Origin of the sequence: Vibrio sp. Vb0304 (assembly GCF_033338995.1) — a bacterium.
In the GTDB taxonomy this organism is placed as follows: domain Bacteria; phylum Pseudomonadota; class Gammaproteobacteria; order Enterobacterales; family Vibrionaceae; genus Vibrio; species Vibrio alginolyticus.
Map to the genome: position 1 here is coordinate 1 of NZ_JAWOTT010000020.1, position 57,671 is coordinate 57,671.

Annotated in this window: 46 protein-coding genes and 2 pseudogenes (1 of these 48 running past the window's edge); 22 read left to right on the top strand and 26 right to left on the bottom strand. The window is 45.5% G+C overall.

The features are described from left to right. Positions 1 to 42 precede the first annotated feature (42 nt). The 8 genes from R7P35_RS18835 (at position 43) to R7P35_RS18870 (ending at position 7,722) form a co-directional block, all read left to right on the top strand. A complete protein-coding gene (locus tag R7P35_RS18835) occupies positions 43 to 1,302 on the top strand; it encodes a dicarboxylate/amino acid:cation symporter (protein WP_005376774.1) in 1,260 nt (419 codons plus the stop codon). Between the two features lie 156 nt (positions 1,303 to 1,458). Beyond that, a complete protein-coding gene (locus R7P35_RS18840) occupies positions 1,459 to 2,643 on the top strand; it encodes an acyl-homoserine-lactone synthase (RefSeq protein WP_047103307.1) in 1,185 nt (394 codons plus the stop codon). After that, positions 2,636 to 5,176 carry a hybrid sensor histidine kinase/response regulator gene (locus R7P35_RS18845; protein ID WP_047103309.1) on the top strand — a complete coding sequence of 847 codons (2,541 nt, stop codon included), beginning with the start codon at positions 2,636 to 2,638 and terminating at the stop codon, positions 5,174 to 5,176. Before R7P35_RS18840 ends, R7P35_RS18845 begins: the two co-directional genes overlap by 8 nt. Positions 5,177 to 5,287: 111 nt before the next feature. Then, on the top strand, positions 5,288 to 5,530 hold the full coding sequence (locus R7P35_RS18850) for a hypothetical protein (protein WP_005376770.1): 243 nt from the start codon (positions 5,288 to 5,290) through the stop codon (positions 5,528 to 5,530). A gap of 199 nt (positions 5,531 to 5,729) precedes the next feature. Next, positions 5,730 to 6,293 (top strand): septation protein A, encoded by a 564-nt coding sequence (locus tag R7P35_RS18855; RefSeq protein ID WP_005376769.1) that lies wholly within the window; start codon positions 5,730 to 5,732, stop codon positions 6,291 to 6,293. Positions 6,294 to 6,518: 225 nt separating this feature from the next. Beyond that, positions 6,519 to 6,914 carry an acyl-CoA thioester hydrolase YciA gene (yciA, locus tag R7P35_RS18860; RefSeq protein ID WP_005376768.1) on the top strand — a complete coding sequence of 132 codons (396 nt, stop codon included), beginning with the start codon at positions 6,519 to 6,521 and terminating at the stop codon, positions 6,912 to 6,914. Between the two features lie 115 nt (positions 6,915 to 7,029). Further along, positions 7,030 to 7,326, top strand: a complete 297-nt coding sequence (locus R7P35_RS18865; RefSeq protein ID WP_005376766.1) for a YciI family protein — start codon at positions 7,030 to 7,032, stop codon at positions 7,324 to 7,326. A gap of 3 nt (positions 7,327 to 7,329) precedes the next feature. After that, positions 7,330 to 7,722, top strand: coding sequence for a GspS/AspS pilotin family protein (locus tag R7P35_RS18870; RefSeq protein ID WP_005376765.1), 393 nt, complete (start codon positions 7,330 to 7,332; stop codon positions 7,720 to 7,722). A gap of 133 nt (positions 7,723 to 7,855) precedes the next feature. Here the strand turns inward: R7P35_RS18870 and metE are convergent, their stop codons facing one another. Then, entirely contained in the window at positions 7,856 to 10,138 is a 2,283-nt protein-coding gene (gene metE, locus R7P35_RS18875; RefSeq protein WP_047103313.1) for a 5-methyltetrahydropteroyltriglutamate--homocysteine S-methyltransferase, read from the bottom strand. Between the two features lie 281 nt (positions 10,139 to 10,419). On the opposite strand from metE, the gene metR reads away from it, so the two are divergent. Beyond that, on the top strand, positions 10,420 to 11,331 hold the full coding sequence (gene metR, locus R7P35_RS18880) for an HTH-type transcriptional regulator MetR (RefSeq protein ID WP_005376763.1): 912 nt from the start codon (positions 10,420 to 10,422) through the stop codon (positions 11,329 to 11,331). Between the two features lie 21 nt (positions 11,332 to 11,352). On the opposite strand, the gene R7P35_RS18885 is transcribed toward metR, so the two are convergent. From R7P35_RS18885 to R7P35_RS18895, 3 genes and pseudogenes are all read right to left on the bottom strand, one after another. Next, positions 11,353 to 11,553 carry a DUF4250 domain-containing protein gene (locus tag R7P35_RS18885; protein WP_005376762.1) on the bottom strand — a complete coding sequence of 67 codons (201 nt, stop codon included), beginning with the start codon at positions 11,551 to 11,553 and terminating at the stop codon, positions 11,353 to 11,355. 152 nt (positions 11,554 to 11,705) lie between these two features. Then, complete coding sequence (locus R7P35_RS18890) at positions 11,706 to 12,416, bottom strand: hypothetical protein (RefSeq protein WP_005376761.1); 711 nt, start codon at positions 12,414 to 12,416, stop codon at positions 11,706 to 11,708. Between the two features lie 86 nt (positions 12,417 to 12,502). Next, a pseudogene (locus R7P35_RS18895) lies at positions 12,503 to 14,959 on the bottom strand (EAL domain-containing protein). Between the two features lie 425 nt (positions 14,960 to 15,384). Between R7P35_RS18895 and R7P35_RS18900 the strand changes: the two are divergent. The 3 genes and pseudogenes from R7P35_RS18900 to R7P35_RS18910 all read left to right on the top strand — a co-directional run bounded on the left by R7P35_RS18900 (position 15,385) and on the right by R7P35_RS18910 (position 22,426). After that, complete coding sequence (locus R7P35_RS18900) at positions 15,385 to 17,718, top strand: YgiQ family radical SAM protein (protein WP_205461175.1); 2,334 nt, start codon at positions 15,385 to 15,387, stop codon at positions 17,716 to 17,718. A 262-nt stretch (positions 17,719 to 17,980) separates the two neighbouring features. After that, positions 17,981 to 21,478 (top strand): annotated as a pseudogene (locus tag R7P35_RS18905) (T6SS effector BTH_I2691 family protein). Between the two features lie 3 nt (positions 21,479 to 21,481). Continuing rightward, positions 21,482 to 22,426 (top strand): hypothetical protein, encoded by a 945-nt coding sequence (locus tag R7P35_RS18910; protein WP_025767254.1) that lies wholly within the window; start codon positions 21,482 to 21,484, stop codon positions 22,424 to 22,426. A gap of 135 nt (positions 22,427 to 22,561) precedes the next feature. Here R7P35_RS18910 and R7P35_RS18915 read toward each other — a convergent pair whose 3' ends face one another. From R7P35_RS18915 to R7P35_RS18925, 3 genes are read right to left on the bottom strand one after another with little or no spacing between them, the layout of a single operon-like run. Next, positions 22,562 to 22,978, bottom strand: a complete 417-nt coding sequence (locus R7P35_RS18915; protein WP_031781328.1) for a GtrA family protein — start codon at positions 22,976 to 22,978, stop codon at positions 22,562 to 22,564. Between the two features lie 4 nt (positions 22,979 to 22,982). Then, entirely contained in the window at positions 22,983 to 24,389 is a 1,407-nt protein-coding gene (locus tag R7P35_RS18920; RefSeq protein WP_169628525.1) for an ArnT family glycosyltransferase, read from the bottom strand. 2 nt (positions 24,390 to 24,391) lie between these two features. Beyond that, entirely contained in the window at positions 24,392 to 25,432 is a 1,041-nt protein-coding gene (locus tag R7P35_RS18925; RefSeq protein ID WP_213904855.1) for a glycosyltransferase family 2 protein, read from the bottom strand. A gap of 152 nt (positions 25,433 to 25,584) precedes the next feature. Between R7P35_RS18925 and R7P35_RS18930 the strand changes: the two genes are divergently transcribed. Together R7P35_RS18930 and R7P35_RS18935 are read left to right on the top strand one after the other, a co-directional pair. Continuing rightward, a complete protein-coding gene (locus R7P35_RS18930) occupies positions 25,585 to 26,262 on the top strand; it encodes a response regulator transcription factor (RefSeq protein WP_005389368.1) in 678 nt (225 codons plus the stop codon). Then, on the top strand, positions 26,259 to 27,548 hold the full coding sequence (locus R7P35_RS18935) for a sensor histidine kinase (RefSeq protein ID WP_205390937.1): 1,290 nt from the start codon (positions 26,259 to 26,261) through the stop codon (positions 27,546 to 27,548). The genes R7P35_RS18930 and R7P35_RS18935 overlap by 4 nt, the downstream gene beginning before the upstream one ends. Positions 27,549 to 27,652: 104 nt before the next feature. Here R7P35_RS18935 and R7P35_RS18940 read toward each other — a convergent pair whose 3' ends face one another. Further along, positions 27,653 to 28,891: a leucine-rich repeat-containing protein kinase family protein gene (locus R7P35_RS18940; RefSeq protein WP_064354152.1), complete on the bottom strand. Its 1,239-nt coding sequence runs from the start codon at positions 28,889 to 28,891 to the stop codon at positions 27,653 to 27,655. A gap of 223 nt (positions 28,892 to 29,114) precedes the next feature. Here R7P35_RS18940 and R7P35_RS18945 point away from each other — a divergent pair, with 223 nt between their 5' ends. Next, a complete protein-coding gene (locus R7P35_RS18945; RefSeq protein WP_064354217.1) occupies positions 29,115 to 30,011 on the top strand; it encodes a 1-aminocyclopropane-1-carboxylate deaminase/D-cysteine desulfhydrase in 897 nt (298 codons plus the stop codon). A 39-nt stretch (positions 30,012 to 30,050) separates the two neighbouring features. Here R7P35_RS18945 and R7P35_RS18950 read toward each other — a convergent pair whose 3' ends face one another. Further along, the gene (locus R7P35_RS18950; RefSeq protein ID WP_005457944.1) at positions 30,051 to 30,593 is read right to left on the bottom strand and encodes a hydrolase; all 543 of its coding nucleotides are present in this window, start codon (positions 30,591 to 30,593) and stop codon (positions 30,051 to 30,053) included. A gap of 150 nt (positions 30,594 to 30,743) precedes the next feature. Continuing rightward, positions 30,744 to 31,604, bottom strand: coding sequence for a LysR family transcriptional regulator (locus R7P35_RS18955; RefSeq protein ID WP_005376746.1), 861 nt, complete (start codon positions 31,602 to 31,604; stop codon positions 30,744 to 30,746). A 99-nt stretch (positions 31,605 to 31,703) separates the two neighbouring features. Between R7P35_RS18955 and R7P35_RS18960 the strand changes: the two genes are divergently transcribed. Both R7P35_RS18960 and R7P35_RS18965 read left to right on the top strand, forming a co-directional pair. Further along, entirely contained in the window at positions 31,704 to 32,768 is a 1,065-nt protein-coding gene (locus R7P35_RS18960; protein WP_005376744.1) for an HlyD family secretion protein, read from the top strand. Positions 32,769 to 32,777: 9 nt separating this feature from the next. After that, positions 32,778 to 33,797: a DUF2955 domain-containing protein gene (locus R7P35_RS18965; protein ID WP_025767250.1), complete on the top strand. Its 1,020-nt coding sequence runs from the start codon at positions 32,778 to 32,780 to the stop codon at positions 33,795 to 33,797. Between the two features lie 1,008 nt (positions 33,798 to 34,805). Here R7P35_RS18965 and R7P35_RS18970 read toward each other — a convergent pair. Together R7P35_RS18970 and R7P35_RS18975 are read right to left on the bottom strand one after the other, a co-directional pair. Next, positions 34,806 to 35,834, bottom strand: a complete 1,029-nt coding sequence (locus R7P35_RS18970) for a methionine synthase (RefSeq protein ID WP_005376742.1) — start codon at positions 35,832 to 35,834, stop codon at positions 34,806 to 34,808. Between the two features lie 30 nt (positions 35,835 to 35,864). Beyond that, positions 35,865 to 36,839 (bottom strand): DUF1852 domain-containing protein, encoded by a 975-nt coding sequence (locus tag R7P35_RS18975; protein WP_213904856.1) that lies wholly within the window; start codon positions 36,837 to 36,839, stop codon positions 35,865 to 35,867. 1,098 nt (positions 36,840 to 37,937) lie between these two features. Between R7P35_RS18975 and R7P35_RS18980 the strand changes: the two genes are divergently transcribed. Next, positions 37,938 to 38,855 (top strand): leukocidin family pore-forming toxin, encoded by a 918-nt coding sequence (locus R7P35_RS18980; RefSeq protein WP_005376731.1) that lies wholly within the window; start codon positions 37,938 to 37,940, stop codon positions 38,853 to 38,855. A 75-nt stretch (positions 38,856 to 38,930) separates the two neighbouring features. Next, on the top strand, positions 38,931 to 39,614 hold the full coding sequence (locus R7P35_RS18985) for a topoisomerase I (protein WP_042523048.1): 684 nt from the start codon (positions 38,931 to 38,933) through the stop codon (positions 39,612 to 39,614). A gap of 66 nt (positions 39,615 to 39,680) precedes the next feature. Here the strand turns inward: R7P35_RS18985 and R7P35_RS18990 are convergent, their stop codons facing one another. From R7P35_RS18990 to R7P35_RS19055, 14 genes are all read right to left on the bottom strand, one after another. Beyond that, a complete protein-coding gene (locus tag R7P35_RS18990; RefSeq protein WP_155396171.1) occupies positions 39,681 to 40,385 on the bottom strand; it encodes an ABC transporter ATP-binding protein in 705 nt (234 codons plus the stop codon). A gap of 22 nt (positions 40,386 to 40,407) precedes the next feature. Further along, a complete protein-coding gene (locus R7P35_RS18995) occupies positions 40,408 to 41,691 on the bottom strand; it encodes an ABC transporter permease (protein WP_213904893.1) in 1,284 nt (427 codons plus the stop codon). 2 nt (positions 41,692 to 41,693) lie between these two features. After that, positions 41,694 to 42,908 carry an ABC transporter permease gene (locus R7P35_RS19000; protein WP_213904857.1) on the bottom strand — a complete coding sequence of 405 codons (1,215 nt, stop codon included), beginning with the start codon at positions 42,906 to 42,908 and terminating at the stop codon, positions 41,694 to 41,696. Continuing rightward, the gene (locus tag R7P35_RS19005) at positions 42,905 to 44,176 is read right to left on the bottom strand and encodes a TolC family protein (protein WP_318092498.1); all 1,272 of its coding nucleotides are present in this window, start codon (positions 44,174 to 44,176) and stop codon (positions 42,905 to 42,907) included. The genes R7P35_RS19000 and R7P35_RS19005 overlap by 4 nt, the downstream gene beginning before the upstream one ends. Then, positions 44,169 to 45,302: an efflux RND transporter periplasmic adaptor subunit gene (locus R7P35_RS19010; RefSeq protein ID WP_186584819.1), complete on the bottom strand. Its 1,134-nt coding sequence runs from the start codon at positions 45,300 to 45,302 to the stop codon at positions 44,169 to 44,171. The genes R7P35_RS19005 and R7P35_RS19010 overlap by 8 nt, the downstream gene beginning before the upstream one ends. 228 nt (positions 45,303 to 45,530) lie before the next feature. Continuing rightward, positions 45,531 to 46,091, bottom strand: a complete 561-nt coding sequence (locus R7P35_RS19015; protein ID WP_080773719.1) for a GNAT family N-acetyltransferase — start codon at positions 46,089 to 46,091, stop codon at positions 45,531 to 45,533. A 3-nt stretch (positions 46,092 to 46,094) separates the two neighbouring features. Beyond that, on the bottom strand, positions 46,095 to 46,520 hold the full coding sequence (locus R7P35_RS19020) for a GNAT family N-acetyltransferase (RefSeq protein WP_042523060.1): 426 nt from the start codon (positions 46,518 to 46,520) through the stop codon (positions 46,095 to 46,097). 19 nt (positions 46,521 to 46,539) lie between these two features. Continuing rightward, positions 46,540 to 47,295, bottom strand: coding sequence for a class I SAM-dependent methyltransferase (locus R7P35_RS19025; protein WP_042523062.1), 756 nt, complete (start codon positions 47,293 to 47,295; stop codon positions 46,540 to 46,542). A gap of 25 nt (positions 47,296 to 47,320) precedes the next feature. Next, complete coding sequence (locus tag R7P35_RS19030; RefSeq protein ID WP_213904859.1) at positions 47,321 to 47,953, bottom strand: class I SAM-dependent DNA methyltransferase; 633 nt, start codon at positions 47,951 to 47,953, stop codon at positions 47,321 to 47,323. 162 nt (positions 47,954 to 48,115) lie between these two features. Then, entirely contained in the window at positions 48,116 to 48,631 is a 516-nt protein-coding gene (locus R7P35_RS19035; protein ID WP_213904860.1) for a protein disulfide oxidoreductase, read from the bottom strand. Next, entirely contained in the window at positions 48,628 to 50,739 is a 2,112-nt protein-coding gene (locus tag R7P35_RS19040; protein WP_213904861.1) for a protein-disulfide reductase DsbD family protein, read from the bottom strand. Before R7P35_RS19040 ends, R7P35_RS19035 begins: the two co-directional genes overlap by 4 nt. 65 nt (positions 50,740 to 50,804) lie before the next feature. Then, positions 50,805 to 51,203 (bottom strand): hypothetical protein, encoded by a 399-nt coding sequence (locus R7P35_RS19045; protein ID WP_005376702.1) that lies wholly within the window; start codon positions 51,201 to 51,203, stop codon positions 50,805 to 50,807. Positions 51,204 to 51,305: 102 nt separating this feature from the next. Continuing rightward, positions 51,306 to 51,908, bottom strand: a complete 603-nt coding sequence (locus R7P35_RS19050) for a response regulator transcription factor (RefSeq protein ID WP_213891780.1) — start codon at positions 51,906 to 51,908, stop codon at positions 51,306 to 51,308. Positions 51,909 to 51,933: 25 nt separating this feature from the next. Continuing rightward, positions 51,934 to 53,766, bottom strand: a complete 1,833-nt coding sequence (locus tag R7P35_RS19055; RefSeq protein ID WP_318092501.1) for a PhnD/SsuA/transferrin family substrate-binding protein — start codon at positions 53,764 to 53,766, stop codon at positions 51,934 to 51,936. 178 nt (positions 53,767 to 53,944) lie between these two features. Here R7P35_RS19055 and dsrO point away from each other — a divergent pair, with 178 nt between their 5' ends. The 3 genes in view from dsrO to R7P35_RS19070 are tightly spaced (at most 17 nt apart) and all read left to right on the top strand, a layout consistent with a single transcriptional unit that may run on beyond the window. Next, entirely contained in the window at positions 53,945 to 54,712 is a 768-nt protein-coding gene (gene dsrO / locus R7P35_RS19060) for a sulfate reduction electron transfer complex DsrMKJOP subunit DsrO (protein ID WP_005376699.1), read from the top strand. After that, the gene (nrfD, locus tag R7P35_RS19065) at positions 54,709 to 55,839 is read left to right on the top strand and encodes an NrfD/PsrC family molybdoenzyme membrane anchor subunit (RefSeq protein WP_213904863.1); all 1,131 of its coding nucleotides are present in this window, start codon (positions 54,709 to 54,711) and stop codon (positions 55,837 to 55,839) included. Before dsrO ends, nrfD begins: the two co-directional genes overlap by 4 nt. A gap of 17 nt (positions 55,840 to 55,856) precedes the next feature. Beyond that, positions 55,857 to 57,671 carry the 5' portion of a tetrathionate reductase subunit A gene (locus tag R7P35_RS19070; RefSeq protein ID WP_318092503.1) on the top strand. Its footprint extends 1,278 nt past the window's final position, so 1,815 of the gene's 3,093 nt are visible here — the first part of the coding sequence; its start codon is at positions 55,857 to 55,859; the stop codon falls past the right edge of the window.

The window sequence follows — 57,671 nt, forward strand, 5'->3', positions numbered from 1 at the left end:
GTGGGTAATTTTAGGATTTTACATTTTATTAGCACAGAGGTTATGGAAGTGTTAAAAGAAAAGAGTTTGCTAAACAACATTGGCGTACAAGTCGTAATCGCCATGATCGTGGGCACAGCCGTTGGTGCCATGATGGGTCATGATGCGACAGTGTTCGCTCCTTTAGGTGCTATCTTTATCAACTTAATCAAAATGTTGGTTATTCCTTTGGTCGCTGTAGCCTTGATTTCTGGCGCCGCTGGTCTTGGGAACAGCCAGTCAGCAGGTAAAGTTGGCATCGTCACTCTAGGTTATTTTGGTTTAACATCCGCCCTAGCCGTTGCGCTTGCACTATTTATGGGTGAAGTATTCCAACCAGGCATGGGTATCGACGTCTCTGGCGTTGAAGGCATGTTCTCAGCAGAATACGCTTCAAAAGGTGAACTACCTACTTTCTGGGCAACCATCACTGGTATGATCCCAACCAACGTTTTCCAATCACTAAATGAAGCAAACATCCTACAGATCCTCGTTTTCTGTATGTTCTTTGGTATTGCGATTTCTAAGCAAGCAAAAGAGCGTCGTGAACCAATCATCAATGGTGTTAACTGCATCGTTGACGCAATGGTTTGGATGATCAACAAAGTAATGATCATTGCACCTATCGGTGTATTTGGTCTGATGGCAGAAGCCGTCGGTACGTTTGGTTTTGGTGCGCTAATGGTGGTGTTTAAACTGTTCGTTGTTTACGTTGCCGCCATCCTAATCTTCGGTTTCGTTGTTTACCCAGCAATGGTGCATGTTTTCACGAAGACATCTGCGAAGAAATTCCTGTCTTCAATGAAGAAACCGCAAGCAGTTGCGCTTTCAACAGCGTCCTCTATGGCAACACTGCCTGTCACAATGGACACCTGTGAAAAAGAGCTGGGCGTAAAAAATTCAACTGCATCATTTGTTCTGCCTCTAGGCGCAACGATCAACATGTCAGGTAATGCAATTTACTATGGCTTGGTTGCGATCTTCTTTGCTCAACTGTTCAATATCGATCTAGGCATGGGCGCTTACATTGCAATTATCGTAACGTCTACATTAGGTGCGGTTGGTCAAGCGGGTGTTCCTGGCCCTTCTTTCCTTGTGGTTGCCGTACTTCTTGCCGCTGGCATTCCAATTGAAGGTCTACCGCTGCTATTCGCTCTTGACCGTATTTTCGATATGATTCGTACAGCACTGAACATCACAGGTGATGCTGCATGTGCAGTTATCGTTGATGCGCTAATTGAAGAAGAAACGGCAGAAGCTGAGCTAAAAAAGCAAGAAGCCTAACCCTTTCTTGAATAGACCAAAAACCGCTCATAATGAGCGGTTTTTTTGTCTTTTCTTGCATTACGTAACTATACAAATAGAAACCGATGGCATAAATTTTTCAAAATGATATAAACCATTACAAAATATAACAAAACGTTAGAACTAGGTTATATCATGAGTCTTGAGCAATCTTTGGAATATCTCACCAAAACAAATTTGCCGATCGAATCAAAGCAGCAGGCACTGGTTGACTCAGTTATTCTTACCCTAACGAAACAAAAACGAGATGCTCTTTTTCAACAGGTTGCTCTGTATCGAATAAAACTGCTTAAATCTCTCTTTCCTAAACACGCATCAAAAAGTCTTTCTGCACTATTTGAGTTAATGGATTATCGAGATTTAGTGCAACAGTATCCGACAGGTTTCTCCAAAGAGATTCATTTACTTGAACAACTTGCCGCAGATTGTTACCCGCATTGGATGGTTTTCTGGTGTCAATGCGAGATCGAAGCAATCAAGCAAAAATATCCTTCAAACGAAGCTGCAATTCCTACTCCGCTTCCGTTTGACGACCACAGCTATACTAGCGTGTTAATTGAAGATATCGCAGATTGCGATCTTGAGGTAATGCTGCCAAATCATGCAGCGTTAATGCCGATTTCCGAAGCGATCACACTGAGTAATCTTGAGCTTTTCGTCCAAACTGAACAATGGTTTGAAATCTTGCCTCTTTTATCACTCTCGCAAAAAGGGCAGCACTTTGCGCTCTTGCTCAAATCGTCATCTTCACCAATCTTGGTCTCCTCCGCTTTAGTGCAAAGCTGGCATCAACGAAATAACTGGCTCAGTTACTCACCACAGTTTAGTAACGAACAATGGCAGTTTTGCTTTCCTAATCATGGGTACAGTGTTCTCAATCAACTGGGTATTTTGGAGTGTCGTGCTCTAACTCCTGAGCACACTCTTGTTGGGTTTGATGCTCAGTTTCAATCTCATGTAAAGAACACTGAAGCGGTTTGCGAAGTACTGCGTCTTACGGTGGGAGGCAACATTCAACAAAAGCTGTATTTTTTGTATCTGGCGCAAAAAACTATGATGAGCGAGCTCTATAAAGCAGGCTATAAGCTCGGCTTTACCATTATTGAGCAAGTGTTTATGTTAAATTTCTATCAATCTATTGATTTAAGTGCCTACTTTCACTCAGGATACCGCGACATTAACGGTGACGGTACCAAGACATACCGCGGTTTCTGGAATTTAGGTATGATGGTTGAAGCATTTCAAGACATACAATTTCGCGACTACAAACATTGCGTACGAACAAAAAGAATGGATAAAAAGGTGAATGAGCATGCTTGATGTTCATTTGCACGGTCTCTTTTACCCAAAAGCAATGGCATTGTACGCGACTGTACTAATAGTATTCGCTTGGCTACTGTATTACTGCTATCGCCTAAAACAGAAGAGTGAATCAATCTTAGGCTCGCATCACGCGCCTTACATCGCTTATTCCAGCTGTATCATTGTTTGGATAAGCAGCAACGCCTATTTCCATACCGATTTATTGCCAGAATTAGGCTCTGTTGGTGGCATTTTTATGGCTAAGTTAGCGAACTTAGCGTCTTTTTTCGCCTTTGCGTTTGCATTCTATTTTTCTTGCCAGTTAACCGCAGATGTTAAAAAAACAGCGGTCAAAGTCTGGCAAAAAGTCGTCTTTGTCACACTAGCAACGTATTCACTGTACATCAACTTAGTGCCGAATCTTACTGTCGAAAATGTCACCATTAGTGGTCCAAGCCAGTTCGTCATTGAATTTGGCCCACATACCTCATATTTTTTCATTAGTTTGCTAGCTTTCGTGGTACTAACGCTGCTTAACTTGATTGCCATGCGCGCGAACAGCAGCAAACTCACGCTAGCAAAAAGCAACTATATGATCGCTGGCATTTTGGTATTCATGTTATCTACGGCAGTGATACACCTTGGAATGACGTATTTCCTTGGCGACTTCTCCCTAACTTGGTTACCACCAGCACTTTCAATCAGCGAAATGTTGTTTGTGGGCTATGCCCTACTTACCTCTCGCTTCTACAGCGCTAAATATCTCACGTACTTAACGGTAAGCGCGCTCTTAGTCTGCGCCATTTTTGTTCTGCCGCTAGGGGCGATATTTATTCCTATCTCTGAAGATAACCAATGGCTTGTTGCGGTACCTTTATGTGCGCTTATCGGTATCACTTGGCACTTGCTTTTTAAGCGAGTCAGTCGTTACGCTTCGTATTTTATTTATGGGAAACGACACACTCCCGTTCAGCAAATCCTTGGGTTAGAGGAAGAGTTTAAACGCTCAATAGATGATGCTATGCATCAGTTGGCATCGTTACTTAACATACCAAACAACAAGCTGCAGCTAGTCACTAGCAATTACACAGAAACGTTTTACGAAGAGTACCTGCCGTCAAGCAAGTCAGTTCTCGTGCTTGATGAGTTGTCTGAAGAAATTGATTATGCCTCCTCTTCTAAAGGGTCGATGAGAAAGCTCTACGAGCGCATGCGCTCAAGCAATACTGCGCTCGTTATGCCTCTCTTCGGTCGTGGAAAGTCTGTTACTCACTTACTAATTTCTTCACATAAAATAGATAATAAGCTGTTTTCTAATGAAGAAATCTCAGCTCTGCAAACGTTATTAGTTCGCATCCAGAGCACCATTGAAGCCGATAGAAAGGTACGCCAAAGCCGTGCGCTGGCTAACTCCATTGCACATGAAATGCGTAACCCTCTCGCTCAAGTACAATTACAATTTGAAGCTTTAAAACAACATATAGAGTCAAACGCCTCACTGGATACGCTAAAAAGAGAAATTGATAAAGGTGAAGCCGCTATACAACGCGGTCGACAACTTATCGATATTATTTTACGAGAAGTTAGCGACAGTTCACCAGAGCATGAGCCTTTAGCTCTCACTTCCATACATAAAGCCATCGACCAAGCAGTAAGCCGTTATGGTTTTGAAAACGATCAAATAATAGAGAGAATTAACCTGCCACAGGCACACGATTTTGTCGCGAAGTTAAATGAGACCCTGTTTAACTTTGTCATTTTCAATTTGATTCGTAACGCTATCTACTATTTTGATTCTTATCCCGACAGTCAAATTGAGATTCGTACCCAGACGGGGGCTTACGAAAACATTCTGATCTTCCGAGATAGTGGGCCAGGTATAGATAGCAGTATCTTACACAAGATATTTGATGACTTTTTCTCGTATCAAAAAAGCGGAGGCAGTGGCTTAGGTTTGGGCTATTGCCAACGTGTTATGCGCTCCTTCGGAGGACGAATAGAGTGCCAGTCTGAATTGAACGAGTTCACAGAATTCTACTTGTATTTCCCAGTCGTACCAAACGCACCAAAACCAGAGACATTAAGAGCACCGGACTTTGATAGCTGGAAAGCAACTCCATCACATTCTGAAAATCATTCAGCTCAACACGTACAAGTATCTATAGATGCACCAACAGTGCTCATTGTTGATGACAAAGAGGTGCAACGCACCTTGGTACAGATGTATTTAAAAAGGCTGGGAGTCAACAGCTTACAAGCAAATAATGGAGCCTCTGCGGTAGAACTATTCCACTCTCACAAGATTGATCTCGTTCTTATGGATGTCCAAATGCCGGTAATGAATGGATTTGACGCAAGCCAACGGATTAAGCAAATCACATCCTCCGTTCCAATCATTGCCTTATCTGGTGAGTCTGGAGCTAGAGAGTTGGAGCTAATTTCGAAACTCATGGATGACAGACTCGAAAAGCCCACCACGTTAAATGCACTTCAAGTCGTCATCCAAAGATGGCTACAGAACGAGAATTTTGCACCTTCCAACACTTTTTAATTTGCAAATATAGAACTGGCACTAGATGTGCATTATTGGAGTAAATCGAATTATCCAGAAGGTCAAGCAGGCTGCAAATGAGTAGCGTATGAGCTTGATAAGGAGATCGCCATGTTACTTCATCGACATACATACTACGGCTTGATTCATCATGGAATCAAAACACTGTTACTTGATCGCTTAGGCCACTATACAGAAGAAGAGTATCATCAATATCTGAGCCTGATGACTGGTAAATCCACTTGCTTCACGATGTCTCTCGAAGAGCTAGAAGCAACGGTCGATAACTTACTACGGGAAGGCTATTTAGAAGATGTAAAAACGCTTATTTCCCAATATCAACGTGTGGCTTAAGGTTTAAAACTCTCAACTTTATTGCCGCCTCATCGCGGCAATTTTTATTCCTTCCATATGCTGTTTCGACATGGAAGAAGCTTGCGGGCTGTACGATATACTAAGCGTTACTATTCTTACCTTAACTTCCTCAGTATTCACATCTTGTCAGATTCCGTTAGACTGTCTTCAATTCAACAATTAGGTAGATTTTGCCATCATGAAGCAGATCCTAGACTTTATACCACTCATCGTTTTCTTCGCTTTATACAAGCTGTACGACATCTACGTGGCGACAGGTGCACTGATCGTAGCAACAGCCATTCAGCTTGTCGTCACCTATGCGCTGTATAAGAAAGTCGAAAAGATGCAGCTAATAACATTTGTTATCGTCACTATCTTCGGCGGCATGACCCTTTTCTTCCACGACGACAATTTTATAAAGTGGAAAGTCACCATCATTTACGCGATTCTGGCGATTGGCTTAGCAGTGAGCCACGCATTGGGAAAATCAGCCATCAAAGGTATGCTAGGCAAGGAAATTACGTTACCTGACGCTGTTTGGGCAAAGATTAACTGGGCTTGGGTTGGCTTCTTCTCATTCTTCGCTGGCCTAAACATTTATATTGCTTACGAATTGCCGTTGGATGTTTGGGTTAACTTCAAAGTATTTGGAATGTTGATCGCGACATTTGCCTACATGATTGCGACTGGCTTTTACATTTATAAACACATGCCAAAAGAACAAAAAAATAACTCATCCGATGTGTCCACTGATGATTAAAAACTCAGTTTTGCTATAATCCGCGACTTCACAGCGACCTTAGGGTCGCTGTTTTGCTCCATGTATCAGTAAACCGCTCAAACAACGTACCGTTTTCAGACCATTCTTGCTGCTGTAAACCAACTTTCTCTGGTCCGGTATCTGCGGTTTTTTAAGGACCTTTGGTTCTAGGTATTTACTATGTTGGCGCTTAGTTTGAGCGCCTTTAAGATTTAGGATGTCACAATGAGTCAAGAAATTAGCTCTCCGAAAGGTCAAATGCTGCTTCGTACCCTTGCAATGCCTGCAGATACAAACGCCAATGGCGATATTTTTGGCGGTTGGATAATGTCTCAGCTCGACTTAGCGGGCGCGATTCTGGCAAAAGAGATCTCTTGTGGTCGCGTTGTCACCGTTTCGGTATCAAGCATTACGTTCAAAAAACCTGTTGGTGTGGGCGATGTCGTATGCTGCTACGGCGAATGCACTAAGATCGGCCGCACATCCATGAGTGTCGATTTGGAAGTATGGGTCAAACCCGTCAAAGCTCACGGTGTTGGCGAACGCTTCATGGTTTGTGATGCGACCTTCAACTACGTAGCCATTGACAGTGAAGGTAAACCACGTCCGGTTCAGAATTAGTCAACCTACAACGCTAACAGTTAGAAAGGATCTCACATTTTCTGTTGTTCACTTGTGAGAGACACAAAAAAGGCGTTAAATTAACACTTTACCCTACCAATTAAGGAACTATGCTATGTGGTATGTCATCTTTTCACAGGACGTTGAGAACTCGTTGGAAAAACGCATGAGCGTTCGCCCACAACACTTGGATCGCTTACAAAAGCTACAAGACGAAGGTCGCCTTCTTACAGCTGGTCCGATGCCTGCGATAGATTCTGACAATCCTGGTGAAGCTGGATTTACGGGCTCAACTGTCATCGCTGAATTCGCCTCGCTAGAGGATGCTAAAGCGTGGGCAGAAGCCGATCCTTACGTAGCGGCTGGTGTTTACGATAATGTAATCGTGAAACCGTTCAAAAAAGTGTTTTAATTTATGAAAAAATTACTGTGTCTTTTCTTGGTATTTGGTGCTCTGGCTGGCTGCTCATCAACCGATGATAAGCAGCGCCAACTTGAGCTTATGGCATCAAACCGAGCAGGAGTCTTGTCAGCTGGTCTCCCTTTAGAGTACGGTCCACTGCAAATAATGCGTGTCTCATCCAACAAAAATGTTGTAGAGATGATGATGATTTATAACGATGGCGCCCTCGGTGCAAAGCCGTTAAATCAAGTACTGAATACCAGTATCTATACCTACTGCAGCAACCCAGAAGTTCGCAAGCAAATTGATATGGGCTTGATGTATCGTATTAAGGTACGTAATTCTCGCGGTCAGTTGATGGCAGATGAGTTGGTTTCAGCACAGACTTGTACTCAGGTGAAGTAGCTACAGTAATTTTTGTTGCTTTCGGCATGAGACGATGATTCGCTATTATTGGATAATCTGAAAACGAAAGTTAACAATTAAGAATAGAAAAACGGAGACCACAGTCTCCGTTTTTATTTGCTGTAACGACGTGTTACGCCAGCTCAGCACGGAGCTTCTTCGCCGCTGAAACCAGATTTGCCAATGCGGCTTCTGTCTCCTTCCAGTTTCTTGTTTTCAGACCACAATCTGGGTTTACCCACAAACGTTGAGCCGGAATTTTTTCTGCCGCTTTCTTGATTAAACCTTCAATCCATTCTTCCGTAGGAATGTTTGGTGAGTGAATGTCATAAACACCAGGGCCAATTTCGTTCGGGTAATTGAACTCTTCAAATGCTTTCAGCAACTCCATATTCGAGCGAGATGTTTCAATGGTAATGACGTCCGCATCGAGTGCCGCAACCGAATCAATGATTTCATTGAACTCGCTGTAACACATATGAGTGTGAATCTGAGTTTCTGGTTTTGCACTTGCCGCAGAGACCTTAAACGCATTTACGGCCCATTCTAAGTACGCTTTTTGATCGCGTTTTTTGAGTGGTAAACCTTCTCGAATGGCTGGCTCATCAATTTGAATGATATTGATGCCTGCATCTTGCAGGTCAGACACCTCATCACGCAGTGCCAAAGCAAGTTGCTGCGCAATTTCTTGACGTGTGATGTCTTCACGTGGGAACGTCCAACACAAAATCGTAACTGGTCCAGTCAACATGCCTTTCATCTGTTTGCTGGTTAGCGACTGGGCGTACGTCGACCATTCAACCGTGATCGGTTTTTCACGTTCAATGTCAGCAACTACAATGGCAGGTTTCACACAGCGAGAGCCATAACTCTGTACCCAACCAAATTTGGTCGTTTGAAAACCCGCCAAGTTCTCAGCGAAGTATTCCACCATGTCGTTACGCTCTGCTTCACCATGAACAAGCACATCTAGGTCGAGCGCCTCTTGACGTTTTACTGCGTCAGCAATATGTCCTTTAAGTGCTTGGATATATTCAGACTCAGATAATTGACCTGTACGATAAGCACTGCGCTGAACACGAATTTCACCCGTTTGAGGGAAAGAACCGATTGTCGTGGTTGGCAACAGAGGCAAGCCCAATACTTCAGCTTGATGCGCAGCACGCTCCGCGTAAGGTGCGCTGCGCTCGGCAAGTGACGCAGTAATACTGTTTAAACGTGCTTGAACTTGTGGCTTATTCACATGCGTTGCCGTTTTACGTGCTTTGATTGGCTGGCTGTAGGTATCACAAGCGAGAATCGCATCTTGATCACCATCGAGTGCGCGGCCAAGCAAGGCGACTTCTGTTACTTTTTGTTTTGCGAACGCAAACCAGCTTTTCACTTCCTCACTGAGTTCTGTTTCCTGTTCCAGATCAACCGGGCTATGTAGCAAAGAGCATGAGCTCGCAACCCAAAGGTTGTCGCCCAGTTTTTCTTTTACTGGCTGTAGACGTTCAAGTTGCGCACTCAAATCCGAGCGCCACACGTTACGACCGTTGACCACGCCAGCAGACAGCACCCACCCCTCCGGTAGTTTGGCAACCACGTCGTCAAGCTGCTGAGGCGCGGCAGATAAATCGATATGTAAACCATCCACTGGTAGCTTTACAATTTTGTCTAGCGTATCGCTTATAGAGTCAAAGTACGTCGTTAGCAGCACTTTTACATCGCTTCGAATCACTTGGTACGCTAGCTTGAACGCATCAGCCCATTTGCTTTCTAGCTCCAGTGACAAAATTGGCTCATCAATCTGAACCCACTCAACACCTTGACTTGCGAGCTTTGCCAAAATAGCTTGGTAAGCCGTAAGCAATCGTGGCAGTAGCGTCAGGCGATCGAACCCTTCTTCTACCTCTTTACCTAAGTAAAGATAACTGACTGGACCAAGCAAAACTGGCTTCACTTTATGCCCAGCTTGGGTTGCTTCGTTGACTTCTTCAAACAGTTGAGGCCAACTCACTTCAAATGTATCGTCCTTGCTAAATTCAGGTACGATGTAGTGGTAGTTTGTGTTGAACCATTTAGTCATATCCGATGCTGCAGCGCCCGCACAGCCGCAACCCGCTTGAGATTGACCGCGACCCACTTTGAATAGCGTATCCAAATCAGGGAAACCGTCTGCGTGACGTTTTGGCACGTGACCCAGTAACAACGTGGTCGTCAGTACATGATCGTACCAAGCAAAATCGCCAGCGGTGGTAAAACTCAAGCCAGCATCTGTTTGCGTTTGCCAGTTTTTAGCGCGCAGATCTGCTCCAACCTTTTTAAGCTCTGCTTGATCAATTTCTCCGCGCCAGTATTTTTCCTGAGCGAATTTTAATTCTCGTTTTTCACCGATGCGTGGATAACCTAATATGTGAGTCGTTGTCGCCATGTCCCTATTCCTTTCTCAATTTTGTTCAATTTGTTTGGATCAGAGCATCTTTCGGTAAAGAATAAGATGTCTGGATGGCTAAACTATCGCTCTCATCTGATATTAGAACAACGTCCATTTATTCAACTTGTTTATTAAAAAAATTCATCATGAAGCGACATGATTCGCAAATAAAAACAACAAATAGACGTCTAGACGTTTACATATCCATTTTTTGTCGTTAAGTTATTTACACGATTGCTATTCTGTTCATAGCGAGCAACAAAGGATGAAAGGAATTCATGATAGAGCTAAAACATTTGCGGACACTCACTTCGCTTCGAGACACTGGCTCTCTAACGGCAACAGCGACCGCTTTACATCTCACTCAGTCGGCACTGTCTCATCAGATCAAAGATTTGGAGGCGCGAATTGGAGGGCAACTGTTCCTGAGAAAGACTCGTCCGGTGAAGTTCACTTCAGAGGGAGAAATCCTATTGCGTCTTGCAGAAGATATCCTTCCGAAACTCGCAAGAGCAGAAAATGATTTAGCGAGCTTGAAAGAGGACGTCAATGGCCGATTACATATGGCCATTGAATGTCACTCTTGCTTCCAATGGCTAATGCCTGCACTTAGGGAGTACCAACTTGCTTGGCCTAGCGTAACATTGGACTTTTCCTCTGGTTTTGGCTTTGAACCACTCCCAGCTCTATTGGCAGGCGAACTCGATCTCGTTATTACTTCCGATATCCAACCTCGATCTGAAGTCCACTACGAGCCTCTATTCGACTTTGAAATGCGTTTAATTACCGCAACCAACCACCCATTGGCGGAAAAAGAAATTATTGATCCGCAAGATCTCGCAGATCAAACCATGCTCTCTTATCCGGTTCAAAAACAAAGGCTAGACGTCGTAAAGCACTTTCTTCAGCCAGCAGGAATAGAACCTGCGAAATGGAAGCAAGCCGACAACACTCTCATGTTAGTTCAGATGGTCTCTGCTGGATTAGGGGTGGCGGCACTACCCAATTGGGCGATTTCTGAATTTTCTCGCCAAGGTCTTATTACCAGTAAACCTTTCGGCCAAGGCTTATGGCGTCGCTTGTTTGCTGCAACGCGTCATTCAGAGAAAGAAAAGCGTTACTTACAAGCTTTTTTCGCAACCGCGAGGCTACAATGTAAAAGCCACCTTGACGGAATCAAGGTGGCTTAAAAGATTTGGGTTATGAAAGGCTTAGCGTTGATATGCTTTAAATTGGTTAGTCAATGGATCGTACTGATAACCGAGCATATCAAGCTTGCCGACTACAGACTCTACATCCATCTCATACACTGATACTAACTCGTCAAAACTGTCGCACTCTAAACGTAGCTTTTCGTTGACGATACCTAGCAAAATAGTGCTGTCCAGATTACCTACATTGCTTAAATCCATCGCGACTCTCCTCTTCGACAAGGTATATAAACAAGCGTAGTAGTAATCACGCGAATTTAAAGTGAGTGCGATCTAAAACGTGATCACCTTATACCCAAGCACCAAGAAAGCACTTGGATATAAGCTGTCTAGCTTTGTCTTTAGAATAGAGGTTAAGCCGCGAGAGAGAATAAACCTTGCAGGCTCGTCATCGACGCGAGTGCTAGAAACAAGGCAACGCTCAGTTGCACCTTTTCTGGTTTCTTATGCGTAAAAATATGCCAACACCACACAATAATTGAAGAAATTAGCATAGCTAAAGACAGCAAGATCGGCTGTGTCGCAGCGTTTAGTGTGGCTTCATTTAACTGGTAAGAAGCAAACAACGTTGCGATGACTAATAGCATTCCAGACACAATGCCCGTAACTGGTAAAATACGGTGAAATGCCTGTAATCTGCTGCGAGCTATCGTAAGCAGCAATTGAGAAAATGACGCCCCAAGGAAAAATATCATTAGCGCCATCGCTATCGATGCTGGCCAGCTTGATTGCTCAAATACTTGAATACTCACATACGCAAAGGCCAAACCATTCGCTAAATGCATCGCCCATAGTGGCCCTTTTTCACGCGTTTTCTTGGTTTGAACCTGAGAATAGAAGTAGAAAATAGCAAACACGATCATAAATGCTTCAATGCGAAGTGACGCAACAGCGAGCCACAATACAGCTACTGCAGGCAACATTTTATGAAGACGTCCTCGCTGACCAGGACAAATATCGCCCTTGATTAGAAGCAAAGTTAGTAGCGCTTGTGCGCCAAATAGCATCGGAGGGAAAGTAACCAGCAATTGTTGAATCATGTTGAATGCACGCTCAAAAGTCATTTTGGGGGGCGATAATATCAAATCAACTATCGCCAAACCACCGAAAGTCGGCCCCAAAATGAGCTAAAACGGTAAGACAATTTTATTCACAGAGAAGCAAGATACTTCAACGCGTCTTCCTGCGTTAAAACTCCACGGTACTCTTCTTTGGTATTACACAGTACCCAAGGGAAACGAATCCCGGTTTTAACCAACTCTCGAATAACAGAGACAGGTCAATCCTCATCAACCAACACAAATTCGGTGCTCATTATCTGATTAACAGGACGTTTCCAAATTCGGCTTTCTCGTTCAGTTTCTCGCTCTGTTCCCATCGAAGGCGTTAGGTGTAAATTCACCGTCTCTTTCGTAATTAACCCAACACAACGATTTTCATTGAGAACAACTAAAGGCGAGCTTGGATTCAAATTCATGTACTCCACTGCCAAGGAGAGCGGTTCTCCAGGGTCCATAGACCTGACTTGTTCATGGCTCACAGATTGCAACACATCACTTTGCTTAGACTCAACCGCGATGTCAGAGAACAGATGCTCATAACTGTCCGCTTTATCCATCAAATCGACAGGCACGGCAGCAGAAAATAGAAAGCCCTGCATGTAATCGACACCGATTTCTGCCAATACTTGAAGTTCTTGCTTAGATTCCACGCCTTCAGCAACCACTTTTACATTCATTTGCTGTGCAAGCTCGGTGACCATTTTCACAATGTTATAGCTGGTGCTCCCTTTATGAATGTTCTTAACGAATTTTCGGTCTATTTTCAGTAAATCAAACTGCCCTTTTTCTAGATAAGAAAAAGAAGAATACCCAGTACCGAAGTCATCAATCGCGATCTCAATGCCCTCTTTCCGCACTTCCTCTAGAGATCGAGTATGCTCCTCATCTTGTTCAAAATACGCGGTTTCTGTTAGCTCGATAGTTACTCGCTTAGGGTCTACACCACTGGCTTTAATCAAATCATGCGACCGCTGAAGGATCTGAAGAGAATCCAATTTCGTATTGAGGGAGCGATTGATGGTCACGCCCACTTCCTCGCCATAAATTTCTTGTAAGCGCGGAAAGTGCTTCAACGCAGCTTGGCAGACCACATCATCAAGTGCCGCTATGAGTTCTAGATCTTCAATAATAGCGATCATCTTTTGCGTACAATACGCATCATTTTCATCATAGAAGCGTGCGAGAGCCTCGAACTTAACCACGCTTCCGGTTTGAACGTCGATAATCGGTTGAAAGTAAACGTCCACTAGCCCACTCTCTATTTGCGCCTCCAAAAACGCCTCGAGATGTTGGCGCTTCACTAATTCAGAGTGAAGTTCACTGTCGTAAAAGTTGAAATAGCTGCCTTCACCGGAAATAGAGGACAACATTGCTTGCGCTGCATGTGCTAGCGCTTGTCTTGGTCGGTTCGTATCATAGCCAAGGATTGACACACCAGTTTGGCCTTTAACGATAGTGGCATGCATTTTTGTGCCCATTTCATTTCTAAGCTCATTAAAGAACCCTTTCATGGCAATTTGGATCAGACGAACCGGGCTCAACCATTGACAATGAGGGGTCTGCAAGCATACGACAAACACATCCCGAGATAACTGCCCCGCAATACTGGTGTAGCGACTTCGCATAATAAAATCTGCAAAACCTAATTGCTGTTCAAGCAAGTATCTCTCCGAAAACTTGGGTCTTAGTGTCATAACAATGTTGAGTTCTTTATTTCTGCTTTCATTCGCTAAGGTAGCTAATTGGAGTTCAAATTCTTTCCTCGTCGGTAAAAAGGCAGCCCAATCATGCTGTTGTTCACAACGATTTTTCATCCACAACAACGAAGCAGAAATATCCGTAGAAAATCCGAGATAAAGAATTCGTCCAGAGTGAAACGTAAGTCGGTAAATACAAAGATGATGAGCTTGGTTGCTACCGTTTGCTGTTTTGCTCAGCAAGTTACCACACCAACATCCTTCATCATTAATTTGCTGCCACAGCTGATCATAAAACGCTTGGCTATGGTGAGAGGTACTGAATATATGAGTTTTAAGCCCAACCAGATCTCGGTTTTGATAGCCCATTTGTAACTCAAAGGCGCGGTTACAACCTAAAATGCGCGTATCTTCATCGGCAACTAAAACGCCTACATTTGGCAAATCAAAAATCGTTTCGAGAATTTTCGCTAACTCCTCGCAACCAGTGATTGTTAATTGTGGAATGATAGTGCCTTGGATAATGCGCTTATTGAGCCTTTCAAAACTAATAGTAACGTGCACTAAGTTAACGTTTTTTAGCATCATGCAACAAGAAAACCGCCCCCGTCCGCCAAAGAGTTCCACTTCTAGAATTCGTTGTTTTAGCGTTTCTTGTTGCCCCATCAGCATATGATCAAACAAGTTATTTAGGCTGGTTACTGGCGTACTTATCCCAAATGCCTTTGCCATTCCTTGCTGATCACATTCGAACTCGCGAGTATCAATATCGTAAGACCACTCTATAACAGGAGTTAGACTGGAAGTCGTTTGCATTTTTGGATGCACTGTTGTCGTAGATTCACTCATACCCTAGCCCCTTTTTTTGTAATTAGCCCAAGGCTCAAAATTCACAGTCAATTCGCGACATTCCAGTTGGGACCTGCCGATCCTCTTTATAGATGGATTGTGTCAACGATAAGCCTATCGACTTAGAACTATTTCCAGAGCAGCTCAGCCTTTTGTATTTAATATGCACCAATTTGATTATAGGCTTTACCCCATATAAGCACACCATTGCTTATGCTTTGTATTAAGATTGCGACATTTTTCATGAACCGATCTATAACCATGAGGCTTTCAAGGTGAAATTAGACAGAAAATCGCCGATAGAGCATTGATATTTTTACAAACCAAATAAAACTCGATGAACTAAGCTTGAATAGATGAGTTTGTTATAGATACCTGATAATCAAATCGCTATAATTCGCGCTCCCTGGAACAGAGAGCAAAATATGACCAATAACATCACTCCTATTCATGAGTACAAAAAATACTGGGCAGAGTGTTTTGGTACGGCACCTTTCTTGCCGACCAGTCGCAAAGAAATGGATGCCCTAGGATGGGATAGCTGTGACATTATCATTGTAACCGGTGACGCTTATGTGGATCACCCAAGCTTTGGTATGGCTATCATTGGCCGCCTGCTAGAAGCACAAGGTTTCCGTGTCGGTATCATTGCTCAACCAGAATGGCAAAATAAAGATGCGTTCATGCAACTTGGTAAGCCAAATCTGTTCTTCGGGATCACTGCGGGTAACATGGACTCCATGATCAACCGTTACACCGCGGATAAAAAGCTTCGTCACGATGACGCGTACACACCGAATAACGAAGGTGGTAAACGCCCAGACCGAGCAACGTTGGTTTACTCTCAACGTTGTCGTGAGGCATACAAAGAAGTACCTATTGTTTTAGGTGGTATCGAAGCTAGCCTACGCCGTGTTGCACACTACGATTACTGGTCAGATAAAGTTCGCCGTTCTGTACTGTTTGATGCAAAAGCAGACATCCTACTTTTTGGTAACGCAGAGCGCGCACTTGTCGAAGTAGCACATCGCATCGCAAACGGCGAAGACATCAGCACCATGACCAATATTCGTGGTACTGCCGTGAACTTGCCAGCTGCACCAGAAGGCTACACGGTTATTGATTCTTCTCGCATTGAAAAACCTCGTAAAGAAGCGTTCGTACCAAAGAACCCATACGAAGTAGAAACTCAGTGTGAAACTAAAAAAGACGAGCCAGTTGCACAACCAATCACAATTCGCCCATCACGCCACGATGCTGCGACGACTGCGGTCCGTTTACCTTCGTTTGAAAAGCTAAGAAACGATCGCATTCTTTATGCGCATGCAAGCCGTGTACTGCATTTAGAAACGAACCCGTACTCTGGTCGAGCGTTACTTCAAAGCCATGGTGATCGTGAACTTTGGGTAAACCAAGCTCCAATTCCATTGACGACCGAAGAGATGGACTTTGTGTTTGGCCTGCCTTACGCGCGTGTTCCTCATCCTATGTACGGCAAAGCAAAAATTCCTGCGTACGACATGATCAAGACGTCTGTGAACATCATGCGTGGTTGCTTTGGTGGCTGTTCTTTCTGTTCGATTACCGAGCATGAAGGTCGAATCATTCAAAACCGTTCGAAAGAGTCTATCATCAACGAGATTGAAGAAATTCGCGACAAAGTTCCAGGCTTTACCGGCACAATTTCCGATCTTGGTGGCCCGACTGCAAACATGTACCGCCTGGGCTGTAAAGATCCAAAAGCGGAAGCGAACTGTCGTCGTCCTTCTTGTGTATTCCCGGGCATCTGTAACAAGCTAAACACAGACCACAAACACACGATCGATTTATACCGCGAAGCGCGTAAAGTTGAAGGCGTGAAGAAAGTGATGGTTGCATCTGGCGTACGTTACGACCTTGCGATTGAATCACCAGAATACGTGAAAGAGCTCGTGACTCACCACGTAGGCGGTTACTTGAAGATTGCACCGGAACATACAGAGAAAGGTCCTCTTGATCTGATGATGAAGCCAGGCATGGGTACGTACGATCGCTTTAAAGAGATGTTCGAGAAATACAGTGCAGAAGCAGGCAAGAAGCAGTACTTAATCCCTTATTTTATCTCTGCGCACCCAGGCACAGAAGACGAAGACATGCTGAACCTTGCTCTGTGGCTGAAAAAGAACAACTTCGAATGTGATCAAGTACAAAACTTCTACCCTTCGCCAATGTGTAACGCAACGTCGATGTACTACTCAGAGACAAACCCTCTGAAACGCGTGAAGTACAAAAAACGTGAAGATGTACCTGTAGCAAAAGGTGAACGTCAACGTCGCCTGCATAAAGCGCTGTTGCGTTATCACGATCCAGCAAACTGGCCAATGATCCGTGAAGCCCTAATCAGTATGGGTAAAAAACATTTGATTGGTGACAAACAAGGCTGTCTCGTTCCTGCAGAAGACATTGAAGCACAAACACCTGCGCAACGTCGTAAATCTGGTCGTCACGGGGCAAACCGCTTTGCAACCAAACATACCAAAAACCAACCAGGCTTCGGTGGTCATTTGAACAAACGTTCTGAAGGCGGTTCAAAAGATGGTAAACCATCTGGCAACCGTAACGGTTCGGGTAAAGCTACAGGTGGTCAACGCCCTGCAAGCAACGGCCAACGTCCTAGCGGCAACGGTGCAAACCGCCCGGCAGGTAGCAAGCCGCAAGGCCAAGGTCGCCCACAAGGACAAGGCAAACCAGCTGGTCAACGTAAACCAAAGCGTCGCTAACTCTTTAGCACTTAAATACTAGAAAGGGCTCCAGAGGTAACTCTGGAGCCCTTTTGTTTTGTCGGCTCATTGAGGCATCACTCACAACTCAAACTTTGATTCAATCAATACAAAAAATGGTAAACACCAACCAACTTATTGGAAAAACAAACAATTATTTGATTGACGCAAAACCATAAAAAACTAACTCATTGATTTTTAATAGCTTTATTTTGGTGCGATATTTGCGTAACAGAGTAAAACTCTTAAACATGGGCTAACGATGAATCATCCACTTCCCCCAAAAACTTCTATGTTCTGGTATGACAACAGCTATACCTATGAGGAGGCCGTTCAGGCATTTGAAAGCGATGGTACACTGAAATCGCTGAATATCGTTCCAACCACGGAATCCGATGATCTTGCTGGCTCACCCCCAGAGCGCAGTATGTTTTGGGAGGGAGAAACAAAAAAAATCGATCCGCCACCGCCGTCTGAACCAGAGCCTCTCAATTTAAAAACTGAGAAGGAAGCAACGGAAGCATCACCTGCGCACTTTATCCCAGTCCGCTATGCCATCGATCAGCTAGAAACAGAAGAGACACAACCTTTTGGTTTGCCTGAAGAATGGAAAGGCTAAGGCCCAGCCAAACTCAATACCGTTGGTTACACCCTGCGTCAACTGCGCGACGGTTGGCTGTATGTCTATGATGCAATCAACAAAAGCTTAGACGAATACGAAATCAAAGGAACGCAATTCACGCTCTATAAGTTGGGAGAATCAGAAAGCCCAAAATCAGAGCAGCGTGGGACACCACAAGATGCAAAGCCCTTCCTTACTTACGTCAACGGAAGCGTACTATCGATTTGCTTCTCTGAGCACCGGTGGACATGGCACACGTTCATGCGCGTACTTAACAATCCGAGTAATCATATCGATCGCATGCAAACCATTGTTCTGTCCTCAAACGAGAATCAGCACAACATTGCACCAATAGATAAGTTAACCCAAGTCGCTGATATTGAATCTTCTGCCGTCGATGATGGTCGCTTTGCGGATTCTGGCATCGCCACCAAAGCAGATGAAGATGGTTCTGTCTTTAAACCTGTCGCAGTCGAAAGCGATTTAACCTCTGCGATTCCAGAAGAAGAATCAGGCTACTTCGTCGCGATAAAAGATTACGCCGCAGACATTCAAGATATGTCACTGCATTTTGTTGGTGCCGCAAGCCCTTACCGCCTTTTCACTGACCAGTTTTCAAACCAGTGGAACTTGATGCAGACCGCCATGCAACTGTGTATGTTTGGTGCAAGTGACGAGATAGACATGCCAGCTAGCGTTAAGCGTAACGGCGAAGAGCTGTCGTTTTATACCGACATGGCTGACTATTATGACTCCTCTCACCAACTTGATTTGGCAGAGCAGAACAAAAGCTCAGTTCAGTCCGGCTATCCTGCTAAATTTTCCGCTGGAGCGATTGAATCACACCAACATACCCAAAGTGACATTGCTAAAGCGATACAGGACAAATATCGAATTTCTGCGAGCCGTTTTGGTAAATACGAACAATGGATAGCGACTGAACGCTGGCGTCAGCAGCTCAACTGGAAGCAAATGCTGAGCGAGATGCAAGAGCTGTCAGAACAAAAAGAAACCATGCTAGCCCAAGTGGTTTCGGTCAAACGCGACTTTATTGCTGTAATGGAATCTTTGACACCTCATCATCTTGAGAGAATCTTCGACCTATACAGCGAAGACACGCAGTACAGCTTGTATCAACTGCACAAGCAAGCCGTTGAGTCATTTACTCTGGTGATGCAAGAAGAAGACCGCCAATGGGCTGAAAGCCAATGGGAAAGACCAACCAGTTTACTTGCTCTCTATGCCTCTGGGTTTAGTCGTAGTTTATTTAAAGTGATGGAGAAGAATATTACAGAGGCACTTGATGAACAGTCGATCGTCTCAGAAAATCCTGATCCTGATAATCAGTTGATGGACCAGATATCTGATACCAGCAACCGCGTGAATATGTACTCTAAGATCATGGACTTTGTTTCCAACCCAAACACTGCGGAAACAGCCTTTCTCAAAGATATCGCCAAAGGTTTCCAAGAGCTGGATATTATTTTTAAATCTGCAATAGGTGCGCTTGCAAAAGGCGTTGTAGAGTTTGGTGTTAGCATGACCTCACAAGTATCAATTTCGCTGATGCCTGTTTTCGCTAAACCTCTGAACCGTCATAGCTATTATTTATTTGCCGTTATTGCAGAACATATGGCACACAATATGCCCGTAACAATAAAAGAAGGTTACGCTCACGATTTTAAAAAATGGAAAACACGCGTAAATGATTATCTGATTAAGCTCGAAAAAAACGGTGCAATCATTGCTGACTTCCAGAAAAATAACCGCAAAGCTGACTCTAAATACACAACAGCTTTAGAAAATAGAAAGACTATTAAGAAGGCTCTCGCTGTAGCTACATTGGAGTACCCGCAGTACATTGAGTTACCTGATGATCTACCTCAAAGAACCATCGAGCTTAGAACGCGGATCGTGATGAATAAGCTCAATGATTTGAATAAACTGTTCGAGAATGCCGGTGGTCTAGGCTTTCTGGCATTAGTATTTAACTGCATCGCGCTTGGTGATGCCATGAGCAGTATCCAAGACACAGGGTTAACATCCTCAGATGAATTTTTGGATATCCAACAAAAGCTTTTTTATACAGCTAACGCTTGGACGGGGATTCGTACGGGTAAATTATGGGAGAATGTGAAGGGTGATCCCAAATTAAGAGCTCATTCATACAAAGTCTTAAAAGAGTTAGTGAATCAAAATGTCGAAGGTTTTGAAAACTTGATCCTTGATGACTTAAAGGTATTCCATAAATGGCTCGCAATCACAGGGGCTTTAGGAGCGCTAGCTTCAGGTATTGAGGCTTACCGTTCTTGGCAGAGTATCGATAACGTTTATGGCCTCGAAAGCAAATTATATTTAGCAAATACCGTAACACTTGGTTTAACTGGTGCGATTGGTGCGTTTCAGTTCTTAGGAGCCTCTACTGGTACTTTTTCGACTAACTTGCTTTTTGGTGGCCCGGTAACGGCAGCTTTAGTTATTCTTACAGTTACATACTTAGCCATCAATTATAAGTTGAATAAACTGAAACAAGATGATTTCCAAAAATGGTTAGATAAACTGCCTTGGGGTTATCACCCAGCTCGCACTCAGTGGAGCCAATCTTCGAGCTTGCCCGAGAGAGAGAAGCATAATTCAGCATTGGTGCAGCAAGCGCTGTTTGACTTACAATCTATTATTCAACAGCCTACAGTATACCATCAACCTGTTGAAAAAATACAGGCCTACCCAGGTTACACACATCGTGAGTTAATCGGTTTGGAAGTGCATATTCAACTGCCACGGCGCGCTGCAACGAATGGTATTACATTGAGTACCAACACCAAGGCAACAAAAGATGATTTGATGTCAGGCTCGTGGCATCAAAACGCAGATTTAGTCACGCTACAAACTCAAGACCAAACTAGCGCCGAATTGGTTGTGTACAAGGTAACATTGCCAATTAAAGAAGCAGACCATTACCTTGCCATGCAAGTGGAGTACGATGCAGAAGATGATGCGCCATCAAAGCGTGAGTATTGGTTCCAAAATAGCGTAAAACAGAGTGCAACTTATCGCTTGATTTCAGACAATACCAAACAAAACATCATTAAAAAATCACTTACCCCCGCTGTTGGCACATTAGGTTTTAAGGAGTAACCCTTGGCATATTCACCATTTTACATCACCCCAGAAGAGTTGGCAGTTTATCAAGAGGCACAAGAGCAAGAAATACTCGCAGGCGATAACGTCAGAACATGGCATAAGTATGATGTAGAGGAACCATTTCGCTATTACTTTAAACTTTTTGCGCTTCCATTTGTGATCGCCCCATTCCTATTAACTTTGTTTATACACACGAGTGACACGGTTGACGTAACTATTTTTTCTTTTATTTTGTCGGTGATGGTGTCTGGAGCCTTTTACCTTACGATTGGCCTCGACTATCGCTATGACTATATTTTTTCTGACAAAGGCTTTGTGATGAAGAAACGTCGCAACATGCCTAACTGGGTGAATACCGCCACGCAAGCCGTTGGCTGGATAGGTGCTGTGGTGTGTGTGGTGATGGTTGCGGTGGTTGGCCCGATGGCGTTAGCAGGCGCTGGTGCTTTTATATTAGTCTCCTTTAAAATGCTTAAACGTCAGCCTGATGAACCAACAGAAGTGAGGGTCGGAGAACGTGAAGACTGGCTCTTTGCTGATTATAATAAGAAAAGGAAAGTAATTAAGTTCTTTTTTAAGTATGACAGGTGCGAATACCAAGATACTGCTCAGGAGATTACTTTTCGCTCACAGGGACGATTTTATTGTTACATTTTCTTTAAAAATGAAGCGGAATTAGAATCCATGGTCACGCAACTGTCAGAGGTCTACAAACTGGATTGTAAAGAGGTCAATGATCATAAAAAGCTGTTTGAAGCGAAGCCTGAACCTAGACTTTTTACGACTCCCGCTTATTATCGAGAATACCCTACCAATGAAGTGTTTGATTTAAGGGATGCGAAAGCGCCACTCCCAGAGTGTAAGTATCTTTACAACGGCAAGTGGCAAACCGAGTTTGAAATCGAACAATCAAAATCTGAACTAACGGCAGCCAAGGTATAAACCTTGGCTTGTTTACCTTTTTACATCCCCCCCATGAAAAGCTTTAGGTTTACTCTGATGTACAAAAAGAAAAATTGGTTCAGATAACGAATTTTTAACTCGAGGATAGGATAGTAAGCCCGAACCTTTCTATCCTCAACTAAACACCCATTTTGCACTGAGTAAATAGTTACTCACCATGCCTGCCAATATGCCTAAGATCAAAGCCAAATAGACCATCACCCCTTGCGTTCCTAGCGCGAGCGTTACGCCTTTGAACACAATAAAGTTAGGCAAAGCACTGATAAAGGCACTCGCCATAAATTTTTGCCATTGAGCGAAAGGGTTGGTTTTTTCTGCTTGAGAGAAAGTCAGACAGCGATTGCCAAGCCAAGTCGTGGTTGCCGCAAACAAAAATGCAATCCCACGAGCCAGCATCAGCTCAAGACCAAACCAATGGAACAACACAGAAAAGATAAGGGTGTCGACCATAAAGCCGACACCACCTACTAGAGCAAACCTTGTTAACGAAGCAAACCTTTCCAGCGAAGTAAATTTTGGTAATTTGCGCATTCCGTTATCCAACCACACAGGTGTAGAGTGAGCGTTTCGATTTTGCTGTGAACTCGTTGGTACAACTCAACGCATTTTCATGAATCATGCTATCCACTTGCTGCGATTTACCAATCAGGTGGAATTTCTTCAGATTGTTTAAGTCATTCTTATGTTTAAGCTTTTTCGCCTGACCATGACTATAGAACTGGCCTGAAAACGGGCGCTTACCAATGTAGAAGACCGGAGCATTATCATTAATTTGCGCGAAGATTATGCGGTCGCTGCGGCTATCTGCTTTGCCCATATTCAAAACCAACATCGCAATCATAAGCAGGGCTGGCAACACCGCTGCCGTTCCGGTCAGCCATTTGAAATCGTGTTTATCCACCAGCATTGCAATCAAGATACCCAATGCAGGCACACCCGGTAGTACGTAAGCAGGCAAAATATTCCCAGCCATGGTGAACAAGATCATTGGTGAAATCAGCCAACACATCAGGAAGCTAAACAGACCTTGATGATCGGTTTCAATGGCTTTGAGTACCTTACGACGTTTCCACGCCAAGATAGGCAATACAATTGACCAAGGCGCAGCCGATTGCAGCCAGAATACCCAGATCATTCCACGTGGTTGATCATGAGCAGAGCCATACAAATCCCCTTCCCAACCGGCGACAACAAAACGCTTAAAGTGCTCGCCAACAATGAAATAATCAATAAATCCAGGCGTCGCCATTTCTGCCATGATGTACCAAGGCAGAGCAATCGCCAGCATGAACACCAACCCCGACACAATTGGAAAACGCTGCCACAAGGCTTTGAAGGCACCAAAGAAACCATGCTGAATCACGAGCCAAGGAAACACTGCGATGCCCATGATCACGATCGCCACTGGACCTTTCGCTAACAGCCCGCAAGCCAAGCCAAAGAAACCGAGATAACCCCACAATCGGCTGTGTTTGTCTTTGCCAAGCCAGCAGTAGTAAAAGCCGACCATCGCCATGGTCATTGCTAACGTCAGCGCCATGTCTGTCATCACCGCACCCGCAGCAATTGAAAAGATGCCACACGTCGCCAGTACCAACGCTGCGATGACTGCATTAAAGCCAGCGCGATGCGCCATGAAAGCAACAAAAACAATCGTCGCAACACCCGCTAACCAATGAGGCGCGCGCACTGCAAATTCATTCAATCCAAACAGCTCAATGCCGTAAGCACTCATCCAAGTGAACAGGGGTGGTTTCCCCCAAAAAGGCACGCCGTAATCAAACTGTGGGGTAAGCCAATTGCCGGTTTCCACCATTAAGCGCGCCATTTCGCCGTAGCGGGCTTCCGTGGTGTCCATCAAAGGGTAAGCGGCAAGTGAAATAAGACGGAGTAAAAGAGCAAACGCCAACAACAACCACAAATGGGTTTTATTAATACTCATGATTACGCGGTTTCTCCCAGTTTAAACTTCATGGTTTGGATGGATTGATGTTTTGCAGGCTGCTCGTAAACAGACTGAACAAGATAAAGAGGACGTTGCTTGGTCTCGACAAAAATGCGGCCAATGTATTCACCCAAAAGGCCAATCGACAGCAGTTGCACACCGCCCAAGGCAAGTTGCACCACCATCATGGATGGGTAGCCAGTGACAGGCTCACCAAACACTACGGTTTTCATCACAATGAATGCGCCATAGATAAAGGCACTGAACGCCACTAACGCACCGGCAAGTGTCGCTAAGCGCAAAGGACGAATGGAAAACGAGGTAATGCCGTCCATTGCAAGGCCAATGAGCTTGAGGTAGTTCCATTTGGTTTCACCACAGAAACGAGCGTCACGCTCAAACTGAACCGTCACTTGCTTGAAACCCGGCCAAGAAAAAATGCCTTTCATGTATCGGTTACGCTCTGGTAGCGCATTGATGTGTTTAACCACTTTTGCGCTCAGTAGACGGAAATCGCCCACGTTCTCTGGCACCTCTAATTTCGCCATGCTATTCAGCACTTTGTAAAAGCAAGCGGCCGAGAAGCGTTTGAACCAGGTTTCACCGTGGCGTTCACTGCGCTGCATGTTCACCACGTCATACCCTTCATGCCATTTTGACACCATTTGCGGGATCAACTCCGGCGGGTCTTGCAAGTCAGCATCAATCACGATCACCGCTTCACCTTGACAGTGTTCCAGCCCCGCACTCATGGCGGACTCTTTGCCGAAGTTACGGCTTAGTGCAATACAACGAACGTCGCTAGAAGATTGAGAAAAGTTTTGTGCGATCATTAGGCTGTCGTCTTTGCTGCCGTCGTCGACATAGACGATTTCGCAGCGTTCTGGTATTTCATCCAAAACGGCGGCTAAACGACGATGAAATTCAGGCAAGACTTCTTGCTCGTTAAAGAATGGCACCACAACAGACAAAACTGTTTTAGGCTCAGTGTATTGGCTCACCTTTGAAAAGGTTGCAGCGTGAATGTTGAAGGTTGACATGCTACTCTTCCACTAAATCCGATGAATGAATCCAGTCTACAAACATCAATGTGAAAGAGATGTTGTTGACATCTTTTTCACGTTCTTAGTGAATAATGTTCGGTTAAGACGAAGTCTTATTTTCGAAAACCCGCCCACTTGGAGACAAATACATGAAACGCGTACTTTTAGTCGAAGATAATCGAGAAATCGCAGGCATGCTGTTCGATTATTTTGAGTGTGCAGGTATGGAACTCGATTATGCAGACAACGGCGAGCTCGGCTTGAAACTGGCGATGGAAAACACCTTCGACATCATCTTGCTCGACCTCATGCTGCCACGCATGGATGGCTTGACCATGTGTAATAAACTTCGCGACGCGGGCAACAACACACCAGTGCTTATGCTGACTGCACTTGATAGCCGTGACGATATGCTCAAAGGCTTCCAACACGGTGCCGATGATTACCTGACCAAACCTTTCGATCTTGATATTCTTGAAGCGCGCATGATGGCACTGATCCGCCGTTACCGTGGCACTGTCGCGTCGAGTAAGTTGGAATACGGCGAAGTCTCTATCGACCAAAAAACGCGTAAAGCTTACCGCCAAGATAAACTGCTGGCGCTAAACCCCACCACTTACACCATTCTGGAAATGCTTGTGAAAAGCGCGCCAGACGTAGTAACACGTGAAGAAATCGCCTTCCAACTTTGGCAAGAGAACGAGCCGAACAACGACGTTCTGCGCAGCCACATTTACCAACTTCGCAACCAACTTGATAAGCCATTTGAACAACATGTGCTGATCACCGTGCCGAAAGTTGGCTTCCGCTTGGAGACAGGTGCATGATCAATCGCTTACTTGCTAGCACGCAAAGCACACAAAGTATGACAGGGCGACTCGCTCTGTTTTTCTCTTTTGTGTCGGTCGTGATTGGCATCTTCTGCTTTTTGTTGATTACTGGCTCCCTGCTTTGGTCTGAAGACCGCGTGGGTGAACGCCGTATTATGGTCGACAAAAAAGAAGCGATTGAACATTTCCAGTCCCACCCAGAGCAAGGCAGTATTCAGCTTGACCTGCTCACCACCGCATACAACGACATCTCATTGGTTGCCGAGCGCTACCAAAAATACCTAATAGGTCAAAAGCACTTTCTTGATGAAGTAGAAGACGGTGAATACTCGCGCATGGTTTACATGAGTACTTACACCTACAAAGGCGTTGAACATCCCGTGATTCTGGTTTCCTTGATTGATGAAATCGAGATCACCTCAGAGGAATTCATTCTCGTCGTCGCAATGGTGCTGTCCATTGTCGCCGTGCTGGTGTTCCTGTTTGGTAGCCTGCTGCTGCGTTTATCACAGCGCCTGATTGAACCCGTCAATGCGCTTAAAATCCAACTCGATCATCACCAAGGCGATGCCACGCAGACCTTTAGTGTGCCTGAGGGCTCAGCCAAAGAGTTCCAAACCCTTGCGGATGAGTTGAATGAGTACCGCCACAAAATCAACCAAGTCATCAAGCGCGAGCAAGCCTTTGCACGATACGCGAGTCATGAACTGCGTACACCGTTAACCGTGATGAAAGGCTCAAGCAGCTTACTGGCGAGAAGTGCGAACACGGATTTCCAAACCCGCCAAGTGCACCGAATTCAGGATGCAACGCAGCAGATGTCGACCATGGTGGATGCCCTACTCGGCTTAGTACGTTACGAGCGTAATGCAGATGATTCACCAGTGCGCAGCATCACCGAAGAAGAACTCAACCAAATCATCTTCCAAAGCCAAGCTCAGGCGGATGAGAAAGCACTCAGCTTTGATGTACAGATCGACGGCAACCCTAGAACGCGCGCGACCAATGCCGTGTTGACCATTATTCTTGGCAACCTGATTCGCAACGGCATCGCTGCGACACCTTCGGGATCAATTCATATCAATATGGATGAAAACACCATCTCGGTGCGCGATGAAGGTGAAGGCTTTTCGACCATTCCACATTCTGATGGGCACGGATTAGGTTTGATGATTGTGGACGATTTGTGCCAACGCTATGGCTGGCAATTTAAGATTGGTACACATCCAGAAGGTGGTTGTGAGGCGGTGATTAATCTTGCGTCAGAGCATCAAGAGGCTTGATCAGAGTAACTTCCTCAGCGCCTAATTCAATTGAGAGGTATCTACTTTGCTAAGTATCAAACGAGCAATTCGATACCTCTTTTTAATTTCGATTGAATGAAATCTTATGCTGCAAGCGCTGCTAGTCGATTGAATGCTTGCGATGCCGATTCCGACGCCTCACACACAGAAAACATATCTTCGATAAAGTACTTCAACGCTCTAGATTCAATGGTTCGGATTGCCGCTTGCTGTTCGTCCGATAAGTAACCGTAAATGCTCGCCGCACCAAAATCGCCGAAGATCATCTCACCTTGCTCATTAACCAAAGTATTGTGCGCATACAAATCGCCATGGCACACCTTGTTGTCGTGCAGGTGATTAAACACGTCCACCATCTGCTCAACAATGGAATTGACTTGCTCGACCGTCAACGTAAAACCTTGTGGGAATGTATCTCGGGTGCAAGTTTCCAACGTTGGTGGCAAACCCAAGTTGTAGTAACAGTTTGGGATCAGCTCCATCACCAAAGCAAGCTCATTACCGTCATCCACTTGCGCGATGGATTTCACCAAGTTGTTGTGATGCCCGGCTTGCAAACATGCTTCAAGTTCATCATGTGGGTAGCCGTCGCTGGTCACTTCGCCCTTGAACACTTTCACCGCCACTTCATTCGGGAAGTCGTATTGAGCGTCAGTCCAGTTAGCATGAGAAATCACACCACTCGCACCTTGGCCAAGAACATGATTAAGCGAGTAACTGTTTGTCGTCACTTTCGGCACACTGTCTAACGAAGATGGGTGTTTGCAGAATGGGTTACCTGCGAAAGCAAACCATGCCAATTTAGGCAGCTTCATCAACACATCCGGGAAGTGCTCTAACTGGTTCGCAGATAAACGAATCAATTCTAAATTGACCAAGTTTTCCATGCTGTTTGGCAGTTGTTTGATGCGATTGCCCGCCAATGCAAGCTTTCTTAGGCGTGGTCTTTCACCCAGACTGTTTGGCAGAACTTCAATCTCGTTGTCGGTCAGAATCAACCAACGTAACTGAGTTGGTAGTGAGGCTTCACTCACCACTTTAATCTTGTTGGTTTTAAACCCAACCATCTCAAGGTTTGGCAATTTACCCAAGACCTCTGGCAGATGGGTGAACTGGTTGTTGGAAGCAAAGATGATTTTTAGCTTGGTCAACTGTTCCAACTCTGGTGGTAAATCTGACAGTGCGTTACCAGACAAATCTAACACTTCAAGCGTTTCTGCAAGCTCTAAAATTTCCATAGGAAACTCAGTTAGCCCTTCTGCCAACTTCAGTTGTTTCGTTCCTACTAATTGTCCTGTTTTTAATTGTTCTAGAGTTTGCAAAACCAAGCCTTCTGATTGAGTTGAAATAAGCGGCGTAGTTTACGTGGCTTGAAGCAGAAAGGCGAGCCATTGCATTACAGCCCCAGTAAAAGCGCGTCAAAACATCAGGAATAACCGAAATGGTTGTACTGAAACCCAGACTTTTTATCTGGGTTTAATGGCGTTACACTACGCGCCCTTTTTAAATGGCAAAGGTGACACGGTTTATTCCGTCAGCATCGACATGAAACTCTCAGAAAGTCCTATCACCCAACATAGCTTTAATGGGCACAAATTTTTCCTTAAACGTGACGACATGCTCCACTCCCACTTTTCTGGGAACAAAGCACGTAAGTTTATGACGTTAATGGAAGAGCACAATCCCGACATCACCACGTTAATAAGCTTTGGCTCCGCTCAATCTAATGCCATGTACTCGCTAGCGGCTCTCGCCCAGATTAAAGATTGGGCATTTGAGTTTTATGTTCATCACATTCCATCTTGGCTAAAAAGCTCCCCCATCGGAAACTATCGCGGCGCTCTCGATTTGGGTATGAAAATCACCGCCATGCAAGACATCGGTAGCGAACTCCACCCTAGTGAGTACATCCACCAGGTACGAAGATTAGATGAATCGACATTGCTTATTCCAGAAGGTGGACGTTCCCACCTCGCTGAAGCTGGCATCAAACAGTTAGCACGAGAAATTCTTGATTGGACGCGATTGAGAGGTAAAGAGCAGTTTGCGGTCGCCCTGCCATCAGGCACTGGCACGACGTCTTTATATCTTCATAAACATTTAAGTCCACACGGCATTGAAGTGCTAACTTGCCCTTGCGTAGGCGATGCAGATTACTTAACTGAGCAGTTCAACCAGCTCGGTGAAAACAGCCACCCAACCATTTTAACTATCCGCAACAAACACCATTTTGGTCGCTTGTACGAAGAAGATTACATCACATGGAAAGCACTCTTTGAGCAAACCGACCTCGAATTTGACCTGTTATACGACCCGTATATGTGGCAATGCCTCACCCCTTGGTTGGAAGAGAACACAGATAAAATGGTGATTTATATTCACCAAGGCGGGTTACTTGGCAACGAGTCGATGTTGCCAAGATATCAACGAGAATTTGAATAGCGTGTTCAGATAAAGTTGTTGTTGATTCCAGTGATTACTCTATTTGATGAGCGCCAGAATTTCTTTGAATTCAGGTGCTCGGCAATCTTCGACCATTTCATACAAACACATTTCTAGCCCAGTGAGCACCACACCGTTAGCGGTTAACTTCGCAAGAGCGAGCGCTTTATTGGCAGCGGTTCGGGAAGATACACAATCCGTGACTAATTCAACGCGATAACCGGACTGGCGCAGAGAAACCGCGGTTTGATAGACGCAAATGTGGGATTCAATACCGCAAACCAACCAGGTATCAACTTTCGCGTTCTCCACCGCGACCTTAAACGTCGCCTCTTTGCAACCATCAAACGTGTACTTGGTAATAGGTAAATGCGTGCTTTCAAGCACTTCACGAATCGGCTCCGCGGTTGGGCCCAACCTTTCTGGATTCTGTTCTAGCCACAGAATAGGCAAATCTAGTGCTTTGGCACCCTTTACCAGTTTCGTGATATTTTCAATCAGTGCGTCGCTTTCATGCATTAATGTAGCGAGTTTGCCCTGAACATCCACCACAATCAGGCCCGTGTTTCCTTTCGATAACATTTCCATCTCCTATCTTGTGCGACCACAAACCATACTCAACAAGTTGAGCAACAGTTAATGTATCAGAACCCTTTCATATTAGAGCACTAAAACCTAGAAAGATGATCTTCGCTCACACATTTGCTCTTAGTTAAGAGTGGTTTGAACTGACTATTTAAATTTCTCTCGAATTAGCTCAATCAAGGCTTTGACTTTATTGGGCAGAAATAAGGCCGAGGGATAAATCAGAGTAAGATGCTGCTTCGGATGCGCGAATTGAGGCAGCACCTCGACCAACAAACCGTCTCTCAGTGCAGGCTTGGAGTGAATTTGAGGAATAAACGCGATGCCGTTTCCTGCTATCGCCATCGAGCGCAGCAAGTTGAGGTCGTCCGAGCGCAACGCCACATGCAGATCTGAATCGAGCAAATCGGCATTGTAACGATTAGTTAAAAGGCGATGCTGCTTAAGATCTTCCACCGTTTTTACTGGCGGATGCGATTCTAGATAGGCTTTTGACGCAACAAAGTGACTACGATAAGGCAAAAGACTGAACTGCACATAGCTGTCATCGGTGACTTTGACCACGCTCGGAAGAAGCTGTAAATCAAACGATTGACGCTTAAGATCGACACTCTCTTGATGGTTTTCAATCTCGACCGAAATCTCCGGATACCGCGTTGTGTACTCGGTGATGATCGCGTTAAACGCGGCAGAGCTCATCAATGCGGAAGGAATGGCTAAACGCACCTTGCCCGTCAGCTCTTGTTGATATTCGTGCATGGCATTTAAACCTTGCTGAATATGGTCAATAGGCTGCCCCACCAACTCAAACAAGCGTTTCCCGTGCTCCGTCAACTCAATGCTGCGTGTTGTGCGGATCAAAAGCTGTACCCCGAGCGATTTCTCTAATTCTTGCAGGCGACGACTCACTTTTGAGCGTTGTAGTTGATTCGCCTCTGCCGCTGCACTTATACCGCCGTGAACCACCGTCTGAGTGAATAGGTAAATATCATCAAAACTAACGTTCATTGTCCTATTTTTAGGTCATTTATGTTCGTATTATCATTCTACTGAATTGTGAGTGACTTCTCTATAATTCGCTATCCAATATGTTTAACGGAACTTGTAATGACGGCTGACCAAAAATTCAAACACTGGATGCGAACTTTGATTGTCCTGTTCATCGTACTATTTTTGTACATTATCATTGCTGACCGCCACGCCCCCTTAACGACCGAAGGACGAGTACAAGGATACGTTGTCCAAGTCGCGCCCGAGGTATCTGGTAAAGTGACCGACGTTCTCATCGAGAATAACCAGTCCGTTCAAAAAGGCGATGTGTTGTTTACGATTGATGATCGTAAATACAAGATAGCACTTGAACAGGCGGAGCTGTCTCTGCAATCCGCTTATGAAAAAGAAGCAACGCTGTATTCTCAACGCGAAGCCGCTCTTGCCAATATTGCCCGCGCACAAGCGACATTTGATAATGCACACCGCGAGTACAACCGCTTACTGACACTATCGAAGCAGAAAGTCATCTCTCAATCGACACTCGATAATGCCTTTGCCCAAAATCAGGTATCACGTGCAGCGCTTAAAGCGGAACGACAAAACTTAAAAGTCATTGAGGCGCAATTAGGCGATCAAAAAGGTCAAAGCACCGCCGTTCGAATTGCCAAAAACGGCATCGAAAAGGCGCAACTTGATTTGGCAAATACCGCGGTACTCGCTCCCAGTGATGGTGTCGTGACCAACCTGCAACTAGAAGTTGGCACGATGGCAAACACCAACATGCCATTGCTGACGTTTGTACCAACAGGATCACTCTGGGTAGCCGCTGATTTTCGTGAAAAGTCCGTCGCGAACGTAGACAAGACTTTCCACGCCTTGGTCACATTTGATGCCAACCCAGGTTCGGTGTACGACTTTGATTTAGCTAGCCGCGATTACGGTGTAGCAGCCGCACAACAAACGCCTAATGGCGCACTGACCAAAGTGGAAGTGAACAACCGCTGGGTACGTGATGCGCAGCGTACACGAGTGAACCTAACCAGCAGCGAAGAGTTACCACCAGCACTGTTTGTCGGCTCTCGCGCTACCATTGTTTTGTACCCAGACAACAGCATTTTCTGGCAGTTGATGGCGCAAGCACAGATTCACCTCGCAAGCTGGTTTCACTTCATTTACTAGGCGGCGACAATGAAAACCTTACGAATTTGGTTCGGCTGCTCTTTAGGGCTCGCGCTAAGCATGATCTTCGGTTGGTCTTACGGATTTTTTGCCATCATGATGCCGCTGTTTATATTGGGCAGAATGGACAACTTTAATATTTCGGCTTTATTGATCGTGTTTTTCTCTGCGGTGTGGACAACCATACAAGCCACATTTTTGCTGGAATACTTGCAGTTTCATCCAACATTAATGACCGTTGCCGTCGGAATCATGATGCTGTTCAAGTGCATTGCAATGATGAACCAGAAAACCTATTTGTTTGGTTACATGGGGCTGTTGGTGGGTTCAATTGTGTTGAATTTTGCCAGCTATAACTTCATGGATATTGAAGAGTTCAACGTCAACATGTGGGTGATGGCGTTCAGCAATATTTTTGTTTGCGCATTCGCGTATTGGTTGTTCCCGGAGCCAAAATCCCCCGCCGAGCACATTGAGATGTCGACCCCAGTAAAAAGCGATATTGACTACATCAGCCAAGTTGCTATGGGTTGGGTAGTGGCGATGGCGGCATTTATCGTATTCCAAGTAGCGGACTTATATGACTCGCTGTCCGCACAAGCTTCCATTTTGATCATCCTAACCCCAATGACTTTAGCGGGCTCGCTCGCCATGGCAAAAATTCGCATCATCGGCACCGCACTAGGCTGCATCGCAGGGATGGCTGTTCAGCTGATATTGGGCAGTTGGTATGGGCATGGGCTACTCTTTTGGCTCGCCTTTACCATTGCAATGGGGCCATTCTGCTTGTGGCTCACCAAAGGGCAAATTAAAGCGGCTATCGCGTTTTCTGCCATGTCTGCCCTATCGGTTCCGCTGACGACCTCATTGGTGCCAGAACAAAAAGACGCGTTCTTTTCGATCTTGTACCGTTTCAGCTCGATTTTCGTCGCGGTTCTGCTCACCGCGATGGTGATGTGGGTGGTGCATCACTGGATTCGTGTGATGTTGCTAAAGCATCCTGAGATTAAGAGCGTGGAGTTGAATTAAATCTGGCCGAGGCTGGAAACGGGAAATGTATGCCGATCACTTTACTGTGAGCGGCATTTTTATTTAAAACGGTCACCCTGAACAACGAGGGACGAGGTGATTCAGGAGCTACCCACCGAGTGCTGTGAAGTTCTAAGGTTATCGCCATTTTCCAGTGAGTTGTTAGTAGATTCCTAGTCTCGTTTAGACTCGCTGGAATGACCCGACCTTGGAGCTGCTCTAATACCTGGTGGATGGCGAGCAATGTATCTTCCAACATCCGTCATCCTGAACAGCGAGGGACGAACGTGATTCAGGATCTACCCACCGAGTGCTTTGAAGTTCTAAGGTTATCGCCATTTTCCAGTGAGTTGTTAGTAGATTCCTAGCCTCGTTTAAACTCGCTAGAATGATCCTATATTGGAGCTGCTCCAATACCTAGGGTTGTGGCGAGCGATGTATCTTCCAACATCCGTCATCCTGAACAGCGAGGGACGAGCGTGATTCAGGATCTACCCACCGAGAGCTTTGAAGTGCGAAAGTTATCGCTATTTCCTAGCGAGCTGTAACCCGATTCCCAGTCTCGTCTAGACTCGCTGGAATGACCCTCTCTTGGAGCAGATCCAATACCTAGGGTTGTGGCGAGCAATGTATCTTCCAACATCCGTCATCCTGAACAACGAGGGACGAGCGTGATTCAGGATCTACCCACCGAGTGCTTTGAAGTGCGAAAGTTATCGTCATTTCCTAGCGAGCTGTAACCCGATTCCTAGTCTCGTTTTAACTCGCCGGAAAGACCCTATCTTGAAGCTGCTCCAATACCTAGGGTTGTGGCGAGCAATATATCTTCCAACATCCGTCATCCTGAACAGCGAGGGACGAGCGTGATTCAGGAGCTCCCCACCGAGAGCTTTGAAGTGCGGAAGTTATCGCTATTTCCTAGCGAGCAGTAAACCGATTCCTAGTCTCATTTAAACTCGCTAGATTGACCCTAATTTTAGTTCATGGCGCGGAGCCTAAGTATTAATATCAACCCACCAACTCTTTACGAATGATCTCCGCACCCGCACTTAACGCATTGAGCTTAGCGGTCGATACTTCACGAGACAAAGGTGCCATACCGCAGTTGGTACATGGGTAAAGCTTGTCGGCATCAACGTACTTCAACGCCTCTCGCAATGTTTTCGCTACTTCTTCTGGCGTTTCAATTTCGTTAGTAGCGACATCAATCGCACCAACCATCACCTTCTTACCGCGAATCAACTCAAGCAACTCAATAGGCACTCGCGAGTTATGACACTCAAGCGAGATAATATCGATATTTGACTGCTGCAATTTAGGGAATACTTCTTCGTATTGTCGCCATTCAGTGCCTAGCGTTTGCTTCCAATCCGTGTTCGCTTTGATGCCGTAGCCATAGCAGATGTGCACTGCAGTTTCACATTTCAGCCCTTCAATCGCACGCTCTAAACACGCAATGCCCCACTCGTTCACATCATCGAAAAACACATTAAACGCAGGCTCATCAAACTGAATGATATCGACACCTGCCGCTTCAAGCTCTTTCGCTTCTTGGTTGAGGATTTTTGCAAATTCCCAAGCCAGCTTTTCACGGCTACCGTAATGATCATCATAAAGTGTGTCGATCATCGTCATAGGGCCTGGAAGCGCCCACTTGATAGGTTGCTTAGTTTGCTGACGCAAGAACTTGGCATCTTCAACAAACACGGGCTTTGTGCGGCTTACTGGGCCAACCACAGTCGGAACACTTGCTTCATAACGGTTGCGAATAGTCACCGTTTTGCGGTTTTCAAAATCTACGCCGCTTAAATGCTCAATAAAGGTCGTCACAAAATGTTGCCGAGTTTGCTCGCCATCACTGACGATATCAACGCCTGCCAGTTCTTGTTCTTGCAAAGCGACACGTAGCGCATCGCGTTTGCCATCAATCAGTTCTTCACCTTGCAGTTTCCACGGTGACCAAAGTTTTTCTGGTTCGGCCAGCCAAGAAGGTTTCGGTAAGCTGCCAGCCGTTGAAGTCGGTAATAGTGTTTTCATCGTCATTCCTTTCTAGATTCTCGTTATCTTTTACGCGTAATTTGCAGACCATTGTTCAAGCACAGATTGATAAGGTTTGATGAAATGCTCCTCGGCAAATTTCCCTTGTTCAATCGCCAGTTGGCTGCGCTCTTCTCGGTCGTAAACGATTTGAGTTAGCGAGTAGTCTAGGTTTTTTAGGTTTGGCTGGTAGCAATTACCGGCAACCGCGTTGGCATTGTAAATCTCAGGTCGGTAAATCTTCTGGAATGTCTCCATCGTGCTAATCGTGCTGATAAGCTCTAGGTTTGAATAATCGTTCAACAAGTCACCGAAGAAGTAGAATGCCAATGGTGCAACAGTGTTTGGTGGCATGAAGTAGCGCACCTGTAAGCCCATCTTCTTGAAGTACTGCTCCGTCAACGAAGATTCGTTCGGCTGATATTCAAAGCCCAAAACAGGATGTTGATTTTCGGTGCGTCGGTATACCTTGTTGTCCGATACGCTCAGACAAATCACTGGCAGCTTTTTGAAATGCTGTTTATAAGACTCAGAATTAACGAAAGCTTTGAACAGTTTGCCATGCAAATCACCGAAGTTCGCTGGGATGCTGAACTGTGGCTGGTTTTTGTTGTGGTCCAACAGCAAAACGCTAAAGTCGTAATCACGCACGTATGAAGAGAAGTTGTTGCCCACAATGCCTTCGATGCGCTCGTTAGTGTTGTGATCAACAATGTTAGTTTTGAGCACTTCAATCGATGGGAATGCTTCTCCACTACCTTGGATATCCATATCAACAGAGATGATTTCAAGTTCAACTGAGTAGCGGTCACCTTGCGCGTTATCCCAATATGCCAACGCATTAAAACGATTGTCGATCATTCGGAGTGCATTGCGCAGATTCTCTCGGCGGTAGTTTCCGCGAGCCAGATTAGCAAAATTGGTAGTGATTCGCGTGTTGTCTGATGGTTGGTAATTCTCATCAAAGCGAATGCTTTTGATAGCAAATGTGAAATCGTTATTCATCGTGAGTTGGTATCCTATTTCCTTAGATAAAGCAGACTATTCCTAACTCTGTGCATGGGGACATTTTTTGTTTTTTGGTTTTCCCAATCGTTAGGTTGCACAGCACTTACGACGAACGGTTAGTACAAAAATGACCGTCGCAGTGCCTAACACCAGAGCAGTCCTTTTTTTATACTTGCTTCACGAGTTAAGTAATATTGGTATTGTTTCACATTGAACATGAAGGAAATTCATAGTGGGAGTTCCAACCCTGAGAGAGTTATCGTAGATACTGTTTTTCATTGACACCAATACACGTAACTTGGCGAGCATATTGCCAATATGTGTAATTAAGAAACTGATAAGGGATTAGCAGTACGTAAACCAGTTTTAAGCCGAGAAAACGCATTGTATAAACAAGGCACCAACTGGAATATAGGACAGCGTAACTTAAATAGTACTTTTCACACTCCATCGTTTATTCAAGCATTCGTTTAATTAGAAGTACGTTACATTTATATTCTCGGAAACATGATTATTTAATTATCTTATTTATTTCTTTTTCTATCTTTACCATCTTAAACGTAAAGTTTAATTTCCTGCTGTAAAAGCACATATAACTTCATACACGAACATGGCAAATTCATTGACGGACTTTATCACCAAACTATTACATTAAGCTCTAAAAAATAATAACAAAAAACACAAACCACTGTTTTAATTTGAATTAAACCCATAAACCCGAGATAACCACATAACGATACTTTACTTAATTTGGTATAACAAAAACCCTAAAAATAACATGGCTAACATTTATAAAATTCACTTTTATCAATAGAAAATCTAAATATAACATTAGAAAATTAAAATTAAGCAATAACTTAAAAAGACAAGACTTAATAACCAAATTCTTATTTATTATAGTTGAGAGGTGAATTTAAAAACTATGAGACATTAATCCCACGAATCTATCCTTTTTCTTTTTTTAATAAAAAACAAGATGCACTATTTCACCGCTCATTTATTGAGCTTGAATTTACAACCTGTCCATAATTATAAAGTGCCCATCAAGATGGTTTAAAACAAAAGTCTTTATGGGCTGACTAATAGGAAACAATAATGGAAAAACAGCATCTTTCCGCGAGTATTATCGCACTCGCTTTACTTGGTTCTTTAGCACCAGCACATGCTGAAGATACATTAAAATCTTACACTTCGACGTTGCTTCAGCTTGATGATGGTGATGCACGCTCGAAAAAAATCCGCTTAATTTATTCTTTAGAAAATGTCTGGAACCAATCTTTGCTACCAAATGGCGCTAAAGAAGCCAAGTTGATCCTAAATGGCGGTTCTGGCTTCGACATGACTAATGTTCCAAACAAAGAACAAATCTATGGTTTTGCTACTGGGGGAGATTACCGTTACACCGTTCCAACGGCTTTTAAGCTGGCACTGAGCTATTTAAATGGCGCCCCTTTACGCCACATGAGCCATGCTCCAGAAAACACCATTGCAACGGCATCTGTCAGTGAGTCTCTAGATTTTAACCTTGGATTCAGTGCTTCTACTTCTCCAAATATTAGTGGGGGAATCTCCTGGAGCAACCGTGTAACGTACGACCAGCCAGAGTTTCAAACGGTTGCCGATTTTAACCAAGCTAACGAAAGCATTAATTGGTTAATTGAAAACAAGACTATCCGCCATAATACGCCAGCTAAAGACTGGTTATTGTATCGTTGGACCAGTTGTGACATGGGTAATTTGATTGATTACAATGAGTTACCTGTCGTTATGCGTTCAGACTTTAAACCACAAGTCGGCGTCGTATATAGAAAAAATGACATTCAAGATGGCCTAGATACATCAGAGGTCAAGCTGGTTGCTGGTTGGCGAAAAACCAATTACTACTTTGGTCGCGACTGGTGTAGCTGGTATACCACTCCAGAAAATACCTGGAAGAAAAATCGTGATAGCAGTCAATGGACAGAGACTAGCCGAGCCGTAACTATCTCTTGGAATGACGATCTCTACCACTAACTTATTAGCCTGCGGCCACGGAATAAATAAGTGGCCGCCGTATTTACTAATGAAATAAACGGTAAGACATGACACATGACAAGTAACAAAAAACTCTTGACTGGATCGGTGCTAGCACTTGGTGCAGTACTCGCCATATTTCTGATTAATTCAAATAACAAGAATGCCCAGACCGAACCTGTTGCAAGCCTTGACGAGCAAATCAAGACAGAAGACGCTGCGACAATAAGTGTAACGCCTCCTGAGAGCGATGCTGCTCAGAAGGTGGTTACCACTCCAACACCACAAAGTGGCAATGATGATACTTCCGACGTCATTCCAGCTACACCTTGGATATCTGCCCCATTAAATGAACTGAGCAATGAACTGTACGATTTTATTGAAGCTGAACAGGTAAGTTACATCAGTACGACCGACTATCCATTCGACGAGCAAAAGCAAAAACAATTGCGAACATTAGCTAGGCAAGGGGTTCCTATCTTGTTTGACAATACGGAGTCATCCTATTTGGATAGCTACGGTGTCAGCGAAACCAAAGTCGTATCAGAGTATTTTGGTACGGCGTCTGAAGGTGATGTCATCATCGCTACCGGAGTACAGAATGCAGATGGCAGCATTCATTATCTAGTTTTGCCTTTGAAGAGCAAAGATCTCAACGATAACAGTAAATTGATTGAGGACACTAAGCTCGCAATCACTCTACTTAAAGAACAAAAGCATGACTTGATAAAAGAGAGACAAAACGAACATCGCGAATAAAAAGTAAAGGGAGATAGCCTCTGTATCGCTATTTCCCTTAAAACTCAGTTCTCAATTAAGAAAAGCTCATTTCTCCCTACTTACCGGCACCCTATCCGAAATTACCTTGCCGTCTTTGATGGTGATGATGCGTTTAGTGCGCTCTGCCAGAGCGTTATCGTGCGTCACGATGATCAATGTTCTGCCTTCAGCGTGAAGTTGATTGAACAAGGCTTCAATCTCTGCGCCGGATTTTGAATCCAATGCACCCGTTGGTTCATCCGCTAAGATGATTTGCGGATCGTTGACCAAGGCTCTGGCGATAGCAACTCTCTGCTTTTGACCACCAGAAAGCTGGTTTGGTTTATGGTCTAAACGATCCCCTAGCCCGACTTGCTCTAGCAATTTAGCGGCGCGCTGGCGACGTTCTTTGCCTTTGATGCCAGAGTAAACCAACGGCAGCGCCACGTTATCGAGCGCCGTCGCGTATTCCAATAAGTTAAAGCTTTGGAAGACAAACCCGATCTTTTGGTTACGAATGCCAGCTAGGTCATTCGCACTTAAACTTGCGACGTTTTGGCCGCCAAGTTGGTACTCGCCATCGGTGGGCTTATCTAAACAACCGAGCATGTTCATCAACGTTGATTTACCCGAACCGGACGGGCCAAGAATCGAAAGAAACTCGCCTTGATTAATGGTTAAGTCAACGCCGTCTAGCGCGCGAACTTCCGCCTCCCCGCTTGAGTAGTATTTGCAGATGTTGGTCAGCTCAACAAGCGGCTTGTTCGACATGTTCTCTCCAGAGTTATTGTTGTTATTCACTTTGTAGCGCCTCCAATGGGCTGACTTTTGCGGCTCGGTTTGCAGGTAACCATGCAGATGCCACACCAATTATCACTAAGGTGAGGATGACAATCGCGACAACGATCCACGACAACTCAGGGACAGGTTTACCCAGTTGTTCATAAAAGGCATTGCCCTCTAAAGGAATGGAACTGATGGCAGACACCAGCGCGTATGTCACGGCTAACCCAAACGCCCCCCCCATCATCATTGTCAATAAAGACTGTACTAAATAGTGCATGCGAATAGCCGTTGGGGTTGCACCGACTGCCATGCGCACACCGATATCACGCGTAGATCGCTTTACGGTGGCATACATCACATTGGCAATACCGACGCCAGCAACAGCTAACGTCACGAAGCCGATTATGCCAAGGAAACTCTGCAAACCTATCAGAAACTGCTGCATACTCTTTTGCTTAAGGAACATATCATCGACTTGGACGACCTGTTCATCACTGACACTTGCCCCGTGTTTACGGGCAATCACTTGCCTGATCGTCTTTGCTAAGGCTTCTCGGTCTACATCCGCTTGTGGCTGCACATTGATGCCACCAATTTCACCGTTGACATGAAATCGCTTCCACGTCGCTAACGGCACAAAGCTGGAATAGTTGATAAGATCCCCCAGTTCTATTTGGGCGCTGTTTTTCTCCAATACGCCCACAACAGTGAACTCCTCATTGCCGATTTTTACCTTTTTCCCCACAGGGTTGACTTGCAATGTGACTGTCGCAAACCAACTAAAGTCCTCATTCGGGTTGAATAAGTCGGCTGCCAGTTCATAACCCAGTACAACGACTTTGCGCGTCTCTTTTTGATCGAGTGGGTTTAACCATCGTCCCCCCGCCATCGGCACCAAATTGGTCATGGATTGAAACTCGCTCGTGACCGCTAACGGCTCTTGCCACGAGCTTCTGTCACCAACGGTGATGCGCTCTTTCCACTTCGCCGTTGGCGCAACGCTTTTTACATCGGGTAACGCTCGAACGACCTCTGAATCGTCCATTTTTAGTGTCAGAAACTTACCTTGGTGAAAAGCACCGTGGTCGACGGTGGCCATCCCTCCGGTCAAATAAATCAAGTTGCCGTTACCATTTTGTGCGGTTTTCAATACGCCCTGACGAATACCCTCACCTACCGCCAACATAGCAGCGATACAAAGGGTCGCCCACGCTACTGCTAGAATGGTCAAACCCAGTCTCAGCTTTTCTGCGGCCATTTCTTGGAAAATTTGTCTCATCGGTAACAACATGGCTAAGCCCTCGCACTCAAAGCAATGACTGGCGTGAGACGTGATGCTCGCCTTGCTGGGAAATACGATGCCATCAATGCCAAGATAAGCGTCACAAGTAAAGACCAAGCAATGGAATCTGGCGTGATCACAGGCAAACCAATCCATTCAGGTAATCCCATGCTGCTTAGGACAGACACCACGGCATACGAAAACATCAGACCTAATGCCGTGCCCACAGCTACCAAAATAAGCCCCTCAAGAATAAACTGACTGAGTATGGATTTTTGAGTCGCCCCGATCGCCAAACGCACACCGATTTCACGCGTGCGCTCCGTGACAGATAAAAACATGATGTTGGCAACGCCAAGCGCACCGACCGCCATGGTCATCGCGCCGCTCGCTCCAAGAAAAATCTGAATGCCACGCAAAATTCCACTGATGACCGCCGCACCTTCACTAAAATCGGGTAATTCGACCGCATCTTTATCACTTGGGTCAAAATGAAGCTGCTTGGCGAAAAAGTTCACGATATTTTGTCGAAACGACGGTGCATCCATCCCTTCTCTCGGCTTCATCAATACCATCCAAGGTTTCGCATCCCACAAATCGCGGTACGTTGTTTGAGGAATGAAAACCGTGCGGCTATCGCCGAATGAAATGCCAGTGTCCTCACCAACGGTTATCCCAATCACCAAAAACGGAATGCCGTTGACTTTGAGCCTATCCCCGATTTGGATTCCGCCCATTTGCGCAATTTGATCGCCTAACACCGCCACGCGAGTGTGGTTGTCCATATCACTGGGTGACAGGTTTCTCGAACCGGATTGCAGCTTGCGTTGCATTAAAGGAATGTAAGACGTATCAATACCGCTGACCGTACTCGATAAATTCTGTCCTTTGAGATTGGTGATATTCGCATCCCATTTGGCGTAAACGCTCGACGCCTGTTGCACGAAGCCCGACTGTTTGATCATGTCGACTTTTTCTTGTGGTATATCAATTTGGCGTCTTGAAGGTAACCCTTGCCACGGTTTACTGGTACTCGACGGAAACACCACTTGCACATTGTTGATCATAAATGAAAACGACTGAGTCTGATGGCGATAAAAGCCTTCGCCAAGTGCGATTAACACCACCACAGAGATCACGCCCCAAGCAATCGCGATAATGGCTAGCACGCTCTTCATGCGATGCGCCATCAACGTTTGCCAAGTTTGCTGCAACAGGCTGCTCATGAATGAAAAGCCCGAGAGATCAACGCCATGGTATCGTCATCGAGTTTCCCTGCGGTTTGCAGTAAGCCGATTCTCTTACGCCAGTAGCTGTACAAGTTGGTTTGCAGACTGTTTTTCGCCTCAAACAAGCTGTTGTGTGCGCTGATAACTTCCGACACTTCAAGCAGACCAGCGTCGTAAAGTTTCTCTTTGCTTTGCAACACTCTGGCGCGCGACTCAACTAGCTCGTTCGCTATCAAAACTTGATTCCAGTTGATATCGACCTGCGTAAACTGCTGAATAACTCGTTTCTGAATATCAATTTCCACTCTACGCATATCTTGCTTGGCGCTTAAAATGTTCAACGATGCTTCGTCCACTTTCGCTCGCACTGCACCATTGAGGTCAATCGGCAAACTCAAACTAATCCCAGCGTTAAACTCGCCGTTTGAACGATTGTCACCATCGCTGTAGCCCACACTGCCTTTGACGGTTGGGTAGTATCCACCTTTAGCTGAATCTTTCGCGAACTCGCTCGCTTTCACCATCTGCGCCGCCACCAACAGCTCTGGACTGCTGTCTTTAGCCAGCTTTAGCCATTGCTCCTGAGAGTCCACCAGCATCGGCGGCTGAATCAAAGAATCCGTTCGAATTTGGTCGACACTCTCCGGCATTTGATTGATTAACGCCGCAAGCTCTGCTTTTTTCACTTCGAGATCGGCTTTTGCATTGAGGATACTTGCTTGCTCAGAGACTTGATTCGCTCTCATCTCTTCGACATCAACCGACTTCACTTTGCCTGCTCGATAGCGTTTCTCAATGATGTTGAGAAGTTCTTTCCCCTCCTCCAGCTTGGACTGCGCCAATTTGAGGTCGCCCTGTGCGCTTGCCACATCTAGGTAAGCGGTGAGCAACTTTTGCGCAAGCTCGTTATGCGCTTGAGATAACTCTAACTGTACTTTGAGATAATTGGCATTCTCTTGATCCAGTTCCGACCACAAACTACTATCCCAAATAGTTTGAGTTAAGGTAGCGCCGTAACTGTTCGAATGGCTTGAGGACTCATTCCAATCCGCTGACGCACTGGCACTTAAACCCGGCAATAACGCACTGCGGCTGCTCTGTACGCCAACCTCGCCAAGCTGGACGCCGATTTTCGCTTTTTCGTAATTTGGATCGTTCTGCTTTGCTTGTTGCCAAGCTTGTTCAATAGAAATTGCATAGGTAGGCAAACTGAGCGTGGTAGCCAACAATACAAAGGCGATTGTTGGTCGTTGCAGCTTAACCATGCGCCGCTCCCATCATACTGTTGTCGATAACCTCTTCATCAAGCTCCACGCCGTCAAGCACTTCGACATTGATGCCATCTGACAGACCGAGTTTCACAGGTTGTTTATGAAACCCTTGTTCTGAGCTATCGGGGATCAGAACATTCGGTGCGTCACCATCAAATTGCAGAGCGCGCTCCGGTAGAGTGAGCACGTTTTCAGACTTCTTCAGAATGATTTGAGCCGTCGATGAAAAACCAGAACGAAGCAACACATCTTGTGGGATCTTGAGTTCTCCCACTTCAACCTCAAAACCGTTATCAAAACTTTTTGCCGAAGCATTGCCCTCTGGTGAGTTAAGGTTCTCAGATTGAATCGCCACTTTGGTTAGCACACCAGAAATCGCCACATCAGGATAAGGCGCAACCGTCAACATAACGGGCATTCCCGGAGACAACTGCGCAGCATCATGCTCACTGACGCTACCTTTAAAAATCAGACTGTTCATGTCGGCCAATGAAATCATTTCAGTCGCGGCTTGGCTTGATTGAGTCGAGATGATCGGCTCTCCGACCTCTACTTTCTGGTTGAGTACCGTGCCATCAATTGGCGCGTAGATCGTCGACGTTAAACGCGCATCACCGATAGACGCCTCACCACTGCGGATGAGTTCGAGATTCTGGCGCTTTTGCAATACGTCCGCTTGCGCAGATTTGACTGCCGAGCGCGCACTTACGTATTCGTCGTAGTTACTTGGAATAATGTCCTGCTTGACCAAGCTTTCTAAGTTGGACAGTTTTTGTTTGGCGGATTCCAGATCGGCTTCGCTACGCATGAGTTCTGCCGATGCATCCGTTAATGCTTGGGGTGTTGGGTTTGGACGCACTTTGATCAGCGGCTGGCCTTGCTTCACCTTTTCACCAACTTTCGCGTAAATTTCACCGACGATACCGTCAATTTGTGACTTGATAGACACAGAGTGTGCAGGGACAATTTTACCAACAGCCACCGCTTGTTTTTCAATCGTGCCTTTTTCCACAATCAATGTAGGCAGTAATTCTGGTTGAGCAGCAGATTGGAGATAGAAATACGTACCACCGCCGAGCAGCGCAATGCTCACAGCGGAGACAAGCCAACGTTTCGTCATTATTTATTCCAACAATTATTGGGTAGTCTAATGACTACTCCTAAAACACAAAGTTGAAGGAATAATATCCTGCTTTAATAGAGGTTTGGTTGTCACAGTTGGTATGGTTTTGTCAGTCACCTCTGACAATCAAAGACTAAAAAAATCTCGAGGAATCATTCAGCAAAGACGCTGTCTACGATGGCGACTAACATGCTCTGTAACCGCTCGTTTCAACCGCTATCAATTTCATTCTGAACAATGTGCAAAATGGCGCAGTTCGATATCCTCCAATTGCATATCCATACAGTCTTGCGCCTCACGTCCTAGAGCAGGAAAAACTGCATGCGCTTTTAAAATGCCTTGGCTGATAAAGCCGCATTTCTCCAACACACGGATACTCGTGTGGTTGCCAATATGCGGGGCGGTGCGAATGCGCGTTATACCCAAGCTTTGCAGGCAGACAACGCCAAGTTTGCAGGCTTGGGTTGCATAGCCTTTTCCCCGATAGCGAGCAGAAATACCAAAATGGATTTCACTGCTGTCTTGCTCAGGTATCAGCACCAGACAACCAATAGGAGTTTGAGAAGTGAGTTCTTCAATAGCGAAGACTAAGAGATTGGGAGACTTTTGATCATATTGAGCACGCCATCTTTCGATAGCTTCAAGGGTTTGATTAACATTTTGGTGGACTTGGCGATTGAGGAAGCGGCATGCTTGCTCATCGCCTAAATAGTTTTCAAACAGGGGAGCAGCGTCTGTTGTTTTGAGGTGTCTGATTGCCACTTGTTGAGATTCAACTCTCATCATGATTTAGCTCTGATAAACATTCGGTTTCCAGATTTGCATGAAGTTTTCTACTGGAGCAATAGGAGTGAACCCAAACTGTTCGTACAACCCATGAGCATCGCGGGTTGCAAGCATCATACGGCGTAAGCCTTGTAGTTCTGGATGAGCAATAATTTCTGAGATCAACCACTTACTGATGCCTTTACCACGGTGTACCTCCACAACAAACACATCGGCTAGGTACGCAAACGTGGTACGATCGGTAATTAACCGAGCAAAAGCAACGAGTTGATTTTCGTCATCCAAAACCGCAAAACAGAACGAATGGCGCAATGATTTCTCCAGGCGTTCTCTTGGAATGCCCTTTCCCCAATAACTGTTTGAAATGAACTGGTAGATAACGTCTAAATCCATGTCATCTAACGACGTGGTAATTCGAAACCCTTGCATTGTATCCCCCAACATTGATTTATATTTTCTCAGCCAAACAGACAAGCGAGTTGGCATTCGCCTCAAATGCTTGCGATGACCAAGACTGGTACTTCTCTATGATTCTGAATCCCGCTTGTTCAAGGAAAACGTCTATGTCTTCCAGCGGACGATATTTTAAATCAATGCTGGAATGCTCAATCATTCCACCTTCAAAATGGCGCTCTTTCTTCAAATACATGATGGATGTTTGCAAGTCATACTCGACCTTCATACCGAAATAATTCACTTCACCATAAGTTGGAGAAACATAGGTTTGCCACAGTGCCATCTCATTATCCAATTCTAGATTTTCTGGCGTTGGTAACCGCGTATCGAAAACAAATCGCTTACCTTTTTCGAGGTGTCTTGATATTGAGCTCAGTGCACCTGCTAGCATCTCATCACTTAAAAAGGCTTGGAATGCATTCCCTGTCATTATGGCTAGGTCAAACTTCTTACCTAACGAAAACTGGGTTGCGTCGAGATGAAGAAAACGCAAGTTACTCCTGCTTTTGGCTTTGTCCTTTGCGTGTTTGAGCATCCCTTCAGAAATATCAATGCCAATGGCGTCGTTGAGTTGCTCAGAGACTGGAATCGTGACAATGCCGGAACCACAACAGACATCCAATACACTTCGAGCATTGGTTTCTTCGATTAACCTTGTGATGAAAGCAATTTCTTGATGGTAATGCTGGTCGTATTGAGCATCGTATTCAATGCCCGACCCGAACTCGGTTAAATCTTGTGTTTTCAAAAACAGTCCTTGTTTGTTACTTATTTCAGCGGTGTGACTTTTTCAGCTCTAGCATCAAGTATCGACACACATAACCAACACCAGATACGTAACCAATCACATTTTCTAAGGAAACCACTTCCAACCCAGCTGGCTGACAGAGTTGCTCAACTTCACTTTCGGTATATGCCTTATGCACGACCGATCCACTATAAGTATTTCGAGGCAAATCTTGTCCATCCGGATCGTGGTATTGAAAGCTGATAAAACATCGTCCATTCGCAGTTAGCTTATGCGAAATACACTCCAAAAGTTGTTGAGGCTCTGCTAGAAACTCAGTAAAACCAAGTGCGGTGATAAGGTCGAAGGTTTGTTCAAACAAAGGGGAAAATGGCTCATCGAGATTATGAACCGCGACGCTTTGATAGAGGTTAGTTTGGCGCGCTTTATCAACCATTTTGGACGAGATGTCTAAGCCATGGATGGCGAGTTCTGGATAGTGACTTTTTACGACATGGCCGATACTGCCAGTCGCACAGGCTAGGTCGAGAACCGAGCCTTGCTCGATGGGAAAGGTTTTTAACTTCTCAGAAATCCAACGTGGACCGACGTAGTGACTGTCATCCACCAACTTTTGATAGCGATCCGACACATCATCATACATTTTTGCTACGTTCATCGTTTCCTCCTTGATAACCAGAACGATGCTCGAATGTAGCACGCAATAAGCATCTAGACACTTATTGGTTAACTAGTTCTTTATGGTATGTGACCGACTGGTTGTTTAGGACAACAAAAAAATCCGATACTCGATATTTTTGAATATCGGATTGTTATTGCGTTATCGAGCTAACCAAATTCTCGCTAATATTCCTATCGGAGTGGTAATGCCAGTTGTGACGAAGGAAATTTCACCATTTCTTAAAACATAAATGGTTGGGGTCACGCTAATTTTCCATTCGCGCATAATATCGCTTGAAGGATCGTTTATGTTTTCGAAACGATATTCTTTTGCCCTCATAAACCGCGCCACACGCTCATTCGATCCCGACGAGCCAGAAACGCCAACTACGGTGTAGTCATCACTCAGCCAACTCACGCTTGGGCTTACAAATTTACAAGCGGGACACCAAGTCGCCCAAAAATAAACAACGACAGGTTGTTCATAACTTTGCGCGATTGCATCGAAGTGTTCGCCATCGCTCAAGACTGAGCTCAATGGTGGTGACTCCTGTTTAGGAATATCTTTAGTGCGATACCAATCCATCGCGATGGAAATGACGGTGACAATGAGCACCATCTGTACGATTTGAACGAGCCAATATCGGAATGTTCTACGCCGCTTTGTCGAACTCATTGAATAGCTCCCCCACTCGCTTGCTTCACCGCACTTAAAACAACATCATCAGTCAGAATCACAGGTAACGGGATACCTTGCGGCGCTGCCGGGCCATAGACGATGTTAAACGGCACACCGTAACGCCCATGAGCTCGTAAAAAGTCAGTTACCGAGCCGTCCGGATGTGTCCAATCCCCTTTTAACGTCGCTACATTAGGGCTTTGCAGCAATGAGTAGACAGGATCTTGCCAGATCACACCGATCTTGTTCGCTTTACACGTGACACACCAATCCGCAGTGACATCCACAAACACCACTCGCCCATTATTGACGTGATCTTCAATCGCCGAGTTAGAAAGCTTCTGCCACGCTAAGTCCTCAGGAAGCGGTGTCGCCCATTGGTCGGCAGTGACACTACCAAGTAGCAGCCCGCCAACAATTAAGATAAGCGATGCAGAGCCGGATAGCACGAGTGCTTTATCGCCATGAGCGCGTTTAACGCGAATCATCAGAACAATAAACGCGACTAAACCGGCGAAAATGACCCAAAACACTGGGAGGTGATTGGCCATCAAAGACAGTAGCCAAACGCTGGTGGCCAACATCATCACACCAAATACGTTTTTGACCACGTTCATCCACTGACCCGGCTTCGGCAATTTAAGCGCAATACTTGGGAAAATTGCCACCATAATCCAAGGCAACGCCATCCCCAACGCTAAGGCGGTGAAAATAGCAAACAGCGTAACCACATCGGCACCCAAGGCAAACGCCACGGCCGTTCCTAGAAAAGGCGCGGAGCAAGGCGTCGCAAGCAATGTGGCAAACATACCTTGAACATAGTGACCAACTAGGGAGTTATCACCTTTCGAGGCCAGCCATGTATTGGTACCCGATGATAGACGGACTTCAAACAGCCCCAGCATATTGGCCCCAAACAAAGTGGTGACCAACACCATCAAACCTAAGAACCAAGGGCTTTGAAATTGCACGCCCCAGCCAATGGCATTACCTGTTAGCTTAAGCACCAAAATAAAACCAGCGAGAATCCAGAACGACGTTAATATACCAAGTGACGAGGCAACAAACTGAGCGCGAATTTGACGACGCTCGATACCTTGAGCGGCAACAATACTACTTAGCTTCATCCCCAAAACCGGAAGAACGCAAGGCATAATGTTAAGAATTAAACCGCCGAGCAACGCGAATAGAAAAACACTCGTTAGAGACGTGCTCGGCAACGGTTCAACTATTGCCTCAGCAGTTGCTTGAGTGGTTTCTTCTGCTAGTAAATTGGTGTCTTTGATGGTCACAAACAGCGACTGACCATCTAACTCCACATCGCCCAGCCAAGTATCAACGATATAGCTCGCGGTGACGATGTTTCCTTCTTGATGCATTCCTTCAAGCTTGAAGCTATAGTCTCGCGTTGCTTCATCGACACCATCCACCAGCACTTGTGGTTGTTGCCAACCCTGACTGTTCTGTAGCTTGATTTGTAGTTTCGATTGGTTCGCATCCCAACTCGCCTGAGTAACATCAATAAACGGCGATGGCTGCGGCACGTTACTCACTGCTTGAGCGTAACTGAACATCACGCCTTCATCGACTGTTAGATCAGAAGGCAAGAACGTCAATTGAATTTGATAGTCGGTCAGCACACAAATCGTCGTACAAGAAGAAAGTGTCAGTACCGCATCAATCGTGACAGGTCTGGACATGTCTTCGACGTGCAGCGTCATGGGGAACAAAGTATCGCCTTTATACCCAAGAGTCTCGATACCTAATAGTTCGAATTTTTGTGGGTGCGGCCATTGCCAATCCACTTTGGATAAATTTTGTGAATTTTGCCAATCAATAGATGGTGCTACGCCGCCCTCACCAGGTGAACGCCAGTAAGTTTTCCAGTCCCCAGCCAACTTGACGTCCAGATAACCAGTGATTGTTTTGGCTTGCGGATCTTGTTGACCAGTGAGCACAAAGCGCGCTTGCACTGGAGGATGTTGTGGGTTGGTTAGCCAACCTGTATCAGTAGTTTGAGCTGAAATACTCAGAGAGAGCAAACTCAAAGCAAGCGTCATAAAAAACATGGACGCAAGCTGAGTCAGTTTAGTAATTTGATTCATAGTGATTCCTAGTTATAAAGACAAAGGTGCTAAATAACTGACGCTAGTGGTCAGAAAGCACGCTTTTATTCTCGGAACACACAGAAAGTCAGATGGACTCGATACTTACGGCCTATCGGTTCCGTCCAATGTTGCGCACCAATATAGGCACTGCACAACCAAATTGCCGAAGCAAAAAGACCGACAAACAGAACAACAATAAATACATCGAGTTGATGTTGAGAAAACTGAATTAACTTTTCAGACAATTCGCACTTGCTGGTTTCTTTAGTATCAATCGACTTGACGCTCGAACGCTCATCAGCGAGTGAAACCGCGGGCGATTCCGTCTCATATTTCATAGAGCATGACGATGCAAAGCCTGAATTTTGCATCAGACACACAACGACCACCCAGCCAATAATCGCCAGTAGCCATTTTGCCCGCTTATGTGGCGTGTGATGTCGTTTAGTCAACAAACTCATAAGAATTCAGATAAAGTAAGAACGAAGAAGATAATACGCGAGTCGTCATAAAGCTCAAGTTGTATCCTCTAAATAGCCTTAAGAGGCTTCACTCGCTAAGCTTTAATCTAACTTGCCATAAATATATGCCAACTCTGCGACGGTTTTTGCCGAGAACTTCTTCAATAAATTGGCTCGGTGTACTTCAACCGTTCGCATTGCTATGCAAAGTTCGTCAGCAATACGAATGTTGCGTTTTCCTTCAATGATCAAACGTAAAATGTCTTTTTCTCTAGGTGTGAGCGATTCATAAGCCGATTTAGCTGCTGCCATATCGAGGTTTGTGGCAGACTGCGCCTGTCCCTGCAAAATGGCTCGTGCCAGTTCATCGCCTTTGACTGGTTTTTGGAAGAAATTGACCGCCCCAGCTTGTAATGCATCGACCGCCATTGGGACATCACCATGCCCTGTCAGATAAATAACGGCTAACGGGCTGTTGACTTGATTTAAAATTTGGTGCACTTGCTGACCACGAAGGTTAGGCATTCGGCTATCAAGGATCACGCATCCGGCTTGATGAATGTCCACTTTATCGAGAAAAGATTGCCCATCAGCAAAAGTCGTCACGTTGAAGTCATGCTCTTCCAGCATAAAAGCGAGCGAGTCACGCACCGATTCATCATCATCGACTACAAAAACAGGTAGCTGCTTTTCACCGCTGCTCATTGAATGCTCCTATGCTTAGTTCAGATTAGTTTTGATATGGAAACACAAGCTCAACCAAACAACCATGTGGTGCTGTCGAGCTGATGACAAACTCGCCACCATGCATTTCCATCACATCGCGACAAATGGCTAACCCTAGCCCAAGCCCTTCTTCTTTGCTACTCACAAACGCTTGAGTCGGATTCTCTTGCTGCAACCCTGTACCATTGTCTAACACTCGAATGGAGAGTTGACTGATTTGGTAATCGCAATGCAGGGCAATTTTACCTTGATAACCTGACGAGTGATATTTCTCTTGGAACAAAGTACACGCATCAATCGCGTTGCTGATCACATTAACTAAAACCTGTTGTACGCCAACTGCATCGACAAGTAACGGACGAATGTTCCCTTCTGTACTGGCCACAATAGAAATGTTTTGCTTCTGCATTCTAAAATGGAGCAACTCAATCGTGTCATCAATGAGTACTTGAAGATCGCACAACGTTTTGTCGACACTGCGCTTGCGAATCAACGTTCTTAATCGCTGAATAATTGCATCGGCTCTTTCAACTTGGCCTTGTATTTTCTCAAGTACAGGGACAATATCTTCATGTGGGCGTTTTTTGGCCAAGCGAAGTAAACCGCCTTCACTATAATTGCGAATGGCTGCCAATGGCTGATTGAGTTCATGAGCAAGACTAGTGCCGATTTCTCCGACAATCGCGACCCTTTGTGAATGTTCTAACTGTTCACTTTTCTCTTTTAATCGTAACGATGTCTGCTCCAACGCTTGCTTACTCTTGCTAAATCGATACTCAAGCCAAAAGTGGTACGCGTTCAACACAATCACAAATATGAACAGCGCCCATGCCCATTCTTGATGACTACGCAGCCAGCGTAGAGCCTCACTCCACCAAGGTTGTTGCCACGGATGGAGATTCAACGCCTGATAAAGTTTGTCGATGCTCAGCAAGCTGACGGGGGACGTCCAACCTGACGCGTCTGCCGCAATAACCGCAGGGTGTTCAGGTGGCATCGCTAACAATACTTGCGCAATCTGTTTGGCGATCTGAGCTGAACCGCGCTCTGTTTTGGCAAATGACCAGTTCGGATAAAGCGGTGTGGAAACAGCGCATAACGAGCGCTCGTTCGGCTGTTGATTTAAAACTCGGTAATTACCCGGTTGTAAAAGCCCTTCACTTAACATCTGTTCCAATAAACAAGCAGGGACAACGGCCGCTTCCACATTACCATCACGTAATTGATACAGGTTGGCATCAATAGGAAAACCAAGATAGCGGGCATCAGAAAAGAAATCGTTTGGATTAAGCCCCATTTTGACTATTTGATAGCGCATCGTGAGATAACCACCAAAGGCTTTTTCTGATACCGCTGCAACGGGACGTCCTGAGACATCTTGCACCGTTTGATAACTTGAATTGGCTCGAACCACAAGCGCCGAACCAATGCCGTAATTCGAGTTTTGTGGTGCTCTGCTGGTTAGCGTTGCCATCCACGACAGCGCGTATTGCCTGCCCAACCGCACTGCCTGACCTGGGTTGGTTAAGATGAAATCCATGGTCTGAAACTTCACCGCTTCACCCATTTCATCCAAGTTAAGGGGATGAAGGACAAAATGCACATCGGAAATTTGCTGATTGAGCCAATCAATGGTCGGTTGCCATCTCTGCTCAGCATAAAGATGGCCGCGTATCGCTAACACGCCCACTTCAATTTTCTGCTTGGCCTGTGGCTGCTCTGCTTTTTGCTCTTGCATTCCTTGCAGATCTGCTTGTTCAGAAACTGCGCCCTGAGCCAAAGATGCAAAGGCAACTAAGCAAAGAATCCAAAGCTGAAGCCACAGTGCTTTTTTCATGATGAGTCGAATCGTTCCGTCAAGAGAGTACGACAAGAATAACAGCTACCTTCCCTAAACCACATTTGTTTTAGATCAAGTTTGATCTGGGTATGTGGAAATCCACAATATAAGCCTCGCGGTGCATTTCTCACAATGGAATCAGTCAATTCAAATACAACAAAAAAGCAGGTGAGTTATGGATTCCACCAAACGTCGCTTTCTCAGCGCGGTCACAGCTGGAGCCGCGTTAATTCCAGTCGCGGGCATTGGCACGGCAACCGCGGGAAACATTATTCGAAATAACCAGTCCGCTGACCGAAAAGGACAAATCGGCAAGCGTTATGCCATGGTGATAGATTTGCGTAAATGTGTCGGATGCCAAGCGTGCACCGTAGGTTGCAGCATTGAAAACCAAGCGCCAATTGGTCAATTCCGAACCACCGTAAAGCAATACGAAGTTACGTTAGATGATGGCTCTACAGCCACGCGAGAAGCAAAAGCCTTTATGCTACCGCGCCTTTGTAACCACTGCGACAACCCACCTTGCGTGGCAGTGTGTCCGGTTCAAGCAACCTTTCAGCGCGAAGATGGTATTGTCATGGTGGATAACAGTCGCTGCGTCGCCTGCGCGTACTGTGTACAAGCTTGCCCTTATGATGCTCGTTTTATCAATGAGGACACGCTCACCGCAGATAAATGTACCTTCTGTGCTCACCGTCTAGAAAAAGGTCTATTGCCTGCCTGCGTGGAAACCTGTGTTGGCGGAGCACGTGTAATTGGTGATTTGAATGATCCATCAAGTGAAGTCCGCCGCTTAATTGCGAAGCACCAAGACGATATCAAAGTGCTAAAACCCAATGAAGGCACCAAGCCTCACGTGTTTTACATCGGCATGGATGAACGCTTCACCAGCCACATCGACGGACAACCTGCTATTTACGACCCACAAGGAGATCGCGCATGAACATCACCGAAGTGTTAGTCCAACCTCAAGCGATGGCTTGGCTCCCGTGGGCGGTGCAGTATTTCTTCTACATCGGTTCGGCTTATGCGGCTGCTGTTTTATTCCTAATCGCCCTATTATTTGAAAAACACACCAGTCACAGACTGCGCGCTGCGCTTGTTCTGACGCTGGCCATCGGCGCCATCGTGGGGCCATTAGCGTTAACTGGCGACCTTCACCAGCCGGGACGCGCATGGTATTTTTACGTACACATCACGCCGTGGTCATGGATGTCTCTAGGCTCGCTGTTCCTGCCTGTTTTTTCTACGCTGGCGGTTGCGACAGCATGGCTGTATCTGCGTCAGGATCTTATCGCACTGCGAAATCAACCGGGAAAAGTACTACCTCTGTTATCTAAGTTATCGCTCGGTGAGTGGACAATTTCTCACAAAGTGATGCTCACAATATCTGCAATCACCGTGTTATCAGGCTTAACCATCGCCCTTTATACTGGAGCTGAAATTGCAGTCGTTAAATCGCGCTCTTTATGGCACCAACCCGCGTCACCAATTCTTTGGTTTGTCACTGCATTTATGGGCGCTGTCGGATTTTCTCTGCTGATTTGGTTACTGCTGCCTAGCCAATCGAAAGCTCTCACTTCTGGTGATAACAATTTACTCAAAAAGTCACTGGTAACGAGCGGCGTTCTGACGCTGATTCTCCTACCCATTTGGGCATCCAACAACTCTACATTTTCGCTCTATTCTAGCGAACGATGGATGCACAACATTGCCTTGCTCACTTTTGTCGTTTTAGGTTGTATTTTGCTCGCCTTCATCTTCTTGCGCGATACCCAAAAGTCCACATCAGCCAGATTTCGTCACGTCATAGGGCTCGGTTTTGTGTCTGCTGCCGCACTGGCAAGTGCATGGCTGATTCGCTGGTTCACCATCATGGAAGTGCAAACCATCGCCAAGTTCGATGCAGGGCTGTATCCATACCAACTCACTATGGATGGAAATGGCTGGATAGGCATTATCGGCATGCTCGGATTATGGCTTGCTCTGGCACTGCTCGGCTCAGAGCTGGTTCAGCCAAAACAAGATATCGAAGCAAACGCATCATCACTCACCTTAACTGAACGCTAATCAAAGAGGATTTCATTATGGATAACAAACGCCGTCAGTTTTTGAAATCAGGCCTTGCAGTCGGTGGGCTTGGCGCATTTGCTGCAGGTTACGCCACCACAACCAAGCACATGGTAGAAGGTGCGCTGGAAGGCACTGCTGGGCAAAAGACCCGCGATATTCACCACGGCAATTCCCTCGAACCAGAATACGCCGTCAATAACCAAGGTAATCTGATCCCAAATCCAAACCAGCGTGTTGCACCATCGATGTGTTTTGGTTGCTGGTCACTGTGCGGATTGCGTGTACGCATTGATAACCGCAATGACGAGATCTTGCGTATCAGTGGCAACCCATATCACCCGCTGTCTCATCAGCAACACATTCCTTTCGAAACGCCAGTCAAAGATGCTTATTTGAGCTTGGCAGGAGAAGCGGGCCTTGACGGCCGTTCGACCGCCTGTGCAAGAGGAAACGGGATGCTAGAAATTCGCAACAGCCCGTACCGCATTACTCAGCCGCTGAAACGAGTTGGCAAACGCGGCGAAGGAAAATGGATTCCGATCAGCTACGAGCAATTGATAAAAGAAGTCGTTGAAGGTGGTGATTTATTTGGTGAAGGCCATGTTGATGGCTTACGCGATATTCGCGATTTAACAACGCCCGTTGATCCTGAAAACCCAGAATATGGACCGAAAGCCAACCAATTGTTAATGACCAACGCAGGTAACGAAGGCCGAGACGACATATTCAAACGCTTCGCGTTCAACAGCTATGGTACGCGTAACTTTGGGCATCATGGCTCTTACTGCGGCTATGCATTTCGTGCTGGCAGCGGCGCATTTATGAACGATTTAGATAAGAACGCACACTTAAAGCCAGACTTTGATAATGCGGAATACATCATCTTCATCGGTATGTCGCCAGCTCAAGCGGGTAACCCTTTTAAGCGTCAGGCGCGCCAACTCGCCAATGCGCGAACAGAAGGCAGCTTGGAATACACCATCATCACACCAAGTTTGCCGGCGGGTTCATCGAGCTTGGCAGCAGGTGACAATAACCGCTGGATACCAATCAAACCGGGCACCGACTCTGCCCTCGTGCTTGGCATGATCCAATGGATCATCGAAAACCAACGCTACAACAAAACCTTCTTGGCGCAGCCGGGGGCAAACGCGATGAAACGAGCCGGCACCGCGCACTTGTGTAATGCTACGCATCTCGTGATAAGCGATAATCAGCACCCGAGAAACGGCACGTTTTTACGCGCGTCCGACTTGAATCTGCCATTCGAGGGCGAAGTGTTGTCTGACTCCGACCCGTACGTCATCGTGGATGAGCAAAGCGGCGAATTTGGTGTTCATACCCAAGCTGAGGAAGCGGCACTGTTTGTCGATAAAACGGTTTCGCTTGCATCGGGCGAAGTGCGCGTAAAATCGTCTCTACAAAGACTCAAAGAAGAGGCGTTCAAATACAGTCTTGAGTTCTACAGCCAACAATGTGAAATCCCTGTCGAACAAGTTGTTGAACTAGCAAAGCGCTTCACCAGTCACGGAACAAAAGCGGTGGTCGATACCCACGGTGGCAACATGCACACCAATGGGTTCTATAACTCGTTTACCATCATGATGCTCAATGCGTTGATTGGTAACATAAATATGAAAGGCGGCGCGATGGCCAAAGCGGGTGGCTACCCAACTTCCGCTGCGGGTCCTCGTTACGACTTCACCAAATTTGCTGGCAAAGTCGGCCCGAAAGGCGTCTTTTTGTCGCGCAGTAAATTCCCCTACCACAAAACCAGCGAATACAAACGTCGCGTTGAGGCAGGTGAATCACCTTACCCAACTCGCGCC

Bases quoted from the DNA above. Each gene is read 5' to 3' on its own strand.
- R7P35_RS18975 (WP_213904856.1), bottom strand. From the start codon at position 36,839: ATGAATAACGATTTCACATTTGCTATCAAAAGCATTCGCTTTGATGAG.
- R7P35_RS19030 (WP_213904859.1), bottom strand. From the start codon at position 47,953: ATGAACGTAGCAAAAATGTATGATGATGTGTCGGATCGCTATCAAAAG.
- R7P35_RS18870 (WP_005376765.1), top strand. From the start codon at position 7,330: ATGAAAAAATTACTGTGTCTTTTCTTGGTATTTGGTGCTCTGGCTGGC.
- R7P35_RS18945 (WP_064354217.1), top strand. From the start codon at position 29,115: ATGAAACTCTCAGAAAGTCCTATCACCCAACATAGCTTTAATGGGCAC.
- R7P35_RS18840 (WP_047103307.1), top strand. From the start codon at position 1,459: ATGAGTCTTGAGCAATCTTTGGAATATCTCACCAAAACAAATTTGCCG.
- R7P35_RS19035 (WP_213904860.1), bottom strand. From the start codon at position 48,631: ATGAGTTCGACAAAGCGGCGTAGAACATTCCGATATTGGCTCGTTCAA.
- nrfD (WP_213904863.1), top strand. From the start codon at position 54,709: ATGAACATCACCGAAGTGTTAGTCCAACCTCAAGCGATGGCTTGGCTC.
- R7P35_RS18900 (WP_205461175.1), top strand. From the start codon at position 15,385: ATGACCAATAACATCACTCCTATTCATGAGTACAAAAAATACTGGGCA.
- R7P35_RS18865 (WP_005376766.1), top strand. From the start codon at position 7,030: ATGTGGTATGTCATCTTTTCACAGGACGTTGAGAACTCGTTGGAAAAA.
- R7P35_RS18990 (WP_155396171.1), bottom strand. From the start codon at position 40,385: ATGTCGAACAAGCCGCTTGTTGAGCTGACCAACATCTGCAAATACTAC.
- R7P35_RS18855 (WP_005376769.1), top strand. From the start codon at position 5,730: ATGAAGCAGATCCTAGACTTTATACCACTCATCGTTTTCTTCGCTTTA.
- R7P35_RS18995 (WP_213904893.1), bottom strand. From the start codon at position 41,691: ATGTTGTTACCGATGAGACAAATTTTCCAAGAAATGGCCGCAGAAAAG.
- R7P35_RS18920 (WP_169628525.1), bottom strand. From the start codon at position 24,389: ATGAGTATTAATAAAACCCATTTGTGGTTGTTGTTGGCGTTTGCTCTT.
- R7P35_RS18915 (WP_031781328.1), bottom strand. From the start codon at position 22,978: ATGCGCAAATTACCAAAATTTACTTCGCTGGAAAGGTTTGCTTCGTTA.
- R7P35_RS19015 (WP_080773719.1), bottom strand. From the start codon at position 46,091: ATGATGAGAGTTGAATCTCAACAAGTGGCAATCAGACACCTCAAAACA.
- R7P35_RS18950 (WP_005457944.1), bottom strand. From the start codon at position 30,593: ATGTTATCGAAAGGAAACACGGGCCTGATTGTGGTGGATGTTCAGGGC.
- R7P35_RS19005 (WP_318092498.1), bottom strand. From the start codon at position 44,176: ATGGTTAAGCTGCAACGACCAACAATCGCCTTTGTATTGTTGGCTACC.
- R7P35_RS18890 (WP_005376761.1), bottom strand. From the start codon at position 12,416: ATGACTTTTGAGCGTGCATTCAACATGATTCAACAATTGCTGGTTACT.
- R7P35_RS18960 (WP_005376744.1), top strand. From the start codon at position 31,704: ATGACGGCTGACCAAAAATTCAAACACTGGATGCGAACTTTGATTGTC.
- R7P35_RS18845 (WP_047103309.1), top strand. From the start codon at position 2,636: ATGCTTGATGTTCATTTGCACGGTCTCTTTTACCCAAAAGCAATGGCA.
- R7P35_RS18955 (WP_005376746.1), bottom strand. From the start codon at position 31,604: ATGAACGTTAGTTTTGATGATATTTACCTATTCACTCAGACGGTGGTT.
- R7P35_RS19000 (WP_213904857.1), bottom strand. From the start codon at position 42,908: ATGAGCAGCCTGTTGCAGCAAACTTGGCAAACGTTGATGGCGCATCGC.
- R7P35_RS18925 (WP_213904855.1), bottom strand. From the start codon at position 25,432: ATGTCAACCTTCAACATTCACGCTGCAACCTTTTCAAAGGTGAGCCAA.
- yciA (WP_005376768.1), top strand. From the start codon at position 6,519: ATGAGTCAAGAAATTAGCTCTCCGAAAGGTCAAATGCTGCTTCGTACC.
- R7P35_RS18965 (WP_025767250.1), top strand. From the start codon at position 32,778: ATGAAAACCTTACGAATTTGGTTCGGCTGCTCTTTAGGGCTCGCGCTA.
- R7P35_RS18985 (WP_042523048.1), top strand. From the start codon at position 38,931: ATGACAAGTAACAAAAAACTCTTGACTGGATCGGTGCTAGCACTTGGT.
- R7P35_RS19020 (WP_042523060.1), bottom strand. From the start codon at position 46,520: ATGCAAGGGTTTCGAATTACCACGTCGTTAGATGACATGGATTTAGAC.
- R7P35_RS19050 (WP_213891780.1), bottom strand. From the start codon at position 51,908: ATGAGCAGCGGTGAAAAGCAGCTACCTGTTTTTGTAGTCGATGATGAT.
- metR (WP_005376763.1), top strand. From the start codon at position 10,420: ATGATAGAGCTAAAACATTTGCGGACACTCACTTCGCTTCGAGACACT.
- R7P35_RS18970 (WP_005376742.1), bottom strand. From the start codon at position 35,834: ATGAAAACACTATTACCGACTTCAACGGCTGGCAGCTTACCGAAACCT.
- R7P35_RS19055 (WP_318092501.1), bottom strand. From the start codon at position 53,766: ATGAAAAAAGCACTGTGGCTTCAGCTTTGGATTCTTTGCTTAGTTGCC.
- R7P35_RS18930 (WP_005389368.1), top strand. From the start codon at position 25,585: ATGAAACGCGTACTTTTAGTCGAAGATAATCGAGAAATCGCAGGCATG.
- R7P35_RS19040 (WP_213904861.1), bottom strand. From the start codon at position 50,739: ATGAATCAAATTACTAAACTGACTCAGCTTGCGTCCATGTTTTTTATG.
- R7P35_RS18885 (WP_005376762.1), bottom strand. From the start codon at position 11,553: ATGGATTTAAGCAATGTAGGTAATCTGGACAGCACTATTTTGCTAGGT.
- R7P35_RS18935 (WP_205390937.1), top strand. From the start codon at position 26,259: ATGATCAATCGCTTACTTGCTAGCACGCAAAGCACACAAAGTATGACA.
- R7P35_RS18980 (WP_005376731.1), top strand. From the start codon at position 37,938: ATGGAAAAACAGCATCTTTCCGCGAGTATTATCGCACTCGCTTTACTT.
- R7P35_RS19010 (WP_186584819.1), bottom strand. From the start codon at position 45,302: ATGACGAAACGTTGGCTTGTCTCCGCTGTGAGCATTGCGCTGCTCGGC.
- dsrO (WP_005376699.1), top strand. From the start codon at position 53,945: ATGGATTCCACCAAACGTCGCTTTCTCAGCGCGGTCACAGCTGGAGCC.
- metE (WP_047103313.1), bottom strand. From the start codon at position 10,138: ATGGCGACAACGACTCACATATTAGGTTATCCACGCATCGGTGAAAAA.
- R7P35_RS18835 (WP_005376774.1), top strand. From the start codon at position 43: ATGGAAGTGTTAAAAGAAAAGAGTTTGCTAAACAACATTGGCGTACAA.
- R7P35_RS18850 (WP_005376770.1), top strand. From the start codon at position 5,288: ATGTTACTTCATCGACATACATACTACGGCTTGATTCATCATGGAATC.
- R7P35_RS19045 (WP_005376702.1), bottom strand. From the start codon at position 51,203: ATGAGTTTGTTGACTAAACGACATCACACGCCACATAAGCGGGCAAAA.